Origin of the sequence: Actinoplanes sp. KI2, assembly GCF_025630775.1 — a bacterium.
Lineage (GTDB): Bacteria > Actinomycetota > Actinomycetes > Mycobacteriales > Micromonosporaceae > Actinoplanes.
In genome coordinates this window covers 1-57,671 of record NZ_JAOSZE010000034.1, presented here as the reverse complement: position 1 = coordinate 57,671, position 57,671 = coordinate 1, and the positions used below count along the sequence as shown (strand labels likewise).

46 protein-coding genes and 3 pseudogenes are annotated in these 57,671 nt (G+C 70.8%); 19 read left to right on the top strand and 30 right to left on the bottom strand.

Annotated features, from left to right (window positions below; all coding sequences use genetic code 11):
* Positions 1-7 precede the first annotated feature (7 nt).
* The 11 genes from ODJ79_RS31970 to ODJ79_RS31920 all read right to left on the bottom strand — a co-directional run bounded on the left by ODJ79_RS31970 (position 8) and on the right by ODJ79_RS31920 (position 12,466).
* The gene (locus tag ODJ79_RS31970) at positions 8-2,257 is read right to left on the bottom strand and encodes a sensor histidine kinase (protein ID WP_263027346.1); all 2,250 of its coding nucleotides are present in this window, start codon (positions 2,255-2,257) and stop codon (positions 8-10) included.
* Positions 2,254-3,933, bottom strand: a complete 1,680-nt coding sequence (locus ODJ79_RS31965) for a S8 family serine peptidase (protein ID WP_263027345.1) — start codon at positions 3,931-3,933, stop codon at positions 2,254-2,256. Before ODJ79_RS31965 ends, ODJ79_RS31970 begins: the two co-directional genes overlap by 4 nt.
* A gap of 110 nt (positions 3,934-4,043) precedes the next feature.
* Positions 4,044-4,469, bottom strand: coding sequence for a response regulator transcription factor (locus ODJ79_RS31960; protein WP_263027344.1), 426 nt, complete (start codon positions 4,467-4,469; stop codon positions 4,044-4,046).
* Between the two features lie 42 nt (positions 4,470-4,511).
* On the bottom strand, positions 4,512-5,435 hold the full coding sequence (locus ODJ79_RS31955; RefSeq protein WP_263027410.1) for a type II secretion system F family protein: 924 nt from the start codon (positions 5,433-5,435) through the stop codon (positions 4,512-4,514).
* Between the two features lie 2 nt (positions 5,436-5,437).
* Entirely contained in the window at positions 5,438-7,363 is a 1,926-nt protein-coding gene (locus ODJ79_RS31950; protein ID WP_263027343.1) for a VWA domain-containing protein, read from the bottom strand.
* The gene (locus tag ODJ79_RS31945; protein ID WP_263027342.1) at positions 7,360-8,748 is read right to left on the bottom strand and encodes a CpaF family protein; all 1,389 of its coding nucleotides are present in this window, start codon (positions 8,746-8,748) and stop codon (positions 7,360-7,362) included. The genes ODJ79_RS31950 and ODJ79_RS31945 overlap by 4 nt, the downstream gene beginning before the upstream one ends.
* Complete coding sequence (locus ODJ79_RS31940) at positions 8,748-9,914, bottom strand: CpaE family protein (protein WP_263027341.1); 1,167 nt, start codon at positions 9,912-9,914, stop codon at positions 8,748-8,750. The genes ODJ79_RS31945 and ODJ79_RS31940 overlap by 1 nt, the downstream gene beginning before the upstream one ends.
* Positions 9,911-10,720, bottom strand: a complete 810-nt coding sequence (locus tag ODJ79_RS31935; RefSeq protein WP_263027340.1) for a Flp pilus assembly protein CpaB — start codon at positions 10,718-10,720, stop codon at positions 9,911-9,913. The genes ODJ79_RS31940 and ODJ79_RS31935 overlap by 4 nt, the downstream gene beginning before the upstream one ends.
* 17 nt (positions 10,721-10,737) lie before the next feature.
* On the bottom strand, positions 10,738-11,838 hold the full coding sequence (locus ODJ79_RS31930; protein WP_263027339.1) for a pilus assembly protein TadG-related protein: 1,101 nt from the start codon (positions 11,836-11,838) through the stop codon (positions 10,738-10,740).
* Entirely contained in the window at positions 11,826-12,179 is a 354-nt protein-coding gene (locus ODJ79_RS31925) for a TadE family protein (protein ID WP_263027338.1), read from the bottom strand. Before ODJ79_RS31925 ends, ODJ79_RS31930 begins: the two co-directional genes overlap by 13 nt.
* 89 nt (positions 12,180-12,268) lie before the next feature.
* Positions 12,269-12,466, bottom strand: a complete 198-nt coding sequence (locus tag ODJ79_RS31920; RefSeq protein WP_263027337.1) for a Flp family type IVb pilin — start codon at positions 12,464-12,466, stop codon at positions 12,269-12,271.
* A gap of 317 nt (positions 12,467-12,783) precedes the next feature.
* Between ODJ79_RS31920 and ODJ79_RS31915 the strand changes: the two genes are divergently transcribed.
* A complete protein-coding gene (locus tag ODJ79_RS31915) occupies positions 12,784-13,695 on the top strand; it encodes an NADP-dependent oxidoreductase (RefSeq protein ID WP_263027336.1) in 912 nt (303 codons plus the stop codon).
* On the opposite strand, the gene ODJ79_RS31910 is transcribed toward ODJ79_RS31915, so the two are convergent.
* The 3 genes from ODJ79_RS31910 to ODJ79_RS31900 form a co-directional block, all read right to left on the bottom strand.
* Positions 13,696-14,142 (bottom strand): MarR family winged helix-turn-helix transcriptional regulator, encoded by a 447-nt coding sequence (locus tag ODJ79_RS31910; protein ID WP_263027335.1) that lies wholly within the window; start codon positions 14,140-14,142, stop codon positions 13,696-13,698. It abuts the gene before it with no gap.
* Positions 14,143-14,457: 315 nt separating this feature from the next.
* Positions 14,458-15,324, bottom strand: a complete 867-nt coding sequence (locus tag ODJ79_RS31905) for an SAM-dependent methyltransferase (RefSeq protein WP_263027334.1) — start codon at positions 15,322-15,324, stop codon at positions 14,458-14,460.
* Positions 15,325-15,337: 13 nt separating this feature from the next.
* Positions 15,338-16,285 carry a terpene synthase family protein gene (locus ODJ79_RS31900; RefSeq protein WP_263027333.1) on the bottom strand — a complete coding sequence of 316 codons (948 nt, stop codon included), beginning with the start codon at positions 16,283-16,285 and terminating at the stop codon, positions 15,338-15,340.
* Between the two features lie 397 nt (positions 16,286-16,682).
* Between ODJ79_RS31900 and ODJ79_RS31895 the strand changes: the two genes are divergently transcribed.
* Genes ODJ79_RS31895 through ODJ79_RS31885 form a run of 3 tightly spaced genes read left to right on the top strand, consistent with a single transcriptional unit; the run spans position 16,683 to position 21,576 of the window.
* Complete coding sequence (locus ODJ79_RS31895; protein ID WP_263027332.1) at positions 16,683-17,255, top strand: OsmC family protein; 573 nt, start codon at positions 16,683-16,685, stop codon at positions 17,253-17,255.
* Positions 17,256-17,285: 30 nt separating this feature from the next.
* Positions 17,286-18,461, top strand: a complete 1,176-nt coding sequence (locus tag ODJ79_RS31890; RefSeq protein WP_263027331.1) for an FAD-dependent oxidoreductase — start codon at positions 17,286-17,288, stop codon at positions 18,459-18,461.
* Positions 18,462-18,471: 10 nt separating this feature from the next.
* Positions 18,472-21,576, top strand: a complete 3,105-nt coding sequence (locus ODJ79_RS31885) for an ATP-binding protein (protein ID WP_263027330.1) — start codon at positions 18,472-18,474, stop codon at positions 21,574-21,576.
* 218 nt (positions 21,577-21,794) lie between these two features.
* Here ODJ79_RS31885 and ODJ79_RS31880 read toward each other — a convergent pair whose 3' ends face one another.
* The 6 genes from ODJ79_RS31880 to ODJ79_RS31855 all read right to left on the bottom strand — a co-directional run bounded on the left by ODJ79_RS31880 (position 21,795) and on the right by ODJ79_RS31855 (position 28,647).
* Complete coding sequence (locus tag ODJ79_RS31880; protein ID WP_263027329.1) at positions 21,795-22,325, bottom strand: type 1 glutamine amidotransferase domain-containing protein; 531 nt, start codon at positions 22,323-22,325, stop codon at positions 21,795-21,797.
* 148 nt (positions 22,326-22,473) lie between these two features.
* The gene (locus tag ODJ79_RS31875; RefSeq protein ID WP_263027328.1) at positions 22,474-23,490 is read right to left on the bottom strand and encodes an SAM-dependent methyltransferase; all 1,017 of its coding nucleotides are present in this window, start codon (positions 23,488-23,490) and stop codon (positions 22,474-22,476) included.
* Complete coding sequence (locus ODJ79_RS31870; protein WP_263027327.1) at positions 23,487-24,206, bottom strand: PIG-L deacetylase family protein; 720 nt, start codon at positions 24,204-24,206, stop codon at positions 23,487-23,489. Before ODJ79_RS31870 ends, ODJ79_RS31875 begins: the two co-directional genes overlap by 4 nt.
* Positions 24,200-25,108 (bottom strand): acyl-CoA dehydrogenase, encoded by a 909-nt coding sequence (locus tag ODJ79_RS31865; protein ID WP_263027326.1) that lies wholly within the window; start codon positions 25,106-25,108, stop codon positions 24,200-24,202. The genes ODJ79_RS31870 and ODJ79_RS31865 overlap by 7 nt, the downstream gene beginning before the upstream one ends.
* 130 nt (positions 25,109-25,238) lie before the next feature.
* On the bottom strand, positions 25,239-26,645 hold the full coding sequence (locus ODJ79_RS31860) for an amino acid permease (RefSeq protein WP_263027325.1): 1,407 nt from the start codon (positions 26,643-26,645) through the stop codon (positions 25,239-25,241).
* Between the two features lie 112 nt (positions 26,646-26,757).
* Entirely contained in the window at positions 26,758-28,647 is a 1,890-nt protein-coding gene (locus ODJ79_RS31855) for an MFS transporter (RefSeq protein WP_263027324.1), read from the bottom strand.
* A 266-nt stretch (positions 28,648-28,913) separates the two neighbouring features.
* On the opposite strand from ODJ79_RS31855, the gene ODJ79_RS31850 reads away from it, so the two are divergent.
* Positions 28,914-29,285 (top strand): hypothetical protein, encoded by a 372-nt coding sequence (locus ODJ79_RS31850; RefSeq protein WP_263027323.1) that lies wholly within the window; start codon positions 28,914-28,916, stop codon positions 29,283-29,285.
* Between the two features lie 211 nt (positions 29,286-29,496).
* Positions 29,497-30,186 (top strand): hypothetical protein, encoded by a 690-nt coding sequence (locus ODJ79_RS31845; RefSeq protein WP_263027322.1) that lies wholly within the window; start codon positions 29,497-29,499, stop codon positions 30,184-30,186.
* A 304-nt stretch (positions 30,187-30,490) separates the two neighbouring features.
* On the opposite strand, the pseudogene ODJ79_RS31840 reads toward ODJ79_RS31845, so the two are convergent.
* Positions 30,491-30,892: pseudogene (locus ODJ79_RS31840) on the bottom strand (response regulator transcription factor); the annotation flags it as partial.
* A gap of 258 nt (positions 30,893-31,150) precedes the next feature.
* Here ODJ79_RS31840 and ODJ79_RS31835 point away from each other — a divergent pair.
* Together ODJ79_RS31835 and ODJ79_RS31830 are read left to right on the top strand one after the other, a co-directional pair.
* A pseudogene (locus tag ODJ79_RS31835) lies at positions 31,151-31,468 on the top strand (ABC transporter permease); the annotation flags it as partial.
* A 459-nt stretch (positions 31,469-31,927) separates the two neighbouring features.
* Positions 31,928-33,685, top strand: coding sequence for a DUF1996 domain-containing protein (locus ODJ79_RS31830; RefSeq protein ID WP_263027321.1), 1,758 nt, complete (start codon positions 31,928-31,930; stop codon positions 33,683-33,685).
* 215 nt (positions 33,686-33,900) lie between these two features.
* Here the strand turns inward: ODJ79_RS31830 and ODJ79_RS31825 are convergent, their stop codons facing one another.
* From ODJ79_RS31825 to ODJ79_RS31815, 3 genes are all read right to left on the bottom strand, one after another.
* On the bottom strand, positions 33,901-34,317 hold the full coding sequence (locus ODJ79_RS31825; RefSeq protein WP_263027320.1) for a hypothetical protein: 417 nt from the start codon (positions 34,315-34,317) through the stop codon (positions 33,901-33,903).
* Complete coding sequence (locus tag ODJ79_RS31820; RefSeq protein WP_263027319.1) at positions 34,301-34,453, bottom strand: hypothetical protein; 153 nt, start codon at positions 34,451-34,453, stop codon at positions 34,301-34,303. Before ODJ79_RS31820 ends, ODJ79_RS31825 begins: the two co-directional genes overlap by 17 nt.
* Before the next feature lie 154 nt (positions 34,454-34,607).
* Positions 34,608-35,372 (bottom strand): class I SAM-dependent methyltransferase, encoded by a 765-nt coding sequence (locus ODJ79_RS31815; protein ID WP_263027318.1) that lies wholly within the window; start codon positions 35,370-35,372, stop codon positions 34,608-34,610.
* 243 nt (positions 35,373-35,615) lie between these two features.
* Between ODJ79_RS31815 and ODJ79_RS31810 the strand changes: the two genes are divergently transcribed.
* Both ODJ79_RS31810 and ODJ79_RS31805 read left to right on the top strand, forming a co-directional pair.
* Positions 35,616-37,097 (top strand): hypothetical protein, encoded by a 1,482-nt coding sequence (locus ODJ79_RS31810; RefSeq protein ID WP_263027317.1) that lies wholly within the window; start codon positions 35,616-35,618, stop codon positions 37,095-37,097.
* Positions 37,098-37,339: 242 nt separating this feature from the next.
* On the top strand, positions 37,340-38,041 hold the full coding sequence (locus ODJ79_RS31805) for a DUF2238 domain-containing protein (protein ID WP_263027316.1): 702 nt from the start codon (positions 37,340-37,342) through the stop codon (positions 38,039-38,041).
* A 790-nt stretch (positions 38,042-38,831) separates the two neighbouring features.
* Here ODJ79_RS31805 and ODJ79_RS31800 read toward each other — a convergent pair.
* From ODJ79_RS31800 to ODJ79_RS31790, 3 genes and pseudogenes are all read right to left on the bottom strand, one after another.
* Positions 38,832-39,395, bottom strand: a complete 564-nt coding sequence (locus ODJ79_RS31800) for a hypothetical protein (protein WP_263027315.1) — start codon at positions 39,393-39,395, stop codon at positions 38,832-38,834.
* A gap of 49 nt (positions 39,396-39,444) precedes the next feature.
* Complete coding sequence (locus ODJ79_RS31795) at positions 39,445-41,109, bottom strand: serine/threonine protein kinase (protein ID WP_263027314.1); 1,665 nt, start codon at positions 41,107-41,109, stop codon at positions 39,445-39,447.
* A gap of 46 nt (positions 41,110-41,155) precedes the next feature.
* Positions 41,156-41,277, bottom strand: a pseudogene (locus ODJ79_RS31790) (IS6 family transposase); the annotation flags it as partial.
* 119 nt (positions 41,278-41,396) lie between these two features.
* On the opposite strand from ODJ79_RS31790, the gene ODJ79_RS31785 reads away from it, so the two are divergent.
* From ODJ79_RS31785 to ODJ79_RS31770, 4 genes are all read left to right on the top strand, one after another.
* A complete protein-coding gene (locus tag ODJ79_RS31785) occupies positions 41,397-42,185 on the top strand; it encodes an SAM-dependent methyltransferase (RefSeq protein ID WP_263027313.1) in 789 nt (262 codons plus the stop codon).
* Positions 42,186-42,653: 468 nt separating this feature from the next.
* Positions 42,654-44,210, top strand: a complete 1,557-nt coding sequence (locus ODJ79_RS31780) for a M4 family metallopeptidase (RefSeq protein ID WP_263027409.1) — start codon at positions 42,654-42,656, stop codon at positions 44,208-44,210.
* 330 nt (positions 44,211-44,540) lie between these two features.
* A complete protein-coding gene (locus ODJ79_RS31775; RefSeq protein WP_263027312.1) occupies positions 44,541-44,732 on the top strand; it encodes a hypothetical protein in 192 nt (63 codons plus the stop codon).
* Between the two features lie 35 nt (positions 44,733-44,767).
* Positions 44,768-45,862: a LacI family DNA-binding transcriptional regulator gene (locus ODJ79_RS31770; RefSeq protein ID WP_263027311.1), complete on the top strand. Its 1,095-nt coding sequence runs from the start codon at positions 44,768-44,770 to the stop codon at positions 45,860-45,862.
* Positions 45,863-46,695: 833 nt separating this feature from the next.
* On the opposite strand, the gene ODJ79_RS31765 is transcribed toward ODJ79_RS31770, so the two are convergent.
* Both ODJ79_RS31765 and ODJ79_RS31760 read right to left on the bottom strand, forming a co-directional pair.
* A complete protein-coding gene (locus ODJ79_RS31765; protein ID WP_263027310.1) occupies positions 46,696-47,784 on the bottom strand; it encodes an AbfB domain-containing protein in 1,089 nt (362 codons plus the stop codon).
* Entirely contained in the window at positions 47,711-49,051 is a 1,341-nt protein-coding gene (locus tag ODJ79_RS31760) for a glycoside hydrolase family 32 protein (protein ID WP_263027309.1), read from the bottom strand. Before ODJ79_RS31760 ends, ODJ79_RS31765 begins: the two co-directional genes overlap by 74 nt.
* A 254-nt stretch (positions 49,052-49,305) precedes the next feature.
* On the opposite strand from ODJ79_RS31760, the gene codA reads away from it, so the two are divergent.
* Positions 49,306-50,544 carry a cytosine deaminase gene (gene codA, locus ODJ79_RS31755; protein WP_263027308.1) on the top strand — a complete coding sequence of 413 codons (1,239 nt, stop codon included), beginning with the start codon at positions 49,306-49,308 and terminating at the stop codon, positions 50,542-50,544.
* Here the strand turns inward: codA and ODJ79_RS31750 are convergent.
* Positions 50,534-51,955 (bottom strand): purine-cytosine permease family protein, encoded by a 1,422-nt coding sequence (locus tag ODJ79_RS31750; protein ID WP_263027307.1) that lies wholly within the window; start codon positions 51,953-51,955, stop codon positions 50,534-50,536. The genes codA and ODJ79_RS31750 overlap by 11 nt on opposite strands.
* A gap of 170 nt (positions 51,956-52,125) precedes the next feature.
* On the opposite strand from ODJ79_RS31750, the gene ODJ79_RS31745 reads away from it, so the two are divergent.
* The 4 genes from ODJ79_RS31745 to ODJ79_RS31730 form a co-directional block, all read left to right on the top strand.
* Positions 52,126-53,088: an isopenicillin N synthase family dioxygenase gene (locus ODJ79_RS31745; protein ID WP_263027306.1), complete on the top strand. Its 963-nt coding sequence runs from the start codon at positions 52,126-52,128 to the stop codon at positions 53,086-53,088.
* Between the two features lie 120 nt (positions 53,089-53,208).
* The gene (locus tag ODJ79_RS31740) at positions 53,209-55,992 is read left to right on the top strand and encodes a glycosyl hydrolase 2 galactose-binding domain-containing protein (RefSeq protein ID WP_263027305.1); all 2,784 of its coding nucleotides are present in this window, start codon (positions 53,209-53,211) and stop codon (positions 55,990-55,992) included.
* A 294-nt stretch (positions 55,993-56,286) separates the two neighbouring features.
* Positions 56,287-56,763 carry a SigE family RNA polymerase sigma factor gene (locus ODJ79_RS31735; protein WP_263027304.1) on the top strand — a complete coding sequence of 159 codons (477 nt, stop codon included), beginning with the start codon at positions 56,287-56,289 and terminating at the stop codon, positions 56,761-56,763.
* 19 nt (positions 56,764-56,782) lie between these two features.
* Positions 56,783-57,671: hypothetical protein (locus tag ODJ79_RS31730; protein WP_411267389.1), on the top strand; the 889-nt coding region annotated here is incomplete at its 3' end.

The window sequence follows — 57,671 nt, the reverse complement described above, 5'->3', positions numbered from 1 at the left end:
TCCGCGTTCACGCTCCGACCGGTACGGGCGGCGCCAGCGACAGCGTGAAGACGGAGCCGACGTCCAGCGTCGACGCGACGGTGACGTCACCGCCCATCGCCTGGGCCAGGCGCCGGGCCAGGAACAGTCCGATGCCGGTGCCGCTCGTACTCATGGTCATCGGGTCCTCGACCCGGTAGAACTTCTCGAACACCCGCTCCAGCGAGTCGGCGGGGATACCCCGGCCGTGGTCGCGCACGTCGACGTGCACGGCCTCGGCGGTGGCGCGCACGGTGACCTCGACCGTGGCGTCCTCGGCGGAGTACTTGAGCCCGTTGCCGATCAGGTTCGCCAGCACCTGCAGCGTCCGGCCGCCGTCGCAGTATGCCGCCACGGGCTCCTCCGGCGCGGTCACCACGACCCGCGGCGAGCCGAGGTCCTGCGCGACCTGGGCGGCGAGTGCCCGCAGATCGTGGCTGGCGCCGGAGACGTCGAGCGCGATCTCCTCCCCGTCACCGAAGCGCGACGCCAGCAGCAGGTCCTCCACCAGCCGGGACAGGTGCGCCGCGCGGTCCCCGATGAGTTCCAGCGCGTCCGAGCGCTTCTCCGGGGTCATCCGGTCGCCACGTTTGCGCAGCAGGTCGACGTAGCCCACGATCGGCGTCAACGGGGTCCGCAGCTCGTGCGACACCATGGCGATGAAGTCGGACTTCAGCCGCTCGGTGCGGTACTGGAGGGTGAGGTCGCTGATGACGATCACGTCGCGGGTGAGCCGGCCGGCCGCGAAGGTGGCCGAGTGGGCCATCCGGATCCGGCGCTGCTCGCCGTCCGGATGCTGGATGGTCAGCTCCGACGCCGCCCGGGGCGCGTCCGGCGACACGGGCATCAGCGATCCGGTCTCGTGCTGTGCGGGCGCGTCGAACAGCTGCGCCATCGGCCGGCCGAGCGCCTCGGCCGCCGGCACCCGAGTGAGGGCCTCCAGAGCGGGATTCCACATCTGTACGAGCGAGTCGGCGTCGACCACCATGATGCCCTCCGCGGACTGCTCCACCACCGCCTGCAGTTTGCTGGTCTCCTCCACCAGGCGGTCGAGGTGCTGCGCACCGCGCAGCGACACCGCCAGCGCGTTGGCCAGCGAAGCCAGCAGCGTGACGTCCCCGGTGGACATCCGGCGGCGCGTGCGGGAGACGAACGCCGCGGTGCCGAACCGGCGACCGCCGGCCGCCACCGGCACCACGACCACGTGCCGCAGGCCCGACGCGACGTGCTCACTCGACTGCACCGGGCCGTCGGCGTCGCGGGCCGCTCCCAGCCAGGACGGCACGGCGCCGCGGTGCACCACGGCGGGTTCCGCGGCCGCGACCGACAGCGCCTGCTCCTGGCCGGCCGGCAGAATGAGCGCCAGTTCGGCGTCGAACGCCTCCCGCACGAGCAGCAGGAACCGGCGTTCCACGTCCTCGCGTTCGGCCAGCGCGTGCGACAGCCGCAGCAGGCAGGCCGAGCGGGCCCGTTCGTCGGCCTCGCGGGCCGCGGCCCGGTACGCGTACGTCACCGCGAGGGCCGGCATCGCCATGAACGGCAGCAGCAGCGGGGCGTGCAGCGCGATCACGGTCGTGGTGAGCCCGGTGGCGACGGTGCCCAACGCCATGTAGGCCGACAACCGGGCCTCGGCCCGCACCACCGCCCACGGGGACAGGCCGTTGATCAGCCCGAGCACCTGCGCCAGGCAGCACAGGTTCACCGCGGTGAAGGCGAACGTGCCGGCCACCACGGCGGCCAGGACGCGGGGTGTCACCGTGCCGGGCGAGCCACCGGCCAGGTGCACGGTGAGGACGAGCACGGACACCGCCGCCGTGTACGTGCCGAGGTTGAAGGCTGCCTTGACCGGCGGGCGCCGCTGCACCACGCTGGCCGCGACGAGACCGGCCGCCGCTGCCAGCAGCGCCTGGCGCGGCGGCAGCAGCAGGACGTCGATGACGAGCGCGGCCTCGTAGAGGCTCAGCTCCTCCACGGCCTCGCCGTGGCGCAGCCGCACGACCGTGACCTCGGCCAGGCAGGTGAGCAGCGCCAGCCCGGGCAGCAGCAGCGCGGTGGGCACGGTGATGCCGTGCAGCACCTCGCGGTTTCCGGCCAGCGCGACGACGAGGGCCGCCAGGATCGCGCCGAGCAGCCCCACGGCGGCGACCCGGCGGAGGATCGGGTCGCGGACCTGCGCGTGCAGCGCGGCGGCCGCCCGGGTGAGCCGGGGAAGGCCGGCACGCTGTGCCGAGGCGCTCACGACGGGGGCAGCCAGGCCCAGGACCGTGCGGCCCAGTCGTCGCCCGCCCACGCCCTGGCCGCCCACTCGTCGCCTGCCCAGGCCCGCGCCCGGGCAGCCCAGTCGTCGTCCGTCCAGGTCCGGGTCGCCCAGGCCCGTGCGGCCCAGGCGCGCGCCACCCAGTCGTCGCCGGCACCGGACCAGCCGTTGGCGGCCCACGCCCGGGCGGCCCAGGCACGGGCCGCGGGGTCGAGTGTCGCCCAGGCACGGGCGGCCCAGTCCCGCGAGGGCGGGGTCAGCGCATTCCACTCCCGGGTGGCCGCGGCCCGGTCACCGGCCGCGATGGCCGCGGCGAGCGCGGACCACCGCTTCGCGTCGCGGCGCAGCGTGTCGGTGTCGTCGTCGTAGCCCTTCTGCGCCTTTCCGGTCGGCCAGCCGGGGGCCGCGGCCAGCACCCGTCCGGCGTCGAGGCCGCCCGCCCCCGCACCCGCCGCCGCGGTCAGCGCGTGATTGACGTACGTGTTGCTGACCAGCAGGTTCTTCACCGCGTCGGGGTTCAGCCGGGGCTGCACGGCCAGGGTCGCCGCGATCAGCCCGGAGGTTACCGCGGTGGCCATCGAGGTGCCCGAGCCCCGGAAGTAGCCGTCGCCGATCCGCGCCTGCGGATTGCCCGTGTCGATCACGCTGCCCGGCGAGCGCAGGCTCACGATCCGGCTGCCCGGGGCGACCAGCTCCGGCTTGGCGTCGCCCTGCCACGTCGGGCCCCGGCCGGACCAGGCCGCTACCACGTCGTCGGCGCGACCGGTCGTGCCCGAGGTGTCCAGGCCGCCGGTGGTGAGCAGCAGCGGGTCGTTGCCCGGCGAGGTCACCGTACCGATGTCCGGGCCGTCGTTGCCCGCGGGCACGACCACCGTGACGCCGTGGCGCCACAACGATTCCAGCGCCTGGTTCAGCGGGTCGAGCTGGTACGGCAACGGGCTGCGCGACGACAACGACAGGTTGAGGACCTGCACGTCCTTGCAGTGGTCGCTGACCCACTGCAGCCCCCGCAGCACGGTGACCAGGTCGGTACGCCCCTGCGCGTCGGCGACCTTGACGTCGGCGAGTTCGGCGCCGGGCGCCACCCCCCGGTAGGCGCCGTCCGACGCGGCGCCGGACGCGGCGATCAGGCCCGCCATGAACGTGCCGTGTCCGTAGCCGTCCCCGCCGCCGGTGCCGGTGAGGTCGACCCGGTGGGTCACGCGGCCCGCGAGGTCGCCGACGTTCGCGATGCCGGTGTCGACGACCGCGACGGTCACCCCGCGCCCTTCGGTGCCGGACGCGGGCAGGCCGAGCATCTGCCGCACCGTGGTGGCGGTGCCGGCGTCGTCGGACGTCGCGGCGGCGATGGTGAGGGCGCGTTGCGGCGCAACGCTCCACTCCGGATCGAGCGAGCTGCCGATCGGCAGCCGGGCCGCGACACCGCGGATGATCGGCAGGGAACTGAGCACCCGCCCGCCGACCGCCTCGACCGCGCGGGCCGCCTGCTCGGCGCCCAGCCCGGTCACCACAACCTCGCGCCAGGACTCACCGGCCGGCTGCACGGAGGCGGCGGCCGGCACACCGGCCAACGCCAGGGCGGCCGCCGCGACGGCGGCGAGCCCCCGCCGGGAGGCGGCGGTGTATGCGGCGGGACCCACCGGGTTGATCGGTCTCATGGGATCGCACCTCACTTGTCAGCGGTTCCCGTACACATCGGCTCGTGTGCAGACTCCGATGCGTCGAAGACCATCGGCGTGACCGGGGGGTACCTGAGCAGAACTTGATCTCACGCTTGGCCGGAGTAGCCCTGGCCGCGCGCGTAGTCGACGGCCGCCTGGACCTCCGCGATCGGGGTGTTGTGCCCGAGCACCCCGTCGATGAGGTACAGCACCTCGTCCGCGGTGAACGGCTTGGCCAGGAAGTAGTCCGCCCCACTGGCCCGGCCGCGCGACGAGCAGTCCGGCAGCGCGGTGAGCAGCAGCACCGGCACCCGCGCCGTCTCCATCGCCCGGATCTCGCGCAGGACCCCGTATCCGTCGAGGCGCGGCATCATGACGTCCAGCACCACGAAGTCCGGGCGCAGCGCCATGTACGCCTGGACGCCGTGTGCGCCGTCGATGGCGACGTGCACCTCGTGGCCGTCCAGCTCCAGAACGTCCATGAGCAGCCGGCAGATCGCCGGATCGTCGTCGACCACCAGAACCTTCGCCATGTCCTTCTCCTGATCTGCCGGGGTTGTCGATGTCGGGGGGCCTCAGCGGGCGAACGCGTGGATGATCTGCAGTACGCCGGGCCCGAGGATCACCACGAACAGGGCCGGGAAGAGGCAGAACAGCACCGGGAACAAGATCTTGATGGGTACCTTCTGGGCCAGTTCCTCGGCCCGCTGGCGGCGCTTGACCCGCATCTCGCGGGCATGCTCGCGCAGCACCCCGGCGATGGGGATGCCCAGCTCACCGGCCTGCACCACCGCGGTGACGAAGGTACGCAGCTCCGGCACCGTGGTCCGCTCGGCCAGCGCCCGCAACGCCGCGGCCCGGCTCACGCCGAGCTGCATCTCCTGCAGCACGCGCAGCAGCTCCCGCGCCAGCGGCGTACGGACGTTCTGGGCGACCTGCGCCATCGCCGCGTCGAACGCCAGGCCCGCCTCCACGCTGATGACCAGCGTGTCCAGCACGTCCGGCATGGACAGCAGCAGTTCCTTCTGCCGCTTCAGCGCCAGGTTGTAGACCATCAGGTCGGGCGCGAAGAAGCCGCCGGCCGCGCCGAGCGCCCCGCCGAGCAGCGCACCGCCGCCCGCGCCGAGCAGGCCGCCGAAACCCGCCCCGACCAGCCCGCCGACCGCGAGGGTGACCCCCTTGAGCGGCACGAGCCGGGCCAGCGACATCGACGGCGGATTGCCCGCGTAGTCGAGGTGGCGTTGCAGGCGGGCGATGGCGCCGCTCGGCGTCAGCAGCGTGCCGAGCCGGCCCAGCCGGCGGGTCAGCGGCGCGCCGATCCGTTCGGCGAGCGGCCGGTCCCGGGGGGCGACGAACGTCGCGGCGGCGGGCCGGGGCAGCGAGTCCAGCAGCCGGGCGACCCCGGCGCCCTCGCGGGCTTCGGTGAACGCCAGCGCCAGTACGACGGCCGCGCCGATCAGCGCGACCAGCCCGAGCCCGAGCACCATCGACGGTGGCATGCTCACACCTCCACCTTGACGAGCTTGCGCAGCCAGAGGGCGCCGATGACGACGCCGACGACGGAGCCGGTGAGCATCAGCAACCCGAGCGGCTCGGTGTAGAGCGGACGCAGGTAGTCACGCCGGAACACGAACATCCAGCCGCCCAGGACGATCGGCATGCCGAGCAGGATCATCGCGGACAGGCGGCCCTCGGCGGACAGCGCGCGGACGTGGCGGTGCAGCCGGGCCCGCTCCCGCATCGTGCCCACCGCGGTCTCCAGCGTCTCGGAGAGGTTGCCGCCCACCTCGCGCTGGATGCGGATCGCCATGACCAGCCAGGCCATGTCCTGGCTGCCGTTGCGTTCGCCGACCCGCTCGAGCGAGTCCTCCAGGTCGCCGCCGAGCCGGGTTTCGGCCAGCGCGCGGCCCAACTCCCCCGCGATCGGCTCACCGCCGTCGCGGACCAGCGCGTCCAGGCCCTGTGGCAGCGAGAACCCGGACCGCAACGACCCGACCAGCAACTGCAACGCCTCCGGCAGTTGGTTGCCGAACGAACGGGCCCGGCGGGACGCGCGCAGGCGCAGGTACATCGCGGCGCCCTGCCAGCCGATCAGCGCACCCGCCGGGATGGCGCACCACCAGGGCAGCAGCACCAGCATGCCCAGCACTCCCCCGACCGCGCAGCCGAGTCGGATCAGCTGCCACTCGGCGGCCCGCAGCGGGCTGCCCGCGCGGTCCAGTGCCAGCTCCAGCCGTTGCCGCCGGTCCGGGCGGCGCACGGCGCGCTCGGACACGGCCAGCGCGGCTCGGACGAGGCCGTTGCCGTCCGCGCCGGAGGTTCCCGCGTCGCCGCGCCGGTTCGGGGCGAACCGTTCCAGGTCGCGGATCCGCCGCTTGATCGGGCCACCGGCCAGCAACGGGCCGAGACCCAGCAGCGCCGCCCCGAAGATGGCGACGGCCACCACCACGATGGTCACCGCCGGTCCGCGACCCGGTGCGCCGCTGAACCGGAACGTCTGCGGTGCGGCGGCCGCCGCCGGGTCGGCGCGAAACGCCACGGGCACGTCGGCGGCGACGATCTGCCCGCCGATGCGCGCCTGTACCCGCAGCACCGTGGTGCGGCCGGACAGCGCGGGCGGGACGGTGGCGCGCACCAGCACCGGCGCCGGCAGGCTCTCGGCCATGCCCCGGAACGCCGCGCGCAGCGCCGGGGCGTCGGCGGCGCTGAGCACCCGCCCGCTGCCGGCCGCCGCGACGTCGCCGAGGCGTTTCGGGTCCGCGCCGTCGCCGAAGGCCACCGCGTCCACCGTCGCCTCGGCCCGGGACACCGTGGCCAGCAGCCGGTCCGCGGTGAGCCGTGAGGAGGTGTCCGCGCCGTCGGACAGCACCACGATGCGCCGCTCGGTGAACGTGGCGGCCGAGGCGTGGCGCCGCTCGTCGAGCAGGTCCTCGGCGGCGGCGATGCCGTCGTACAGGGCGGTGCGCCCGGCGGCTTCCAGCCGGGAGACCGCCGCGCTGAACGCGGCCCGGTCGGCGGTCGGCGCGAGCGCGACGGTGGCCTTCTCCGCGACGGCCACCAGCCCCAGTTGGACCTCCGGCGGCGCGGCGATGGCGTAGTCGAGGGCGGCGGCGCGGGCGGCGCTCAGGCGGGCGCCCTTCATGGATCCGCTCGTGTCGAGGACCAGCACGACCCCTCGAGGCGGGGCGCCGGCCGACGTCGACGCGACCTGGCGGATCCGGGTGGGCAGTACGACGCCGTCGGCGGTGACGCTCACCGTGGCGTCGGCCAGCGAGGTCAGGTGGCTTCCGGTCACGAAGAACTCGACGGCGCCGGGCGAGGGCTGCACGCCGGTGACCACGAGGCCCGCCGAGGCTGCGGCGGCCGGTCGCGTGGGCAGCACGCTCAGGGCCACCAGGAACGCCGCGACGACGAGGCGACGGGTCATCGCCCACCGGCCTGAAAGACGTCGACGCCGACGGTGACGCCGTGCGCGGCCAGGTGCTCCAGGAACCGGGGCCGCAGGCCGGTGGGCTGCAGCGTGCCCTGGAAACGCCCGGCGGCGTCCGTGCCGGCCCGGAAGTCGAACAGGAACAGGTCCTGCAGGGTGACCACGTCGGACTCCATGCCGACGACCTCGGTGACGTGGGTGATCCGGCGGCTGCCGTCCTTCAGGCGGCTGACCTGGATGATCAGGTGCACGGCCGAGGCGACCTGCTCCCGGATAGCCCGTACCGGCAGGTCCATGCCGGCCATGAGCACCATGGTCTCCAGGCGGGCGAGGGCGTCGCGGGGGGTGTTGGCGTGCAGGGTGGTCAGCGACCCGTCGTGGCCGGTGTTCATCGCCTGCAACATGTCCAGGGCGGCGCCGTCGCGGACCTCGCCGACGACGATCCGGTCGGGGCGCATCCGCAGCGCGTTGCGGACCAGGTCACGGGTGGTCACGGCGCCGCGGCCCTCCACGTTCGCCGGTCGCGACTCCAGGCGCACCACGTGCTCCTGGTGCAGTTGCAGCTCGGCGGCGTCCTCGACGGTGACGATGCGTTCCTCGGTGGGCACGAAGCCGGACAGCACGTTGAGGGTGGTGGTCTTGCCCGAGCCGGTGCCACCGCTGACGACGACGTTCAGGTGCCCGCGGACGCAGGCGCGCAGCAGGTCGGCGGTCTGCCGGGTGAGCGTGCCGAAGGTGATCAGGTCGTCGACGGTGAACGGGTCCCGGGAGAACTTGCGGATGGTCAGCGACGAGCCGTCCAGCGCGATGGGCGGCACGATGGCGTTGACGCGGCTGCCGTCGGGCAGGCGGGCGTCGACCATCGGGCTGGCCTCGTCGACGCGGCGCCCCACCCGGGACACGATGCGGTCGATGACCCGGCGCAGGTGGCCCTCGTCGGCGAACTCGGCGGCCACGGCTTCCAGGCGGCCGCTGCGTTCGACGTAGACGCGGTGCGGGCCGTTGACCATCACCTCGCTGACCGACGGGTCGCGCAGCAGCGGCTCGAGAGGGCCGTGCCCGAGGATCTCGTCGGTGACTTCCTGGGTGATGCGAGCGCGGTCGGCGCTGGTCAGTGGGGTTTCCTCGACGGCCAGCAGCTCGGCGACCGTCCGGCGCACCTGCAGTTCCAGCTCCTCGGCGGCGCCCATCTCGTCGTACAGCTTCGGGCCGAGCAGTTCGGCCAGGCGGCGCTGGATGCGCAGCCGTACCTCGGTGATCGGGTCCGGGCCGGGCCGGGCCGCGACCCGCAGCCGGTCGCCGCCCTGGTCGGCGGGCCGCGCCTCGGCGCGGACCGGTTCGGCCGCGCGGGTCCGCTGGGAAAGGTGTTCGGCGAGACCCATCAGTGCCTCCGGCCGAACAGTAGGGACCGGTGGCGGCGGCCGCGGCCCGAGTCCGGGGCGCCGCACTTCGCGGCCAGCTCCCGCATCGCCTTCGCGACCGGGTGGCCGGGGCGCTCGATCGCCAGGGGGACGCCGCGGTTCACCGACAGGGGGACGTCGCGCGAGGACGGCATCAGCACCGACGTCGGCTGCCCGATCGCCTTCTCGACGTCCGCGACGGTCAGGCCCACCTCGGAGTCGGCGCGGTTGAGCAGGACGAGGCGGCGCTCGGCCGGGTACTGCAGCATCTCGAACGTGGTGAGGGTGAGCCGGACGCTCTTGAGCGCGGGCAGGTCCGGCGTGACCACCAGCACGAACCAGTCGGTCCGGTCGAGGGCCGCGAGGACCTGGTCGCTGACGTACGGCGGGGTGTCCACGACGACGTAGTCGTACATCGGCGCCAGCACGCCGAGCAGTTCGGCGACCAGTTCCCGGCCGACCTGGTCGCCCTCGGCCGGTCCCGACGGCGCCAGCAGCACGTCGATGCCGTCGCGGTACGGGGTGATCAGCGAGCGCACACCGTCCTCGTCGAGCCGCCCGGCCATGCCGACGGCGTCGGCGAGGGTGCGCTCCGGTGGCAGCTGGAGCATGATGCCGACGTCGCCGAACTGCAGGTCGAGGTCGACCAGGCAGACCCGGCGGCGGCCGTTGTCGGCGAGGGTGACCGCCAGGTTCGCCGCGACGGTGCTCTTGCCGACCCCGCCCTTGCCCGCGAACACGGTCAGCACCTGGGTCGTGTGCTCCCCCGCGGCCGCCGGTACGGCGGTGAGCTGCCGCGACAACGCGACGGACCGGGCACAGGCGGCGTCGACCGCGGCAGGGTCGCCGGCGGGCACCACCTCACGGATCCCGGCGCGCATCGCCTCGGCGAGCACGTCCACCTCGACGGACTCGCGCAGCAGCAGGACGCCGAGCGCGGGCCGTTCGACGCGCTGCCGGGCGGCGAACCTGACGGCCTCATCGAGCGGCACCCCGGCGCCGAGGACGACAAGCTGGGCATCCGGCGACGCGGCGACGGCGGCGGGAAGCTGCGCCGGGTCCGGAACCGCGCAGGCGGGCTGCGCCGAGCCGGGAAAGGCGGCGGAGGGGTCACAGTAGATGGTCATCGTCATCACCAGCGCCGTCACGGGAAGAGGGTGTTGTTGTCGACGCCGGCGTCGGGTTCGACGGTGGCGGTGTCGTCCAGCAGCGCCAGCGACAGCGTTCCGGTCAGCGAGACGTGCACCAGCTTCTCGGCCTCCTGCTGACTCACCGCGACCGTGACCAGCATGGTGACGCCCGCCTTGGCGGCGGCGGACGAGCCGTCGCCGCCCGAGGCGGCGGCGGTGGAGTCGCCCGCGGTGGCCGCACCGGACACGCCGCGCTCGCCCACGCCGATCACCTCGACCCGGGGCAGCAGCACCCGGGTGGCCTGGTTGTAGTCGTGGCCGCTGCTCAGGCCGTCACCCGCCGGCACCCGGCCGCGCCCCTCGCGCATGGTGAACGTGCTGAACACGGCGACCCGGGAGCCGGGCCGTACGTAGCCCGCGACGCGGCCCGCGGCAGTGACCTGCACGCTCACGGCCAGCTTGCCGTCGGGTACGGGCAGGCCGCCGGTGACCTCGCTGGGCTCGGCGAACATGCCGCGCAGCAGCAGCTGGCTGGGCGGCAAGTCGGCGCTGAGCACGAGCGTGTCGAGCTGCGTGTCCAACTTGCCGAGCGCGGTCGCGGGCACCGTCTCGGCGGGCATCGCGACGCGTTCGGTGTATCCGCCGCCGCGGATGGTGGCCGCGCTGGTGCCGGCCGGGATGCGCTGGGTGCTGATGAGCACCCAGACGGCCTGCCGGCCGGCGAGGGCACGCTGGTCGGCGCCGCGTACGTACCCGACGACCGCGATGCAGCCGATGCCCGCCAGCACGGCCGCGACGAGGACCGCGAGAAGCCGCCGTCTCATGGTTTCTCCTGCCCGGCTCAGCCGACGAGGTTGACGACGGCGGCGCCGAGGTCCGGGCCGCCGATCTGCGAGCCGGTCGCGTGGACCAGACCGCGCACGAAGTAGCCGTACAGGCAGCGCTCCTGGCCGCTGCAGTGGTGCATGTTGGTCAGCCAGGACGGCTCCGAGAATCCGGAGAGCAGGTACCCGGTCAGCACGAAGGGGGCGAAGCCCACGAGGTGGTACTCGGTGTTCGCGCCCTGCCCGCGGACGTTGTCGTAGACCGGGATCAGCACCATGCTGCGTGCCTGCCGGGCCGCCTCCAGGGCGTCCTTGCACGGGTGTGACGCCGAGTTGCCGGTGTCGCCGTCGAACGTGCCGTCCGCCTGCACGATCGCCGTGCAGGCGGCGGTCGGGTCGTCGAGCCACCCGAATCCGCCGGGCTGGTCCCATCCGGCCGGACCGGCCGGGCAGACGGGGTTGCCCTGGCTGTCGTGGAGCTTGACGACGCGTTCGGCGCTCGCGGGCGGGACGCCCGTCGCCGGCCAGAGCGTGGCGCCGCTGTCGGTGAGGTTGTCCCACTCGCAGAGGGAGAAGGTGACGGCGAATCCCTGGGCCACCCGGGGCGGGCCCCACGCGACCCGCGCGCAGCCGCCGACGGTGGTGCCGGGGTCGCCGCCCGCCAGCGCGCGGGCGAACACCGACGGCAGCACGGTGGAGCCGTTCGGCAGCCGGGTCTCGACCCGCACCTCGGCGTACCGGACGCCCTGCGGTGCGGTGCCGAGGCAGGCCGAACGGTTGGTGGCCGGTGCCGGGCAGGCTGCCAGGCCGGTGCCGGTGCCGCAGATCGCGGTCACCTTCGTGGCACCGTCGGCGGCGTTGGTGTTCGCGTACCGGCCCGCCGTGCCGGTCTGGCCGGCGCACTGCGCCGGCGTGATCGCGCAGACCTCGGCGACGGCCCAGGCGGCGGCGTCGGCGCCGCTCTGCAGCTGCTCGCGTTCGGCGTAGAGGCGGCCGACGTCGACCACCACGGCGGCCACGCCGAGCAGCACGCCGACACCGAGCACCACCGCAACGGTCGCGGCGATCGCCCCGCTGTCGTCGCGGCGGGGCCGGTGAAAGAGCGTCAGCCGACGCATGGCATGACTCCTCGTGCGGTGATGGTGAAGGATCCGTCCGATTTCCCGCCGAACATCGCCATCAGCGACCCGACGGGGGTCACCGGGCGGAAGGCGGAGGACACCTGGACGACGGCGTCCCGGGTCAGGTCGGTGCCGCAGGCGGTGACCTGCACCGAGCTCACCTTGGTCGGGCCCGCCGCGGACGTGACCCGCGCGCGGCCGTCGAGCCCCATGGCGGTGGCCCGAGCACCCTCGCGGGCCGCCTCGGTGAGCGTGATCTGTGCGTTGAGGGCCCGTCCGAAGTCGATGATCCCGAACAGGAGGAGCAGCAGCAGCGGTAGCACGATGGCCATCTCCACCGCTGCCGCCCCCCGGTCGGATGCCGGTCTCCCCACGAGCCGGCCCGCGGGCGCGGCCGACCGCGTGGGCCGGCCACGCCCGCCGCGACTCACGGTCCGGCCGGGGCCTTAACGGAGTTGGCGACCCCGCCGAACATGTTGCTGAGGTTGTCGCCGAGCAGGACCACGGCGCCGATGATGACGACCGCAATGAGCGCGACCATGAGGCCGTACTCGACGGCGGTGGCGCCTTCGTCGTCGTGAGGGCGCACGGACGCCAGCAGTGCCTGGATGTACTGAACGAGCATGTGAACTCCTTGGAGACTCCGCAACCCCACCCTTGCAACCGGGTGACTGCGCTTAGTCATCGTCTGGCGACGGAACGTCATGAGTCTTTTCCCGAGGAATTCGATCAAGGTGCGAGACCGCGGGCGATCTGTGCAGTACCGGGCCGTGGTCATCGCCCACCCCGGTGGCGCCTTACGAACAGGCATTCGCCGCCGCGGAGGACGTTTCAGTGCGTAGGAGATCCTCCGTCGTCCGCTCGTTCATCGGCATGGCAATTACGTGATGTGTCACGTAATCTCGACGGCGTGCCGGACGTGCCGTGACCGAGGAGGCCGGCATGGCGAGAGCAGTGGTAGCTACCGGATACGGGCCGCCCACGGTCCTGCAGTCCGGCGAGGTCGAGGTCCGCGATCCGGGGCCGGCGCAGATCCGGGTGGCCGTCCGGTTCGCGGGCGTGGGCCCGACCGACCTGGCGATCCGAGCCGGCCATCTGCGCGAGGTCTATCCGTTGCCGCCGGGCGGCGTGCTCGGCTTCGAGGCGGCCGGCACGGTCGAGGCGGTTGGCGCCGACGTCGCCGACGTTTCCCCCGGCGACGAGGTAGCCGTGTTCCTGAATCCCACCCTCGGCGGCTACGCCGAGCTGGTGCTGGCCGACTTCTGGGTTCGCAAGCCCGCCTCGGTGGGCTGGGCGGCCGCGGCCGCGTTGCCGGCCTCGGCGGAGGCCGCGATCCGGGTGCTGAACCAGCTCGGCATCGGCAGCGGCGAGACGCTGCTTCTGCTGGGAGGCGCCGGTTCGGTCGGCACGATCGCCACGCAGATCGCCGTCGCGCGGGGCGTCAAGGTGATCAGCGCCGTCCGCCCGGTGGACTTCGCGGCGGCGGAGGCAGCGGGCGCGACACCGGTCGACTTCCACCGGCCCCTCGCCGAAGCCGTGCCGGCCGTCGCCGGGCGGATCGACGCCGTCATGGACGCCTCCGGCCGCAGCGATCTCGAGGCGGCGATCGAGCTGGCCGGCGGGGCGAAACGCGTGATCACGCTGTCCGACCCCCGCGGCCCCTCGCTGGGCGTCGCGCTCTCCGGACCGGTTCCGGAGTACGTGCGGGACCTGCTGGCCGAGGCGATGGGCCTGCTGGCCACGGGCCGGCTCCGACTGCGCGAGCGGACGGTGCTGCCACTGGCGCAGGCAGCCGATGCGCACGCCCGCCTGGAGAGCGGCGAGTTGCGCGGCAAAATCCTGCTCCGCATCTGATCAGCGGTCCGGCACCGACCACAGTTCCGCGCCCGGCAGAGATCCACGCTCGACTATGTTGTCGTAGACGGTCTCCATCGCGACCGTCAGCTGTTGCACGATCTCCGGCCGCAGACCGCCGAGGAACAGCCGGCGCACCAGCTCGACGTGCCCCGGCGCGGCCGCCTCGATGGCGTGTCTGCCCGCAGTCGTCACCGACACCTCCGTCACCCGGCGATCCGACGCCGCCGACCCGGTACGGACCAACCCGCGGCCCGCCATCCGTTTCGTGTGGTGCGAGAGGCGGCTGCGCTCCCAGCCGATACGCGCTGCCAACACGGTCATCGACAAGGCGCCACCGGGCGTGTCAGTGAGCGCATGAAGCACGTCGTAGTCGGCCAGCGACAAGCCGCTGTCCGCCTGAAGCTGACGGTTCATCTCGAAGTTCATCCGCAGCTGCACCCGCATGAACGCCTGCCAGGCGCGTTGCTCCTCGGCAGTCAGCCAGCCACCCGCCGGAACGGCAGCACTCCTGCGGGCTCTCGGCACAACATCCCCTTCCGGTCTCCACCGCGAGCCATGTCGTATCACAGACCACGGCGCCTCCGGCATCAACCCGACCGTACGCGAGATGGGCCTGTCCGCCGTCGAGCCGGCCGGCCGACTTTGCCCGTGGGCGGGCCTTTGGTCCCACGAGAAGGGGTTGTGTCATCGGCTCGGTGTGCCGTAGCACCATCGGAGCAGTGTCAGCTCAGTTTCTGGCTGGACGTCGCCGACGCCGGGTCATCGCGCCAGGTGGTCGGTCCCCACCAGAAGGAAGTTCGCGGCGCGTGACCGATATGCGTTGAGGAAGGCGTCCTCGACACCCGTGTGGTGGCGTGATCGGGACCGCAGCTCCCAGTACGGGATGGCGTCGGCGGTCAGATCGACCACGCGGTAAGGTACGAACCCGCACTGCGCCAGTGTGGCGAAGTACTGGCTGCGGTGGTGCATCCGGCAGCCGTAGTGCTCGTCGATCCAGGCCACCTCCGGGGATTCACCGACGATGTCGTTGACACACCAGGTGATGACGACGTAGCGCCCACCGGGCCGGACGATCCTTGCGAACTCCCCGAACAGCTCGAACAGGTCGACGTACATGGTCGTCTCGTTGGTAACGACTGCGTCGTAGCGTCCCGCCGGGAAGCCGGTGCGCAGCATGTTGCGGAAGTGGAACGCGACGTGGTCGGCGCAGCCGCGTTCGCCTGCCAGCCGGGTGGCGAAGTCGACCTGGTACCTCGAGATCGTCACGCCGTCGACAAAGCAGCCGAAGCGCTCGTGCAGCATGAACGCCGTTCCCCCACGCCCGGATCCGGCATCGAGCACCCGGCTGGCGGGCCCGACGTCGCCCAGGGTGTCCAGGATCAGCTCCGTCTGCCGGTTCTCCAGCCGGTGCAACTCCCTCAGGATCGCCGTCTCCCGCGCCTCGGGCGGCAGTTGCAGGATCGACCGGTCATAGTCGCCGACGCCGTAGTGGTGATGGATCAACCCGTCTTCGGCGCCGAGGAGAAGGTTGATCGGATCGTTCCGCTTCTGATCCCAGTATCTGGCCACGGAGGCCTCGTAGGCGTTGCCGATGACCGCGGACCGGTCGGTGAGTTCGCCGTGCATGGCTGCCTCCTCGTTACGTGATCGCGCTCTCGCGGAGGAGTGTCGACATCGTGTCGTAGTCGTAGAACTGGTACATGTCCCACACGAACGCCGTGTGGGCCCACAGGAACCTGGCCAGCGTCCCGATCTCGTGCGGAGCGCTGCGGTGAGCCTGGTCCAGGTAGGCCAGGTCGGCGGCGCACGTCTCGCGCAGTCGCGTACGCGCGACGTCCAGTGCCTGATCCTCGGCGATCCCGTCCGCCGCGTAGATCCGCTGCAGCAGCGACACCGCGTTGAGCTTGCCTTCGTTGCGTTCCCTTGCCTCCGATCGCAGATCGTTGGCGAGCCGGAAACAGCGGGCGGCCGCGAGGATCATCGGGGCGACCATGTCGAACGCCCGCGCGGCGGCCGGCTCTCCACCCACCACGCATGCGGTGACCGTGTACGGCCGCATCGCGATGGTGGTCATGCCGTTGTCGAGGTACGCCTCGTAGCTGGGGAGGTCGTCGGTGGCGAGGGCCTGGTGCCACCGGCGTTCGACCAGCATGCCGCGCACGACCTCGGCCATTCCGTCGTCCCAGGCCCCGTCGAGGCTGTCGAACAGCGGGTAGCGGGCGAGGTCGCGGCGGTTGGCGTCGAAGGCGGCCAGCAGCAGGTCGGGTGCACGCCGCCCGGGCTGGAGGAATCGGGCGCCCCACGCCTCGACCACCTCGTCGGGAACGGCGGGGTCGTCGAACACGTCGTCCACACCGAAGATCCACAGCCACCACCGGGTGAGAAGGCTGAGCTCCGGCACCGCCAGCAGGGGCATGCCTACGGCGGCGATCAGCCCGCACGCGGCGGTTACAGAGCTCCGGCGCACCACCGGGTAATCGCGCAGCCAACGCTCGCTCGCGTCGGTGACCTCACGGGCACGAGCGAGTAACCGCGTACGGTCGGCCGTGGGCAGACTCGCCAGAAAACCCACGGTGATGTTGCCCACCGCCGCTCCCGGGACGTTCAGAACATGCGGACAAGCGACAGTAACCCCACCCGGTCGGCCAGGGGAACTGGCACGGTGGCTCGCTGCCGGATCGGGTCGACTTGGCTGCCGGTCCGGCCAAGTCCCGTGCCCAATCCGCATGGACAGTCAGAGAGTCATAAGTCCGGGTATAGCACTTAGGAGCTTGTAAATACTTTCGAGGCTTATCGCCTGCTTCATCATCGCTCGATGTCGCGATGTCTCGGCTGCGCTGATCCGATGGCCTCGGCGTCCAGGCTGTACAGGATCACGTGCGCACCGTTGATCACTGCCGGATCGTAGACCGCGGAAGGTTCGGGGAAGGTCGGCTGCCTAGCGTCCTTCGCATCGTGCACCACCGATGCGGAGGAGAGAGCCAATGTCCGAGACCGCCACCCGCCCTGCGCTCAACGGCGTGGACGTTCCGGCCCTGTTCACGACCCTGAACGCGGTGAAGGCCAGCCCGCAGATCGCCGGCTTCCAGTTCCGGGCCCGTAACACCTGGATCAGCGGCACCCACAACCGTTCGACCATCCAGGGGTTCTACGGCGCGGGCCAGGAGGACACCAGCCGTACCGAGCCGTTCGTGTACGACGCGGACCATCCGGCCGTGCTCGTCGGCAACAACCACGGGCCGACTCCCGTGGAGTTCCTGCTGCACGCGATCGCGGCCTGCCTCACCGCCGGGCTCGCGAACATCGCCGCCGCCCGCGGCGTCGTCCTGCGGCGGGTCGAGTCGACCGTCGAAGGTGACATCGACCTGCTCGGCATCCTGGGCCTGGCGCCCGAGGTCCGCAACGGATACCGGCAGATCCGGGTGAATTTCCTGATCGAGGCGGACGCGCCCGCCGAGCAGCTTGCCGCGCTGATCGAGCAGTCGAAGCGCCGGTCGGCTGTGTACGACGTGCTCGTCAACGGCACCGACGTGGTCATCGACGTCGAGACGTCCTGAACCGTCCGCGATGACCGACCGGGAGGCGGAATGGACAACCGATGGGACGCGGTGGTGGTCGGCGCCCGGGTGGCCGGCGCGACGACCGCACTGCTGCTGGCCCGCGCCGGCTTGCGGGTGCTCTGCATCGACCGGGCCCGCCACGGCAGCGACACGCTGTCCACGCATGCGCTGATGCGGGCCGGCACGCTGCAACTGCAGCGCTGGGGGCTGCTCGACGCCGTCCTGGCGGCCGGCACCCCGGCCGTACGCCACACGATCTTCCACTACGGCCGGGACGACGTACCCGTCTCGATCCGCCCCGCGGCCGGCGTGGACGCCCTCTACGCCCCGCGCCGGACCATCCTCGACGCGGCGATCGCGAACGCCGCCGTCGAGGCCGGGGCAACGGTACGCTTCGGCACCACGGTCACCGGCCTTCTTCGCGACCCGGACGGGCGGGTGGCCGGGGTGGCCACGCGTACCCGCAACGGCGCCGCCCGGGCGGAACGCGCGGCGCTGGTGATCGGCGCCGATGGTCGCGGGTCGCTGGTCGCCCAGGCGATCGGCGCGCCGATCGAGATGTCCGGCCAGGCCTCGTCGGCCTTCCTCTACGGATACTGGACAGGCCTGGACGTGACCGGGTACGAGTGGTTCTACCAGCCCGGGATCAGCGCCGGCGCTATCCCGACCAACGACGGCCTGACCTGTGTCTTCGTCGGAACCACCGAGGCGCGCGCGGCCGTCCTCGTCAGCGGCGGCGGCACCGGCGGCGCGTTCCGGCAGCTGGCCGGCCGTACGCCGATCGCGGCGCGCGTGGCCGGGGCCGGGCGAGTCGGCGGCCTGCGGTACGCCCGCGGCCGACCCGGCTATCTTCGCCGTTCCTGGGGGCCGGGCTGGGCGCTGGTGGGCGACGCCGGGTACTGGAAGGATCCGCTGAGCACCCACGGCATCACCGATGCGCTGTGTGACGCCGAACTGCTGGCCCGTGCGGTGCTGTCCGCCCCGGAGCCCGGCCCGGATCAGCTCGACGCCCTCGCCGGATACCAGTCGATCCGCGACGAACTGGGCCGGCCGATGCTTCGCGTGACCGATCGCATCGCGTCGCACGACTGGGATCTGATCGAGGTACGGCGGCTGCTCATGGAGCTCGCGTCCGCGATGACCGAGAAGCTGGAGCGGATCGGCACGGTCCCAGCGGCGGACGAAGTGGTTAACATCCGGTGAGAGGTCGGTGATGGACGTCCGGATTACCCTGTTGGGCGGCTTCGAGGTGGTCATCGACGGTCGCCAGGTGCCGCCGGCCGAGTGGCGGCGGCGGCAGGCGGCCGCGCTCGTCAAGATCCTGGCGCTGCTGCCCACCCGATCCCTGCACCGCGAACGGGTGATCGATGCGCTCTGGCCCGGCATCGACGTGGCCGACGCCGCGCCGCGGCTGCACAAGGCCGCGCACTACGCCCGGCGTTCGCTGGGCGGTGCCGGGTCGGTCGTGCTTCGCGGCGAGGCCGTCGCGCTCTTTCCGGACGCCGAGGTCGACGTTGACGCCCAGCGGTTCCAGCGGCTGGCCGAGTCGGCCATGGCTGCGGGCGACGCACGGGCGGCCGGGTCCGCGGCCGATCTGTACACCGGGGAGCTGCTGCCTCAGGACCTCTACGAATCGTGGGCCGAAGCGGCCCGGGAACGGCTGAGATTACTGTATTTGCGGGTTCTGCGGGCGGCCGAGCGCTGGGAGGCCCTCGCCGCCGCCGACCCCGGCGATGAGCAGGCGCATGTCGCTCTCATGCGGCGCCTGGCGGAGGCCGGCGACCGGCACGCCGCGGTGCGCCAGTTCGAGCGGCTCGAGCGTGGCCTGCGACGCGAGCTGGGCGTCCGGCCGAGTGCCGCCGCGGTACGCCTCCGCGACGAGTTGCTCGCCGCGGATGGCGCCGCGGCAGACGGCCTGGTCCGGGCGCCGCTCGTCGGCAGGGCGGCGGAGCAGGCGCGCCTCGCCGCGGTACTCGACGCCGCGCACCAGGGCCGAGGACGTGTCCTGTTCGTCGGCGGCACCGCAGGGATCGGCAAGACCGCACTGCTCGCCGGCCTCGCAGCCGCCGCGTCGGCCCGGCGCATGCGGATCGGCGCCGGCGTGTCGGCCCGGATCGAGGGCGACTGGCCCTACGCCCCCATCCTGGAGGCGCTGGCCGATCTGTGCCGGCACCACCCGACTCTGCTCGACGGGCTCGACGACGCGTTCCGGGACGAGATCGAGCGCGCCCTCGCCGGGCGGCATTCCCCCTGGGACGGTCAGGGCGCTCACCAACGGCTGTTCGTCGCCACCGCCGAACTGCTCCGGCTGGCTGCCGCGGGCTCGGGTGCGGTGCTGATCGTCGACGATGCCCACGACGCCGATCACGCCAGCCTTCGCCTGCTGCACTACCTGGCGAGGAGCACCGTCACCGAGCGCCTCGTGATCGCGGTCGGGCACCGGCCGGTCGCCGCCGGAGCGCTGGCCGACGTGCGGCGCAGCCTGCTCGGACGGTACGGCGCGGACGAGCTCGAACCGGCGCCGCTGGACGGTGCGGCTGCGGCGGCGCTGACCCGGCGGCACCACCCCGGCGCCGATCCGGCGGTCATCGACGCGGTCTACCACGCGTCCGGTGGTCTGCCGTTCGCGGTCATCGAGATCGCCCGGGCCGCGGCGGCCGACCGCTCGGACTGGACCAGAGCGCTGCTGCCCGCGAGCCTGACGGCACCGGCGTTGCGGGCGCTGTCGTCGGCCGCGGTGCTCGGCGCGACCCTCGACACCGACGAGTTCACCGGCCTCACCGGGCTGTCCGACGAGGACGCCTACGCCGTTCTCGACGAGTCGCTCGATCAGCGGATCCTGCATCGGACGAGCGCCGGCTACGCCTTCCGGCACGCGCTGCTCCGCGAATGCCTGCTCGACACGATGGGGCCGGACGAACTGCGGACTGCCCATCTGGACGCGGCACGCACCCTGGAACGGCTCGGCCGCTCGCCGGCCCGGATCGGGCACCATCTGGTTCAGGCCGGGCACGAGTCCGCCGCGGTGCCCTGGATCCTGAACGCCGCCGAGACGCAAGCGGCGCTCGGCGCGTACCGCGACGCTCTCGCCACGCTGGACACCGTGCGCGACGCCGCCTCCGGCGCGGACCTCGCGCGCCTGCTCGCTCTGCGTGCCGACCTGCTCAGCGCCTGCGCGGACCTCGGCGCGCTGACCGCGTACGGCGACGCGTTGAAGATCGAGTCGGAGCCGGCGGCGCGGGCCCGGCTGCGCACGCGGCTGGCCCGGGCGGCGACCATCGCCGGCGATCTGGACACCGCCCAGCTCGCCCTGGCCGGCCTGGACATCGACGGGAGCGACAACGATGCCGCGCTGTTGCTCGCCCGTGGCCACCTGGCGTTCTACCGCAACGACTTCGTCGCCGCCGAAGCCGCCGCCGAGGAGGCGCGCCGCCGCATCGCGCTCGGCGCCAAGAGCTGGCGCCTGTTCGACCTGATCACTCTCCAGGGCCTGCTGGCGCACTATCGGGGCGAGTGGTTCCAACGGCTGCGTACCGAACTGCGCACCGGACTGACCCGGCCGGAGCTGGCCGTCGGGCTCTTCGACTCGCACCTCTGCGTCGCCGAATACCTGCTGTACGGCCCGACCCCGTACGACGAGGTTCTCGCCCTGGCCGGTGGCCTGCGGGACACCGCGGAGCGGGCGGGTGTGTTGCGGGCGGTCGCGTTCGCCGTGGCCCTTCGCGGGGAGGCAGCCCTGCTGAAGGGTGACCTGGAGCTGGCGGACACCGAACTGCGGGCCGCCGCCGACCTGCACCACGGTCTGGAGTCCCCGGCCGGCGAGGCACACTCCCTGCAGCGCCTGGCCGAGGTGCACCTGGCGCGCGGCGACCGGGCCACAGCCGACCGGCTGCTCCAGCGCTCGCTGCACCTGGCCCGCTGGTCCAGCATGGGACAGCACCTGCTGCATCGCATCTACGGCTGCATGATCGCGGCGGCACCGGACCTCGAGACCGCCCGAGCTGTCATCGACCGCGCCGAGGCGACCCTCGGAGGGCAGGACCACTGCACCTTCTGCGAGATCATGCTCGCCGCGCCGGCCGCCCAGGTGTGCGCCGACGCCGGCGACATCGCCGAGGCTCGCCGGCACCTGCGCGCGGCCGAGCGGTCGCTGACTTTGTGGGAGGGTACGGCCTGGGAGGCGTCCCTGATCGAGACGCGCGCTCACATCGCCCGCGCCGAGCACCAGAACGCCGAGGCGCAACGCCTCTTCCGGGATGCGGCGGCGCGGTTCGAGGCGGCCGGCCAGCCGCTCGACGCCCAGCGCTGCCGACATTAGCGGACGGAGCTTGCGGATCGCAGCGGGCGAGCACCTGGACACCGGCAACGGCCTCGTCTTGCTCCGCGCGAAAGGCCCGGACCGGCGGCATGCTCGGTCCATTCGACGGCCGGCTCAATCCGCCGTGCCTGAACTCCGGGCGATACGCGCCGGCGGCAGACGCATCGGGAGGAGCATCGTCTTGTGCCACCGCCGGGCGATATGTCGCCGCGGCCGGTTCACGTGAGGTGCTGGACCAGCTCCTTGCAGAAGGCGGGCAAATCGTCGGGCTTCCGGCTGCTGATCAGCGCACCCTTCCCCGCGCTGTCAACGACGACCTCCTCGTCCACCCAGTCCGCGCCGGCGTTTCGGAAGTCGGTCGCCAGCGACGGCCACGAGGTGATCCGCCGGCCACGAGGCACCCCCGCCTCGATCAGTACCCACCCACCATGACAGATCACCGCGATCGTCTTGCCCGCCTCGGCGAAACCCTTGACGAATCCCACCGCGTCCTTCGACATGCGCAACTGATCCCCGTTCGCCACCCCGCCCGGCAACACCAGCGCCGCGTAATCGTCGGCCGACGCCTCCGCCGCGGTCGTGTCGACGTCGAACTCGTCAGCCTTGTCCAAGTGGTGAAAGCCGCGTACCCGCCCTCTCTCCGGCGAGACCAGCACGGGCCGGTGCCCGGCCTGCTCGACCGCCTTCCACGGCTCGGTCAGCTCCACCTGCTCGATGCCTTCTTTGGCGACCAGAAACGCCACGTTCATCGCTACCGTCCTCCTCACCTCACGCGTTCCCTCGTCTCCTACCCTCCGCCCGGCCCAGCATGCGTCTTCGCCGGAAGTTCGACTCGGGATAGCGGCCCGGAATCGCGTACGCCGAGGTCTCGCCTCACCACCCGGGCCGGCGCCGCAATCAGCATTCGGTGGCCAGCGCTCGCAGATGGGCGGCAAACCCGCGTGGCGCGCGGCCGTCGGGGCGGGCGCTCGTGCGCACCGGGCAGCTGTCGTCGAGGACCACCCGCCGGCCCGCTGCGATCGCCCGGGCGACGAGCGTCTGGTCCTCGTCGCAGACCAGACCAGGGAAGCCGCCGGTCGCGAGGTACGCCGCAGCGCTGACGCCGAGGTTCGCGCCGTGGATGTGACCGGGTCGCCGGCGGTAGCGAGACTCGTAACGGCCGGGCAGTGCGGGCGGCCAGCCGGACCAGTCGTCGACCTCGACGGTTCCGGCCAGCAGGTCGGTGCCGGCGTTCGCGTGCCGTAGCTGCCAGCGCAGCCATTCCGCTGGCACCTCGCTGTCGGCGTCGGTGGTGGCCAACCACATCCACTGCGGACCCCGATTCAGGGCATGCGCCATTCCGGCCCGGCGGGCGCGGCCGACGTTGCGCTCGTTCACCCTGACCACCTCCGCGCCGCCGGCGTCAGCGAGCAGCGCGGTGTCGTCGGTGCAGGCGTCCGCGACGACGATCAGCCGCACCGGTACGGGGGTGACCAGCGTCGCGGCGATCCGCAGCGCGGCCAGGCTCCGCGGTAGCGAGCCGGCCACCCGGTCCAGCAGCAGTGCCAGATCGGTGTCGTCGAAGTAGTAGCCAAGCTCGGACAGGACGATCAGGTCGAAGTTCTCGTCCGGCCAGTCCTGCGGCATGCGCCCGGCCCGGACGCTGACCTGCGGCCGATCGGCGACCCGTCGAGCCGCGGTGCGTGCGGCGGCCTCGACCGCGTCCACCGCCAGCAGGCGGTCGCAGCGGGCGGCCAGCCGGGTGGTGAGCATGCCGGTGGAACAGCCCGGCTCGAAGCCCGAGCGGTAGTGGCGAGCCGGCAGGGCCTCCAGCGTGAGCGCGTGTTTGCGCGCTTCGTACCAGCGAGTCTCGAAGCTCCACGGGTCGCGGCTGCCGGCGTAGAGCCGCTCGAAGTAGCTCAACGGCGTGGTCACTCGAAGATCACCTCGAACGGGCGAGCGAAGCGGGCGAGCACGTGCGGCGGCAGGATCGCGGCGTCGGCCTCGGCCGGCCCGAGCGGCGCGGTCTGGCTCGGGAAAGCGCCTATCGCCGCCGCCTTGGCCGCTTGCGCGCGCGGCGTCAGGTCTACCCGACGGGCCTGCCGCCACGGCACGTCCGGATCATCGGGACGGGCCCAGTGCCACGCCCAGATCGGATACTCGAACAGCCGCGCTCCTGTCTCGGCGCAGGCCGCCGCCGCGGCCCGCCCGACTGCCTCGTGGTCGGGATGGCCGTCGCCCCGCCAGGTGGCCAGGCACCAGCGGCCGGGCGCGAGCAATCCGGCCAGTTGACCGGCGAGGGTGTCCTCGTCGATGCCGCCGTCGGGGTGGCCGAGCCGATAGATGGTCGTGTCGAGCCCGAGCCGGCGCATGGCCTCGCCGGTCTCGGCGCGCCGGATCGCGGCCAGTTCGTCCGGGGTATGGATGATCGAGCCCGGATGAGAGGCCTCCCCGTCGGTCACGGCGACCAGGTCGACCTCGCCCAGCATCGCCATCAGCCCGGCGACACCGAGGATCTCATCGTCCGGATGCGGCGCCACCACCAGCGGCGGGCTCGGCGGGTCGAGCGGGAGCGACGGCCACTGCGCCATCGCCCGCCACGCCTGCCAGTCCCGTTCGCGGGTCCCGTCGCCGACGATCGGCCTCACCATGGCAGATCCTCCTGCACGACCAGCCGGCCGAGCTGCTCGAGGTCACCCTCGGCGTGGCTCTGCCGCAAGTAGACGGTCAAATCGCTGACTCGCCGAGCATGCTCGGGGTTCCGGCACAGCGGACCGGCGCCCAGCGCCCGGCCGACCCGGTCGATGACCTCCGTCGCCGCCTGCTCGACGGTGGCCCGTACCCGCAGGGCAAGGCGGTCCGCGTCGGCTTTCGGATCGGCGTCGATGCGTGCCGCCGCCTCCGCCAGCACCGCCCGCGCCGCGCCCAGGGCCACCTCGACCGCACCGAGATGGGCGAGGGCGTGCGCGCCGAGATCTTTGCGGCGAGCCGCGGTGAACAGCGTGTCGGCGACGCCCAGCGCGCCGCCGAACCAGCATGCGGCGACGCCGACGCCGCCGTGCCAGAATCCGGGCCGATCCACGTACGCGCCAGGACCGCCGACCGGCCGGGCGGGCGCGTCGGTGAAGCGGACCGTGCGGCTGTCGCTGCCGGCCATGCCGATCGCCGGCCAGGTGCCCTCGATCGGCCGCGCGGACGGCGGCGCGTTGCGTACGGCGAACAATCGGATCCCGTCCTCGGCGGATGCGGTGACCAGGGCGTGGGTGCACCACTCCGCGCCGGAGCACCAGGGCCGGTCGCCGGTAAGCTGCCAGCCGGCCCCGGCGCGCTCGGCAGTGACGGACGATGGGGCCGCCGCCCAGACTCCCCAGCGCTCGGCAGCTGCGTCATTCCGGCCGAGATCGCCGAGCTCGGCGCGGATCGCGACCGCGTCCGCATGTCCCTCCGCGAGGCGGCACGCGACAAGGTCGGCACGACCCAGCGCCGCGAGCCCGCGCAGCCGTTCGGCGGTGGCGCCGTTTCCAGGCAGCGGCAGGTCGGGAAGGTCGATCACCAGCACAGCTGCCCAATACCCGGCGAGCCGCCGATCAACCGTGGCCCACCAGCGCCTACGACCGGCCACACGGCCGAACGGACGACTTGGGGGCACGCTGAAGCCAGCGGTCCAGCGGGGTCGCGCCGGGTCAGCGACCTGGGGATCCGCGCTCTCCGGCCAGGGCCGAGTGGCGGCGGCCGTAGAACCCGTACACGAAAATGCCGATCACGAACCAGACGGCAAAGCGAAGCCAGGTAATCGGGGAGAGAAACGTGATCAGCCAGAGCGAGAAGATCACGCCGATCGCCGGGACCACCGGCATGGCCGGCAGCCGGAACGCGCGAGGCAGGTCGGGGCGGCGGTAGCGGAGCACGATGACGGCGATGCAGACAACGACGAAGGCGAGCAGGATGCCGATGTTGGTAAGCTCGGCGGCCTCCTCGATCGGCAGGAAGCCGGCGATGATCGCGGAGGCCACGCCGGCGATCCAGGTCACCCGGGACGGCACCTGCCGGGTCGGGTGCAGCCGGGAGAACCAGGATGGCAGCAGGCCGTCGCGGCTCATCGAGTACCAGACCCGGGTCACGCCGAGCATGAACGTGAACATCACGGTGAGGATGCCGATGATCGCGCCGACCGCGATGACGTCGGCAAGGCCGGACAACCCGACGGCGGCGAACGCGGACGAGAAGCCGCTCTCCGGATCGATCTCGGTGTAGTTCTGCATGCCGGTGAGCACCAGGCAGGCCAGCACGTACAGAATCATCGAGATGACCAGCGAGTAGATGATCGCCTTGGGCATGTGCCGCCGGGCGTCGCGCGACTCCTCGGCAGCGGTGCTCATCGCGTCGTAGCCGAAGACGGCGAAGAACACCGTGGCCGCGCCGGTGATCGCGCCACCGACGCCGAACGGGAAGAACGGCGTGTAGTTGGCGGTGTCGATGTAGAACGCGCCCACCACGATCACCACCAGCACGACCACCACCTTGATGGCGACCACCACCGTCTCGGTCCGGGCCGCGGTGCGAATGCCTCGATTCAACAGGTACGCGATGAGCAGGCACAACGCGACCGCGAACAGGTCGACCACGTGCCCCTCGCCGGTGCCGGGGGCGCCCAGCATCCAGCTCGGCAGGTGCGCGCCGAGGTCGTCGAGCAGGAACGAGAAGTAACCGGAGATGCCGATGGCCACCACCGAAACGATTGCGGTGTACTCGAGGAGCAGATCCCACCCGATGAACCAGCCGACGACCTCGCCGAGCACCGCGTAGCCGTACGTATAGGCCGAGCCGGCCCGGGGGATCAGGCCGGCGAACTCGGCGTACGACAGGGCCGCGCAAGCGGAGGCCACCCCCGCTATCAGGAACGAGATGACGACGGCGGGACCGGCCGTCTTGTTGGCGACCGCCCCGGCGAGCGCGAAGATGCCGGCGCCGATGATGCCGCCGACGCCGATCGCGGTCAGCTGGAACAGACCCAGCGACCGCTGGAGGCCCGAGCCGCCCTCGTCCGTGATGTCCTCGACCGGCTTACGCCGGAAAAGCTCCGACCGCATGTTCATGACTATCGATCTACTCCACCGCGAACCACGGCGCCAATCGATCAATCATCGGTAGAACCGGTGCGCGTCAGCATGCCCGACATCACCTTGGCGGCCCGCGGGCAACCTAGGTCGTCTCGGCGGGTGGGCTCTCCGCCGTTTCGGCCGCCGCGAACAGGCGCTCCTCGTCCAAAGCGGACGTCTGCACCACCAGAACATCACAAACCGCATTGCGTACGACGCCGGCCGGCACCGAGCCCAGCATCTGTCCCTCGCTGGCACCCAGTCCGCGGTTACCCACGACGATGAGGTTGGCCGGGTTGGCGCCGACGGTGTCCAGCAGTGCCTGCGCCGGGTCGCCGGCCACCAGGCGCTGCTCGATGTACCGGGCCCGCTCCCGGGTCAGCCCGGTGACCGACTTTTCGAGGGCGTGGCGGGCGGCCGGCGCGCCGAAGATCTCCCGGTGGGCGCCGGAGACGGGCTCGGCCGGAACGTCGCCGGCGTCCCGGTAGGCGGTGACCACGACCAGCTTGGCCTGGGCGGCCTGCGCTACCTCGGCGGCGCGGTCCACGGCGTACAGGCTGGTGGGGGTGCCGTCGGAACCGACCACGACCCGGTCGTACACGCTGATGCTGCGCTTCGCGCCGAGCGGCACGATCGGCGACTCGTCGGCCTCGTCGGGCGGGTTGACCCAAAGCATCGCGACGGCGCCGATCGCCATCAGCGCGCCGGCCACCAGGATGGCGTTCGAGCCCTTGCCGCTGAGGAAGTGCTTGAAGATCCAGCCGAACGTGACCGTCTCGATCAGCATCGGCACGACGATCATCATGTTCAGGATGCCCATGTAGACACCGGTCCGCTTGGCCGGGACCATGCTGGCCACCATCAGGTACGGGATGCCGACCGCGCTCGCCCAGAAGATGCCCAGCCCGATCATCGAAACCAGCGCTACGTACTGGTTGCTGATGTGGGCCAGCCAGATCAGCGCCACGGCGGCCAGGCCGAGCGCGATGGCGTGCACCCGTTTGGCCCCGATCCGGCGGGCGAAGCCGACCAGGAACAGCGCCGAGATCATCGTGACGAAGTTGTAGGTGCCGTTCATCAGGCCACTCCACGCGATCGCCTGGTCCCAGGCCGGGCCGCCCTGCTCCGGGTTCGCGTGGAAGACGGTCTCGCCGAGGCTGACCGCCAGGAACTGCCAGTAGATGAACATCGCGTACCACTGGAAGAGGAAGACCACACCGATCTTGTGCATGGCCACCGGCATGGTCCGGACCGCGTCGGCGATGTCGCGGACGAAGTTGCCGACGGTCTTCGGCTGCGCCCGCATCTCGGCGAGTTCCTCGTCGGACGGCGTGCGCTCCTTGGTGCGCGCCATCGCGGTGAGCACCGTCAGCAGGATGCAGACCGTGCCGATCATGAAGCAGACATACCTCCAGTACGGGACGCCGTTGCCCGCCGTCTTCTCCAGCGCCGAGACCTTCTGCAGCAGGAAGAGCGAGATGTTGGCCAGCACCGCGCCCGCCCCGGTGAACATGCTCTGGGTCAGGAAGCCGCGGGCGAGCTGTGACTTGGGCAGCCGGTCGGAGATGAACGCCCGGTACGGCTCCATCGAGGTGTTGTTGCCGGCGTCGAGCAGCCAGAAGCAGATCACGCCGAGCCAGAGGACGCCGACGAATGGGAACGCGAACAGGATGATCGCGCAGAGGATCGCGCCCGCGGTCACGAACGGCCGCCGGCGGCCCCAGCGCGGACTCCAGGTGCGGTCGCTGATCGCGCCGATCAGCGGCTGGATGATCAGGCCGGTGACCGGGCCGGCCAGATTGAGGATCGGGAGCTGGTCGGGGGTGGCCCCGATCAGCAGGAACAGCGGGTTCACGGCCGACTGGGTGAGGCCGAAGCTGAACTGCACCCCGAAGAACCCGAGGTTCATCATCAGGATCGCGCCGCCGGACATCAGCGGCTTGCGTTCCACCTGGCCGGGGTCAGCGGCGAGCGGGGATGTCGTGGTGGTCATGGCGACCCCTTCGCCGCGTACGCGAAGTGCGCCGTGACCGTCGTCCGCTGAGCGCGGGTCAGGCGCGTTCCAGCACGGACGAGATTGTCCGTCGCCCCTCGGCGGGTACGACCGCGCCCCGGGCAAGGGCGGCGGGCACGTGTTCCTGATCGACAGATACGGACAACTGATCAAGGACATCGTGCTCGGCGATTGCCGGAACCGACATATCGAAAAACCGGTTCAGTGACGGTGTAGGTGACGGCCGGACCGGGCAACATGGCGGCATGTCGATAGATTCCGGGGAACTGCTGACCTGTCCGGCCCGTATCACGCTCGATGCCGCCCAACTGGCCTTTTTCGACAGGCTCCCCGCGGCGGCGCCGAGCGTCCAGTCAGAGCTCAGCTGCGAGCTCGAACGGGGTCATGAGGGTTCACACGCCGCGCTCGGCCAGCAAGTGGAGGCGACGACTTGGTGGGTCCAATGGACGCTCAGCGCTTCCGAGATCAACCCGTACACCTGGTGCCCGGTGCATCGGTCGCTGGACACCACCAGCCGGGACGACAAGGATTGCACGCTATTTGACGGACATCCCGGCCGGCATTCGTCCGCCCAGTGCTACTGGCACAGCAAGGAGGAGACTGAATCGGTTCAGTGATCAGGCCCGGCCCGGCCATCAAGGGGCCGTAGCGGCATCGGCGCACACCCCTAATACTTAAATCAAGCTATACGCAGGGTGCCTCCGATAAGGGCGGCCTGACCGGCGTGTTGCGTTCGGCGAAGCCGGGCACTGGCGGCTGCCCGGGACGTGCGGGCGTGTCGAGGGCTGCCGAGTTGATCACCTCAGCGACCGGCGGCATGCTGTCGCGGTGACATCGGCAAGCAAAGCACGGCGCGGCGAGGCACGACTGCCCTCCGCTTTGGTGGTCGTCGCGGCGATCGCGCTGTACGCGCTCCTGCCCGAGCAGCTGATCCTCGGGCCGCGCCTGGCCATCCCGGCGCTGGAGGCGGTGCTGCTGGGCGCTCTGATCGCGGTGAACCCACGCCGGATGACCCGTGACAACCGGTGGGAACGGGTGGCCGCCCTCAGCCTGGCCGGGCTGATCGCCGTGACCAACGCGGCCGCGCTTGTCCTGCTGCTGCGCCAACTGGTCTCGACCGGCAACGACCGTGCCGTCGAACTGCTCATCGCCGCCGGCCAGGTCTGGTTGACCAACGTGATCGTCTACGGGCTGGCGTTCTGGGAACTCGACCGCGGCGGACCGGTCGTTCGTACCCACCTGCCCCGCCATCAACTCCCTCGCGCGGACTTCCGGTTCCCGCAGGACGAGGACCACGACACCATCGACGAGGTGCAGGCCGGCTCCAGCAAGATCAGCGACTGGGTGCCGGCCATCGTCGACTATCTGTACGTGTCGTTGAGCAACTCCTCGGCGTTCAGCCCCACCGACACCATGCCCCTGTCGACCCGCGCGAAGATCCTGATGGGTATCGAGTCCACCTCCGCACTCGTGATCTCGGTGGTCGTGATCGCGAAAGGCGTCGGCAGCCTCAGCTGACCAGCCCCCGTCGTGTCATCCCGGCCGTGGCAGGTCTGGCCGTGTCCTCGCAAGCCGTTCGCGGAACGATTGCCTTTGGCCGGAACCCTCCGATTCGGCCGGCGGCCGCCGCTCTCGTAGCCCGGAGACTGGTCCGGATGTCCGCCCCGCTGCCCCTGCATCCTGCGTCAGGTCGGCGCCGGCAGCGTCACGGTTACGGTCAGGCTACCGTCGTCGTTCGGGGCGGCGGCGACCGTCCCGGCGTGGGCGCGCACGATCGACCGGACGATTGCCAGGCCCAGTCCGGTCGAACGGGCTCCGGCCGGTCGAAGCTCAGCCCGGCGCGCCGCAGCAACCGGGGCGCATTGTGTGCCCGCCGGGCCAGGGCGCGGACCCGCAGCACCAGCTCGTCGAAGACGAACGGTTTGGGCAGGTAGTCGTCGGCGCCGAGGGTCAGCCCGGCCACTCGGTCGGCGGCCTCCCCGGCTGCGGTGAGCATCAGGATCCGCGCGTCGTTGTCCCCCGTGGCGAGCGCCGTGCACACCTGGTCGCCGTGCACGAGCGGCAGGTGCCGATCGAGGATGACCACGTCGTACCGGTTGGCGCCGGCCTTGTGCAGCCCGTCGACGCCGTCGGCCGCCAGGTCGACCGCCATGCCCTGGTCCCGCAGGCCGTCCGCGATCTGCTCGGCCAGCACCGTCTCGTCCTCGATCAGCAACACCCGCACCTGGCACCTCCCGCCCCCGCAGTCTTGCGACCCGCGCACTACACCGCCGTTACAGCCACGGTGACAGCACCGTTGCCTCTCCCCTGCTGCACTGGCCCGACTGCGACCCAGGGGAGACAACGATGACGAAGACGGTAAGGCTCGGTTTGGCGGTCGCCATGCTGCCGCTCGCGCTGGTGGTGGTCGCGTGCGGCAAGCCGGCCGAGCACAAGGGGGTGGCATCGGCCGGCGGCAGCCCGGCCCCCCACCCGGCGGCCAGTGATCTCCGTGCTCGAACGCAAGGCCGAGATCGGACTGCGACGCTCGCTCGGCGCCACCCGCGGCCAGATCCGCCTGCAGTTCCTGGTCGAGTCGCTCCCGCTCGCCACGCTCGGCGGGATCGGTGGGGTGCTGCTCGGCATCGCGGTGACGGCCGGATACTCCGCCTACCAGGAATGGCCCGCCGTCGTGCCCGTCTGGGCCAGCGGCGGCGCGGTCGGCGCCACCCTGCTGATCGGCGGGATGGCCGGCCTGTACCCGGCGATCCGGGCGGCCCGCCTCACACCTACTGAAGCGCTGGCGTTGAGCTCCGGCTGATCCAGCTCCACGGCGTTCGCGAGCGGTTCAACGACGCCTTCCGGTTCACCGGCGGACGGTTCCAGGGCGAAGGGGCCAGGCCGCAGACCACGATCAGGCCGGTCGCCGTCAGGTATGCGGCGAGCTCATCGGCGTCGCCCTCACCCGGATCGAACGCCGGACGGCGTGACCGAGCCGAGCGGTGGACCCACCACCGTCAAATCGACTGTCTGCCTCCGCAGGAAGCGCCTTGTGCTACCGCGACTTCGGCCCCGCCCGAGCCCTTGATGACTGAATGTCACCCGGCAGGCCGCTCCTCCGTCGATCGGCTCCACGTCGATGGCGGCCGCCGGGCGCAGTTCTTACCGACCGATGACGTACCCGTCGCCGGTTGACCGTCCCGCACTCGGCCGCCCGTATCCGGTGGCGTCGGCACATCACCGGAGCCGGCCTCTGATCGGGAACTGAGGAGATCACCGCATGAGAAGCAGAAAGAACCGTCTCGCGCCGGCCGGGTCCCGGCCGGTCCGGCTCGCGATGGCGGCGGCGGTGCTCGTGGCCACCGGCGGCCTCGTCGTTGTGTTCGTGTCCAGCGGCGGCAAGGGCGCGGCGGACGCCGCCACCAGCCTCGACCAATTCGTCTCGATCCAGAACGTTCGATCGAACGTGCGCAACCCGAAGCCGGTCGCCGGCGCGTCGACCGGACGGTTCACCGTCGACTGCGGCACCAACGGCAACGGCAAGTTCAGCCCGGACAACCCGGTAGCGCAGCCGGGCATCAAGAACGGCGCCGAACACGTTCACGACTTCGTCGGCAACCTGGCGATCACCGCCAACTCATCCGACGCCGACCTCGTCGCGTCCGGCACCACCTGCCGCAACGGCGACAAATCCTCGTACTTCTGGCCCGTCGTGCGCATCGACAAGAGCGTCCGCAGCGACAACCGGATCCAGCAGGCCCTCGCCCAGACCCAGCCCACCATCGCCTGCCCCGCGGTACGCGACCGGCTGCCCGCCATCCCCGCCGCGGTGAAGAGCACCGTCGACCGTCGCCTGGCCGACCTCGACCGTCTCGAGGCCACCGCCAACCAGCGGATAACCGCCGGCATCGACCCGGCGCGCAACAATCAGATCCTCGACTGGCTCCGCGAACGCCGCGCCGCCCTGATCAAGACCATCAGCACAGCGACCGACGGCCGGGCCGCCGGCATGGTATCCCTGGTCGACTGCGACCTCAGCTACGACGGCCTGCACGCCGCCATGCACGGCGCCGACCACGCGAACAGCATCGCGGCCGCCGAGGCCGCCACCCCGCAGATCCAATGCCCCACCGTCCGTGACAAGCTGCCCGGCGTACCCACCCAGGCCGTCGCCGAGGTGAACCGCAACCTCGACGAACTCGACCGGCAGATCTCCGAGGCCGACGAACGGCTCGTCACCACCCGTGGCCAGGGCGGCCCCGACTTCATCGACAACGCCATACTCGGGCCGCTACGCGCCAAGCGCATCGCCGTGCTGGACCGCATCGCCACCTCCATCGGCCGGCAAGGCACCCGCCCGCAAGGCCTCGACGCCCTCGCCGAGTGCTCGCTGACCCAACCACCCACCGGCCAGACCGGCAGCACACCCGCCTCACCCAGTAACGCACCCACCAGCGCCGCCGCGCTGCCCGACCCACAAGGCCCCAATCTGGAGCTGCCCAACAACACCGGGGGCATCGTCCGCCCGGCCGCGGTCCTCATCGAGTACCGCGGAAACCCGACCAGCAAGGTCACGCCCATGCCCAAGTTCCTGCGCGAGCTCACCGGCGACGCCAAACCCACCAGCCGCGGGCCGGCCAACGCCCGCGCCACCTGGACCTGCTCCGGCTTCGCCGACCGGCTGTCCGACAAATACCCGATCTGCCCGCCCGGCAGCCTGGTCCAACGGATTCAGGACTTCCCCGGGTGCTGGGACGGCACCAACCTCGACAGTGCCAACCACCGCAGCCACGTCGCGTTCGCCGACAAGACCACCGGCGCCTGCCCCGCCGGCTTCGTCGCCATCCCCCAGCTACGCATCACCATCTCCTACCGCATCCCCCACGACGTGCAGACCAAGGGCCAGTACGCCCTCGACTCGTTCCCCGAGGAAAACCACAACCCGTTCTCCGACCACAACGACTTCATCAACGTCAACTCGGAACGGACCATGCAGCACATCGCCGCCTGCCTCAACAACGGAAAAGCCTGCCGCTGAGAGCGGGCGCCGCCGTAGCCTCCTTCCGCCCGCCGGTGGGAGGCGACGGCAGGGGCGCCAATCGCCGACGAAAGCGGATTCGTGAAGGGCGCGGGTCATGCGGTCTACGACTGTGTCCCCGGTCGCAACCCGTGCCCGGTTCCCGCACGCACACCACGACGGCGCGTGATACGCCACATCACCTGGCCCCGGCCCGCTGCCGCCGTAGCCGGCGCTCACCGTGCCTGCTCCGCGTCGGTGACCAACTGACGAGCCAGCCTCAAACCGGCCGCCGCCAGGCCGTCCGGGCCGAGGTGGGCCGCGTTCGTGTAGGCGGCGTCGATCAGCACGGTGAGCCGTTGCCCGGGAACCGGGCCGGCGGCCGCACCGGCCAGGGCGGTGCTTAACGCGACCAGGCGGCCCGCCAACCCTTCCCGGTATCGGCGTGCCTCCGCCCGGGCCGGCGCTGCACCAGAAGCAGCACGGCTGCGGCGATGATGCGCCGGGTCTTCGAACTCGATGCCGGCGCCAAGCGCCGTCGCGGTGGTCTCCGCTCCAGCGGTTCCGGTCCGCATGATGTCATTCACCGGCGACATCGACTGCACCGGGAAGTCCGGGACGCCCAACGTGACGCAGTCACCGGCCGCGGTCATCGTTCCGGTGACTGTGGAAGTTGACCGCCGCCCCCCATCCCGACCAGGGCGACAGGCCGATCTGGTGCGCCCAGTTCGGCAGGTCCACCGCGGCGAAGGTGTAGTCGTAGACGTCCATGTCCAAGTTTCCGCTCAAGCAGTGCGAGCCGGCGCACCGCGCTCACCGACCAGCAGGTCGCCGAGGTCTTCCGCGTGGTCCGCGAGGAGGCGACCGGACTGCTCAGATTCCTGCTCGAGACCGCATGCCGACGAGAGGGCCTGCTCGCCCTCGACCGGCGATCTGCGAGAGCCTACGGCGTACGGCCGATCGTTGCCCACGCCGATGCGGTGACGTCTACTGGCCCCTGCTGGGGAAGCAGCGACGCACATCGGTCGCGTAACTCAAGGCGTCGCTCCGTGTCGAGCCCTCGGACGTAGTCACCGGCCGGGCCGACTCCGAGGGTGAACGGCTCCCACCATTCCTCGAAGGTCCGGAAGCGGGTCTGGACCGTCAGCATGGTTGACTCGATGTCTCGCAGCCCGGCCGCGACGAACAACTCGGTGAGGTGGCCTTCCCGGGCGCCGGCCAGCTGCGACTCGTCGTGTGCGTGCGGATCGAGATCTAGGACGGCATGCCAGAACACAGTCAGTGGACCACGGCCGCCGGCGTGGTCCCACACACATGCCGCGACCACACCGCCGGGACGGGTGACCCGTGCCATGTCGTGTAGACCCGCCACGGGGTCCTGCATGAAGTGCACGACCAGCTGAGCCAGGGTGAAGTCGAAAACCTCTTCGGAGAAGGGCAGCCGCTCCGCCGAGGCACGCCGAACATCAACCCCGGGAAAACGGATGCGGGTCGCTGCGACAAAGGCGTCCGACGGATCGATCGCCGACACCGCTTCAGCCCCCATCCGTTCGACCAGCTCGGAGGTCAACGCACCGGTCCCGCAACCGACGTCCAGCGCCCGCCGACCCGGTACGACACCGGCGAAGGTTGCGAACCGTCCCGCCAACGGCTCGGAGTACCGACCCATGAACCGCCCGTACGCCTCTGCGCGAACCTCGAAGCTCACGTCCACAGGTTAGCCATGACCGGTCGATGACGACCTGGAACGCAGGGCTCGTGCCGGGCGGCTCCTCAGCGCGGGCCGTGCTGCGGCTGGGCACCGACGCTGAACCAACAGACATCGACATGTCAGCACATCGAAAAACAGGGATCTCGACGGTTTGCGTTCGTCTCAGCGTAAAGTGTCGCTCATCGACAGCCATCGACGTCTTTTGATCATCGTCGCAACGTTGCATCGGAGAACTCCCTCATGATCCGATCAGCTCGCGCCACCGTCCTGCTCCTGGCCGCATCCGTCGCGGTCGTTCCCTTCGCACCGGCCGCGCACGCCACCGCGCCGCCCCGCTACACCGTCACCGAGCTGAGCACGCCCGCCGGCAGCACCAGCGGGGCCAACGCGATCAGCAACTCCGGCATCGTCGCCGGCAACGTGACGGGCGCCGACTCCGTGCCGCACGCGGCCAGGTGGAGCGCCGCCGGCGCCCGCACCGACCTCGGCGGCCTGCCCGGCGGTTCGACAAGCATCGCCAACGGCGTCAACGACTCCGGCCAGGTCGCCGGCTCCGCCGACCGCACCGGCGGCGGCTACGCCTACCCGGTGCGATGGAGCGCCGCCGGCGCCATCCAGGACCTCGGCGGCACGCAGACCAACCGCCTCGGCCAGGGCCTGGCCATCGACGCGTCGGGCCGGGTCGCAGGCGGCCAGCGCCCGGCGAACTCGGAGGGCGACCCGTACGGCATCCTCTACGGCGTCGATGGCACCCCGACCGCGCTCGGCGACGTCGGCCTCGCCCGCGGGATCAACGGCCGCGGCCAGGTCGTCGGCGGCCCCGGCCCGTACGTCTGGCAGTCCGGCACCCTGACCACGCTGCCCGGCCTGCCCGGCGGCGGGGGCGGCAGCGCCTACGGCATCAACAACGCCGGCCTCATCGTCGGTATCGCGGGCACGGCCTCCGGCTCGCACGCCGCGACCTGGCGCAACGGCGCCATCACCGACATCGGGACCGTGGACGGCATCCAGTTCAGCACCGCCCGCGCGGTCAACGCCGCCGGCCAGGTCGTCGGCACGTCCGACCCGCTGTGCTCGCCGTGCGTGGCCCCGCGCGCCTGGATCTGGCAGTCGGGCACCACGATCACGGCGCTCGACACGCTGGTCCCGGCCGGCTCGGGCTGGACGCTGCGCGAGGCCAACGGCATCAACGACCGCGGCGAGATCGTCGGCGTCGGCCTGCACAACGGCGTCCTGCGCGGCTACCGCCTCACGCCGACCCGGTCCGCCAACGTCAACTTCGCGCCATCGGGCGCCGCGCTCCCGGCCGGCTACGTCGCCGACACCGGCGCGGCCTACGGCACCCGCGGCGGCGGCCTGTCCTACGGCTGGAACATCGACAACACCGCCAACGCCCGCGACCGCAACGCGGCCGGCTCGCCCGACCAGCGCTACGACACGCTCACCCACATGCAGAAGGCGGGCGGCGCCACGACGTGGGAGCTGGCGGTGCCCAACGGGACGTACACGGTGCACGTCGTGGCCGGCGACCCGATCAACACCGACAGCACGTACCGCATCGCGGTCGAGGGCACGGTGACGGCCGCCGGCACCCCGACGACCACCAACCACTGGGTCGAGGGCACGTCCCGAGTCACGGTCGCCGACGGCCGCCTGACAATCACCAACGCCAGCGGCGCGGCAAACAACAAGATCGACTACGTGGACGTGATCGCCGGCTGACTGCGGCGGCGTTTCGCTACCGGATCACGAGTGAACGACCGGTTCGTCGGCCGGCTTTTCATGATCCCCTCTCGGCGATGAAGTCCTCACTCACGACGACGTCGCACGAGCGGCTCCGCGGGCGACATCCGCCCGGCTTCTCCGCGCCGCCTGGAAGACCCGGCTCCGTGGCACGGCGGTTGACCGGAGGTTGCCGCCGACCCGTGACTGCTTCGAGATCAGCGCCCCGTTGACTGATCGTCGTGGATGAGCACGGGGGTCGGGTCGCGCTGCTCGAGCCGGCGAGCCGGGCGGCGCCGTCGTCGTCGAAGGCACACCGGTGGACGCTGGCCGCGTTCCTGATGGTGCTCGTGGCCACCTGGTGGCGCCCCATCTACCCGGCCGAGCAGGCCCTGCACCACTCGCTGACCGCGCTCGGCCTGCTGGCGCTGCTGCTGGTGCACCGGCGCCGCCCGCTGCCGTACGCGTCGTTCCTGCTGATCCTGATCTTCCTGACCCTGCACACGATCGCGGCGCGGTGGATCTACTCGTTCGTGCCCTACGACGACTGGACCGAGCACCTATTCGGCTTCCGAACCGCCGACGTGTTCGGCTGGCACCGCAACCACTTCGACCGCCTGGTGCATGCCAGCTACGGCCTGTGTTTCGGCCCGGTCGTCTTCTGGGCCCTGCGGGAGTGGCGCGGCCTACGGACGCGCTGGGCCGCGCTGCTCGCGGTCGACGTGGTCCTCTCCACCAGCGCGCTGTACGAGCTGTTCGAGTGGGCCATCGCGATGACGCTCGCACCCGGCGCGGCCGAGGCGTACAACGGCCAGCAGGGCGACATGTGGGACGCGCACAAGGACATGACGTTCGCCACGCTCGGCGCCATTGTCGGGGTCGCCGTCGCCGTCGCCCGCCGGCGGCGGCCAGCTCACGCTGGGCGAGCCGGTGAGCGCCCGTGACTTTGTCGACCCGGCCCTCCAGATCTCTGTTGTAGATGCTCACTGCTCGGAAGTAGCCGGGCAGACGCCCAACGCCTTCCAACCGGCAACTGGGACGCTTTTTCGTCTACACGTGCGGATGCCGGAAATCTCATCCGCGCAGGTCAGGCAGCATGAGCGTATTCGTGGAGGAGTCCGCCGAGGCGACGGTGTCGACCGCTGCTCGAGACGGATTCGAGTACTTCCGAGCTGATTGCCACTCAGGACCGCGCGGCGTTCGAGTCACTTGAACGATCCCGTGTACTGGCCGACGTGCACCAACGCGTCCGCCGCGTTCGCCCTCCACAGTGTCCCGCAGGTTGTCGCTCGTGGTCCGCTTCCACCGAAGCTGCGTTATCGATCAGATCCTGCCGTACTCGCAAGCCGATTACGTGCTCAGCAAGCGGCGTCGCAGCTCCCGTGCGGTGTGCAGCGCCGCGTCGAAGTCGTAGCGGGCGGGCGACGTCTTCCCTGGGTGGGCGAGGCTGTTGCGAACGCGCCGCAAACGGGCGACGTCGCCGCGCGGCAGACTACCCCGCTCAGAGAGGTAGCTGTCGCACTGATTGGCTGCCGGCGCCAAGGCGCTGAGCCGCCCCCATTGTGCCGGCGTCAAATGAAGGATGGACGACCAACGCGGTGCGGCCGCGTTCCTGAGGGTCAGGTCGATCGCATGACCACGGCGGCACCGATCTCCTCGTTGTCCCACACCGCTGCGGCCAGCGCAGCGCCGCAACGCTGATCTCCGGGCGCCTGGCCTGGATGGCGTCCGACGTCAGGGTGTGTACATCTGGGCGATCTTGGTGACCGTTCCGTCGGCCGTGGTGATCACCGCGAAGCCCGCGGGGTTGGCTTTGAGCCACGTGGCGAACTCGGACTCCGTCGCCGGGCAGATCGCCCCGGAGGTGATTGTGCCGGTGCAGTCGCCGTTCCTGTGGTTGTCCCACTGGGTCAGCTTCGGCTTGTCGCGGACCGGCAGGGTGACCTTGGTGTGGCTCTCCGCGTCCTGCCAGTCGCGGCCGCACTGCGGGTCGCTCGCCTTGATCTTGAAGGCTTTGCAGAAGGTCGGCCCGTCCAGGAAGATGATCGGCTCCACCACGGCTGAGTGCGCCTTGGCGTCGTACGAGTAGAGCTTGACCACCGAGGTCTTGCTGCCCGTGGTGAGGTCGGCGAAGGTCGGGCCCGGTGCCGGCGCCTTGCTGCTCGGCGTGCCGGTGCCGGCGGCCCGGCTGGGCGTGCCGGCCGGTTTGTTCCGTCCGGTGGCGGCGCAGCCGGCGGTGGCCGGCAAGACCGGGGCGAGCAGGGCGGCAAGGACGACTGTGGGGATCTTCGATGTCATGGGCGCCATATTGTCGAGGCTTACGTGTGACGGGGATAAAGCGTGGCGGTCACAGTGATCGGATCTCGACGTGGGCGAAGGCGGCCTGCGAATCGCCGTCGTTCGCGTCGTTGACGGCACCGAGAACGACCTGGCCGGCCGCCAGGGACGGGTCGGTGAGCGCCAAGGTGACAAGTTTCTGGCCGTCCACCGCGACCGTCGCGGCGTCGTTGTGGACGTCGACGGCGACCCGGTGCGCGCCGCCGTCGGCGAAGGCGCCGGTCCGCGTCTTCGACTCGCCGGTGACGTCGCCGTTGTTGTCCAAGCCGATCCGGACCTCGTCGTGGCACAGGGACACCTGATATCCGCTGTCGGCGACGAAGCGGATCCAGATCACCGCGCACGCTCCTGAGCTGACCAGGGTGGCGTCGACCGCGACGGACTGGTTGCCGGAGAAGATGTCTTTCGGCCCCGTGCACTGATAGACGCTGGACAGCGTCGTGGTCACGAGGAGACGGCCGCGGAAGACGCAGTTGCCGCTCTGGTCCCGCGTGGCGGTCCATTGGCCGGGCCGGTCCAGGCGGTCGATCACGGAGGGCCCTTGCACGACGCGGACGGCCGACGCCGACGGTGCCGGCGACGTGCTCGGGCCAGCGCTCTGGGTGCCGGAGTAGTCCACCTCGGCGTTGCCGAACGCGGCCACGGCGCCGCCGACGGCGCCCAGGACCTGGCGGCCGGGCGGCGTCGCGATCAGCCCGGCCCCGGCTGTCACCATCAGGACGAACGCCGCGGCAATAACGCGCACGACGCGGACGACCCGGCGGCGTCTGAGCTGCGCGGCGCGGAACCGGCCGGTCTGCTGGGCCGCCTCGGCGGCCCGGCGCAGCTCCGGGCGGGCCAGCGCTCCGTCGCCCCGGGGGTCCGTGGCCAGCAGCAGGTCGAGCAGCTCGTGCGCGGTAGGGCGGTCCAGCGGATCCTTCGCCAGCGAGCGCGCCACCAGGTCACGCAGGGCGCCGTTGAGGCCGGACAGTTCCGGCGGCTGAGTCAGGATGCGGGCGGCGGTGGCCGCGGCCGAGTCGGCGCGGAAGGGGGTGCGGCCCGTTCCCGCATAGGCCACCACCGCACCCCAGGCAAACACGTCGGCGGCCGGACTCACGGTGTGGCCGGAGTCGGCATCGAACCGCTCGGGGGCCATATAGGCGACCGTGCCGACCATCTGATCGGTGCGGGTGTGTTGGCTGGTCACCTCGAGCGCGCGGGCGATGCCGAAATCGATCACCTTCGGCGTGCCGAGCGAAAAGAGCACGTTCTGCGGTTTCAGATCGCGGTGGATCACGCCGGCGCCGTGGATCGCGGCGAGCGCGGTCGCCACGCCGACCGCCACGCTGTGCAGGTTGCCGGCCGTGAGCGGACCCTGCTCCTTGATCACCTCGGCGAGGCTGGGCCCATCCACGTACTCCACGACCAGATACGGCGTGGGATGGTCCGGGTCGGCGTCGAGCACCTCGGCCGTGCAGAACGGCGGCACCTGCCGGGCGCGATTGACCTCGCTGCGGAAACGAGCACGGAACTCCGCCTCGACCGAGTACTCCGGACGGATGACCTTCACCGCGACCAGCCGGTCATCCGACCCGCGGCCGAGGAAAACCGTGCCCATCCCGCCCTCACCGAGCCGGCCCAGCAGCTGATAGTCGCCCAGCCTGCGCGGATCCCCGGGCCGCAGCGGATGACTCACGCGTAGGACCATACCCCTGGCATGCGTCGATACGTCGCTCAGGCCGGGCGAGGTCAGTGAACGCCATGGCGATCCGCGTCGCGGACGGACGTCAACGGCGAGTTCGTAGTGTCCGCGGCGAAAGTACTGGACGAAGGCATGTCCGGCGATCACCACCTGGGCGGTCCGGTCAGTCAAAAGCCGCGCGTCACTCGGTGTAGCAGGGGTGGAGCAACGAGCCTGCGTTCCTCACTTGAGTGACTACCTGAGGCCATCGGAAATCGATGGTGGTGCGGTAAGTTGCGACGATGCCCCATGCCGAGCTCAACACAGCCGTGCCGCACTCCGCTCGTATCTACGACTACCTGCTCGGCGGCAAGGACAACTTCGAGGCTGACCGGGCCGCGGCGGCCGAGATCGTGAAGTCGTCTCCCAGCCTGCCGATCTCGATGCGTGCCAACCGGCGCTACATGACCCGGGTGGCCGGTCATCTCGCGGCCGAACTCGGCATCCGACAATTCCTCGACATCGGCACGGGCCTGCCTACCTCGCCCAACCTGCACGAAGTCGTGCAGGGCGTCGACCCCACGGCACGCGTCGTCTACGTCGACAACGATCCGATCGTGCTGACCCACGCTCGTGCGCTGCTCACCTCGGACCCGGCAGGCTCGACCGCCTACCTCGACGCCGATCTGCGCGACGTGGCGGGCATCCTGGGCTCGCCCGAGCTGGCCACGCTGGACCCTGCCCGGCCAGTGTCGATCAGCCTCATCGCGGTGCTGCAGTTCATCATCGACGAGGACGAGGCCCACAAGATCATCGACGGCCTGCTGGCGCCGTTCCCGGCCGGCAGCACGCTTGCGATCTCCACGGTCACCGCGCACAACGAACAGGCGGTCGCCGGCGCCAAGACGTACACGGCGCGCGGCATCCCTGCGAAGGCGCGCACCGACGGCGAGGTGACCGCGCTGTTCCGCGGCCTGCAGCTGCTCGACCCCGGCGTCGTGCTGGTCAACCGATGGCGACCGGCCGTCGAGGACGCCGAGGTCGAGGACTACCACGTGCAGATGTCCGGCGGGGTAGGCGTCAAGCGCTGACCGCACGGTTGCTCGGAACAAGCTCACCGCGCTGAGGATCACCAGCGCCAGCACGATCGCGCTGACGGTGACCGCCATCGGCGGCGATCTGCGGCACTGCCCGGCCTTCCCACGACAACGCGACGGTCTGCGCGCGCAGCATCCGGTCCTTGGGCGCATGCCGCGCCCCGTTCGTCATCATCCACGGCGGCACAGGCGGCGAACAGACCGGACACAACGGTCGCCGCCTCCACGCCACCAAGGCGAGATTTCGATCGATGCCCGTGGGCGATTAACCGGTTAACTCGTGCGAAACATGGGCAGGCCAGGCGCAAGGGATTTCCCTGATTTGGTGACGGAGGTCGATGCCTAGCATCTGTGCTCAAGTCCAGGTGGGCCTATCCTCCACCCGGACACCGAGCCTGCCCGCGGCCCCCGTGGGCGGGAAGGAGTGCCCGAGTGAAACCCCGTACCCCGGTAGTCGTCGCGATGGCAACCATCACCGCGGCCTCGGCCGTGATGGTTCCTGGCAGCGCGTCGGCCCAGCCGACCGTTCCCATCGGCTCGGCCGACGCCGTGGCCGCCGCGGCGACGGCGTCGGCCCTCGTCGCCAGCCGTCCCGCCTACCTGTACGCGGGCGACCACGAGGCCTTCGTGGCGCACCCGGTCATCTCGGCCGGCAACCTGCAGTACGTGCCGTACGACCGTACGTACAAGGGTCTGCCCATGGTCGGTGGCGACTTTGTCGTCCTGACCGACGCCGCCGGTAACGCCAAATACACGTCGGTGTCGCGGACTCAGGCGGTCGGCGAAGTGTCGACGACGCCGACGATCACCGCCGAGGGTGCCGAGGCGGTCGCTCGTAAGCAGCTGCGGAGTGTCATCCGGGTCACGGGTACGCGGCTGGTCGTTTACGCGCTCGACGATGCGGCCGCACTGGCCTACGAGACCACCGTCGCGGGCACCGGTTCAGATGGTCCGAGTCTGCTCACTGTCGACGTCGACGCGCGTAGCGGCAGCGTGCTGCAGACCCGTGAAGGAGTGGTGCACGGCACCGGGAACGGCGCCATCGACGGCTCGGTGACGATCAACACCACGCAGTCCGGCGGCACGTACCGGATGCTCGACCCGAGCGTCACCAGGCTCTCGTGCGACGACTTCGCCACCAACACGACGTTCAGCGGCCCGGATGACTCGTGGGGCAACGGGGTGGGCACGGACAAGGAGACCGGCTGCGTCGATGCGCTGTACGCGGCGGAGAAGGAAGCGCAGATGCTGTCGTCCTGGCTGGGCCGCAGCGGGTTCGACGGCTCAGGTGGCGGCTGGCCGATCCGGGTGGGCTGGAATCAAGTGAACGCGCAATACTGCACCCCGAACAGTCCGTTCTGCAGTTCCAGCGACGAACACGTCGAGATCGGCCACAACCAGGCCGGCGAGTGGATCGGCTCGGCCGATGTGCTCGGTCACGAGATGGGCCACGGCATCGACGAGCACACCCCGGGCGGCATCTCCCGCGGCAACACCCAGGAGTTCGTGGCCGACACCTACGGCGCGGCCACCGAGTGGTACGCCAACAACCCGAACGACCCGCCGGACTATCTCGTCGGCGAAGAGGTCAACCTGGTCGGCACCGGCCCCATCCGCAACATGTACGACCCGTCAGCACTGGGCAACGACAACTGCTATTCGCGAAGGACCCGGCGCGAAGAGGTTCACGACGCCGCCGGCCCCGGCAATCACTGGTTCTACCTGCTCGCCCAGGGTTCCGCGGGCAACGGCCAGCCGGCCAGCCCGACCTGCAACGGCTCGACCGTCGGCAACCCGCTGGGCATCCAGAACGCCATCAAGGTCATGTACAACGCGATGCTGATGAAGACATCGACGTCGTCTTACCTGAAGTACCGCACCTGGACGCTTATCGCGGCGAAAAATCTCTTCCCCGGCAGCTGCACCGAGTTCAACACGGTCAAGGCCGCGTGGGACGCGGTCTCCGTGCCGGCACAGGCGGCCGACCCTACCTGCACCGGTGGCAGGGCCACGCCCTGACGATCCGGACCGGATCCGGTGACAGATGAAGGCCTCCAACGGTTCAGCGGGGTTGTCGAGACACCACTGACCTGGGTTGGAGGCCTTCCTGTCCTACGCTGACCGTTCGGGCGCGATGGTGGCCGGCGCGCCGCCGCGAAATGGCAACCGCCTGCTGCCGGTCCGGTCCGTCAACGGCGCGGTCCCCGGTGCTCCAACCACACGCCATGCTGCCCGAGTGGGCAAGGCGGGCCGCGTCGGGTGGCGCACAGCGGGAAGGTCTACGGCAAACAATCCTCTTGACCGGTACAGAAGGGTCGGCGTACTGTACCGGTACAGAAGGAGGTCGTCATGGAACTTCCGATTGCCATGATCATTGGTGTTGCCGAGGTCCGTCGCCAGTTCGCCGAATGCGCGCCGGACGCGCCGGCCATTCCTGTGGTCGAACGCCCGCCCCGAGCCCATCGGGTGCGAGCCGCCTCGGCCCGCGTTCTGATCCGGCTGGCGCACACCATCACTCCGCCCGAACCGGTCTGCCGCTGACCGCCACCTCGCCCGGGCGGAGCTATGGTGACGCGATGGCGGCACGGGTGACACTGCAAACGATCGCCGACCGGGTGGGCGTGAGCCGGATGACCGTGTCCAACGCGTTCTCCAAACCTGACCAGCTTTCCGCCGCGCTGCGTGAACGCATCCTCGCCGCCGCCCAGGAACTGGGCTACGTCGGGCCGGACCCGGCGGCCCGCGCCCTGGCGAAGGGCACCAGCGGAGCGGTCGGGGTGGTGTTCACCCACTCGCTGCGCTTCGCCTTCACCGACCTGGTGGCCACCGGCTTCCTCGGCGCGATCGCCGAGGAACTCGCCCCCACCGGACTGTCGCTCACCCTGCTGACCTCGGCCGACGAGGGCGACATCGTTCCCGCCCGCGACGTCGCTATGGACGGCGCGCTGCTCTACTCGTGCGACTGGACGTCGCGGGCGGTCGACTTTCTGCATCGGCGCCGGCTGCCGCTGGTCTACGTAGACCAGAACCCGGTCGACGACATCCCCAGCGTCAACATCGACGACCGAGGCGGCGCCCGCGCGGCCGCCCGGCACCTGCTCGAACTGGGCCACCGGCGCATCGGCCTGCTGATGTCCGGCACGCACGGCCCGTACGGGCTGCTCGACGCCCCGGAGACCAGCGACGGCCACGCGTCCCGTCAGCGGTTGCTCGGCTGGCTGGACGAGCTCGGGCCGGCCGGCGCCGAGCCGATCTCGGCCCGGCAGGACGGCACCGGACTGGAGCAGGCCCGCTGGGGCGCCCGGCTGCTGCTCGACCGTCCCGACCGGCCGACCGCCCTGCTGTGCTTCTCCGACGCCGTCGCCTACGGGGCGCTACAGGTCGCCGCCGACCTGGGCATCGACGTCCCCGGCGAGCTGTCGGTCGTCGGCTTCGACGACAACCCGCTGGCCGCGCAGGTGCGCCCCGCGCTGACCACGGTCCGGCAGGACATCGTCGCCAAGGGCCGGGCCGCGGCCGCCGCGCTGACCGCCGCCATCGAGCGGGCCCGGACCGGCGCCACCGCACCGGCCGAGCACGTCCTGCTTCCCACCGAGTTGGTGATCCGGGACAGCAGCGGCCCGGTCGGCCGGGGGCCAGTCATTTCAGCCCGCCACAGCGATGAAGATTAGCCGCTGTCCGCGTGCAGCGACCATCCGCGACCTCAAGAGAAAGCCGGGCAGACCGGCGCACACGCCCTGCCCAGCGCCCGAACACATCGGCAGAATTCAATACGACCTGTCGAGACACGGCCGAACCAACCACCGGTGGATTCGGGCTGAGACCGGCCGACCGCGCGAGGAGATCGACTTTTCTTGAGGCGCCGGCGTGTCGATCCACGGCGTGGGCGGCGGCGCCCGGATACTGGACCATAGAAGAGGCCCCCTTCCATGTATGAGATGGAAGGGGGCCTCAGCTCCGGCGGCGTCAGCGGTCCGATCGCTCGGCCCGCCGAAATCGCGGAGCACGCCACCATCACCCGGCAGAGCCGTGGCGAACCCCGGTCGACTCGGTGCTCGCCTCCCGGAACGGCGCCATTCCAGGATGGCTCGCCAGTTCGTCGGCCCCTGTCGCGAGCTCTGGCCTCCGGAGGCTCGCTCTCGCGAACAACCGGTCCTGGTGCCTGCTGACTGGCTCTTAGGTTTCCCTCCGAGCCGGGCCTCCGTCTCTGACGGCGTGCAAGATTTGTAGCCCCATCGGACCGCCTGCGCAAGAGCTGGACCAGGACATTCTTCAAGATTTTCGGGATGGCCCAGATCATCCACAGGACCGGGTACGTTACCCCCAGATCGCGACCTGTTATCCACCGGTTCATCCACAGGCCGACCGCGAAGCGCCCGGCCGTCCGGGGCTCAGCAGGGGTCCGGGGCAGGGCTGCTCTGTTGCCGTCCGGCAGGTGCCCGCGGGCGGTTGCGGTTGAGCGAATCCCGGCGCACCCAGCAACCACGACATTGCGCGGAATGGCTCAGTGAATGCGGAACTCCTGATCCGCGGCGACGGCAACGGTCGGGTCGCGATAGAGCAGCGAGCCGTTGTGGGCCATGAACTCGCCGGGGTAATTACAGGACTCGAAGGACATCAGGTTGACGTCGCCGAGTCCGGGTCGGCGATACCAGGTTGCGTCCGCGCGGAACAGTGCCGTCCCGTCGTTCGGATCCTTCCAGATCTCGCCGTTGCGGTGTCGCAGATATTCGCCGGGAAAGTTCACCGAGGCGAACGAGACGCCGGCCGGATCGGCGAGTCCGGGGACCAGCAGCCATTGGCTGTCGGCGTACGGGACCACGTCCGGGTCGATCCGGCCACGGCCGTTCGCGTGCCGGACGAAGGAATTGGCCACGTTGCCGGCCTCGTACCGGGTGATCGGGGTGCCGTTGACGAAGACGTTCTGTACGGCGGCCGTGCCGTTGAAGACGTTCAGGCCGAAGTGGCCGTCGAGGCGCGACGCATCCTGCAGGTCGTGGATCAGGGTGTCGCCGAGATAGACCCTGATGCTCGACCTGGCCGTGACGACTTTGAGGTGATAGGTGGTGTGATAGCTCAGCGCCATGGGATGCCAGCCGAGATCGGTGATCGTGCCGTTCACGCTGCGGAAAAGTTTGATTCCCTGGTTGCCCACGTCGACGTTGGCCACGTAAAAGGTCGAGGCTGCGGCGTCCGAGCGGAACACCAGTGCGCCGGCATATCCGCCGAGCACCCGAATGTCGCCCTCATAGGTGAAGTCGGCGCCGGTGGTCGCGGCGAGGCTGAAGCCGTCCGCCGCCCCGATCCGGCCCTCGCGGCCATAGGCCGTGTCGGCCCAGGCGCCGCTTACGTCGCTCCACTGGGTCAGGGTCGTGGCCAGCGGGCTCGCGCCCCAGGTGCGGCGCATCCGGGCGAAGCGCGCCGCGGTCACGGTGACCGCGCCGCCGACGGTGTAAAGCTCCAGCCCTTTGCTGGCCGGGTCGGGGTAGCTGAGCTCGGTGAACGACACCACGTCGTCGTTACCGAATACCTCGATGCTGGAGCGGTCGACGAAAACGTGCAGCCGGACCCGTCCGGCGCTGTCGGGTGCCATCGTCGCGACGTGCCGGCCGACGTAGCCGCCGCCACCCCTGGTCCTTGTCGACGAAGATCTCCTGCCGCGCCGGGGCGTACCCGATGGTGGTGTATTGCGAACCGCCCAGCCCGGTCCGCACCCGCAGCCCGAACTCGGTCGCCGCAGAGCCGGTGGCCTGGAATTCCGCCTGGATCTCGTAGCAGTCGCCGGTGACGTCCGCGAGCAGATTGGTCCCGGGCGTGACGGTGGTGGCGGCCCAGGTGCGGATGCCGGTGCGGTTGGCGGCGAGCTCAGCGATCGGCTTCTGGACCAGGCGTACGCCGCTCGGGAAGGTCCGTAGCCCCAACTCCCGAGGGATGGTCATCCGGCCCATGAAGGTGGTCTGCGGTGAGTTCACGTCGCCGCGCATCCAGGCCAGCCAGACGCGCCGGCCATCGGGCATTTCGTTGACGGACTGCGCGGCGTAGAAGTCGGGGCCCGAGTCCACCGGGAAGGGTCCGGCCTCGCTGGTGAAGGTGCGCCCGTCGAACGATCCGATGTGGTACTGGGCGCCGCCCATGCTGAGCACCCATTTTGTGGTGGTGCCGCCGTCCACTGCCAACGCGAACAGGTCCGGGCATTCGGTGTAGATGTTCGCGCTGCTCTGCAGCGTCCAGTTGATCAGATTCGCCGACGAGTAGATGCGGACCTGGCCACCTGCGACGATCATGACCCAGCGGCGGGTGGGCGCGTGCCAGAAGACCTTGGGGTCACGGAAGTCGGCGACGCCGGGGTTCGCGATGACCGGGTTGTCGGGGTACTTGGTCCAGGTGCGGCCACGGTCGCTGCTGTAGGCGATGCTCTGCTGTTGCGGGTGGCTCGCGTGGGTGAAGATCGCGACGAGGCCGCGGCCGCCGCTGTCGGTGAAGAAGCCGCTGGTGTTGTTCCAATCCACCACCGCGCTGCCCGACCAGATGTCACCCAGTGAATCGGGATACAGCGCGAGGGGCAGGTGGGTCCAGCGCACCAGGTCCCGGCTGACGGCGTGTCCCCAGTGCATCGCGCCGCCGGTGATACCGACCGGGTTGTGCTGGTAGAACAGGTGATATTCGCCCTCGTAGAAGATCAGGCCGTTGGGATCGTTGAGCCAGTTCGCCTCGGCCGAGAAGTGGAACTGCGGCCGGTACGGCTCGTCGTAGTAGCCCGGGGCCGGGGCGGCCGCCCAGGCGGGGCGCGCCACCGCGCCGGTTGTGATCAGGGCGCCGACCAGGGCGGCGCCACCACTGAGGACTGTCCGACGCTGCATGCTGTCAGCTCCTTGCGGTCACGCAACGATGACGAGGCGATGCGGGGGCCATCTTTTGATCCATCGTCATCAATGACTTCGCCATCGTATTCGGGACTGTCTGCCGCTGCGGGCAGATCTTCATGCCCGGCACGGATGGCGTGGCGTTCCGGTTGTGGGCGTACGGCAAGTGGGTTTCCCCGGCCGTAGTGCATGCGATTCACCGGACTCGGCGGCGGCTTCCGCGCGTAATGTGCGTCGGCCAGACTCAAGGCATGATCGATCTGCTGCTCACCAACACGTCCCGCGGCGACATCGGCATCGACGGCGGGCGGATCGTGCCGGCCGGCCCGGCGAAGGAGACGCGCGAGCTGGGCGGCCGGCTGGTCACTCCTCCGCTGGTCGAGCCGCACATCCACCTCGACGCGGTGCTCACCGTCGGGCAGCCGCGGGCGAACGTGTCCGGGTCGCTGTTCGAGGGGATCGCGATCTGGGCCGAGCGGGTGCGCGACCTGACCGTCGAGGACGTCAAGGACCGCGTGCGGCGGGTGTTGCGCTGGCAGCTGGCCTGCGGGGTGCAGCACGTACGCAGTCACGTCGATGTCTGCGACCCGCAGTTGCGGGCGCTGCGGGCGCTGGTCGAGCTGCGCGACGAGGTGCGCGAGATGGTGGATCTGCAGCTGGTGGCGTTCCCGCAACAGGGGATCCGGTCGTTCGACGGCGGCGAGGACCTGATGCGCCGGGCGGTCGAGCTGGGCGCGGACGTGGTCGGCGCGATTCCGCACTACGAGCTGACCCGGGAGGACGGCGTCGAGTCGGTGCGGTTCGCGATGACGCTGGCCCAGGAGCACGGGCTGCGGGTCGACATCCACTGCGACGAGACCGACGACGAGCACTCCCGGTTCCTGGAGACCATGGTGGCCGAGACCATCCGGCGCGGGCTGGGCGGTCGGGTGACGGCCAGTCACACCACGGCCATGCATTCCTACAACGCCGCGTACGCCTCGCGACTGATCGCCAACATCGCCCGGTCCGGGCTGCACATGGTGACGAACCCGCTGGACAACGCGGTCCTCCAGGGGCGTTTCGACGCGGGACCGATCCGGCGCGGGCACACCCGGGTCAAGGAACTGCTCGCGGCGGGGGTGAACGTGGCGATCGGGCACGACTCGGTGATGGACCCGTGGTACCCGCTGGGGTTCGGCGACCCGCTGCAGGCCGCGTTCATGCTGGCCCACCTCGGGCACATGAGCGGCGACGACGAGCTGCGCACGCTGCTCGACATGATCACCAGCGGGCCGGCCGCGGCGCTCGGGGTCGAGGACTACGGCATCCGGGAGGGCGGCCCGGCCGATCTGGTGGTGTTCGACGCGACGAGCGAGGCGGAGGCGCTGCGGTTGCAGCGTCCGCGGCTACTCGTGCTGCGGGCGGGCCGGATCGTCGCCGAAACCGAGCCCGCCCGTAGCACCGTGGTCTGGAACGGCGTACCGGAGGACGTCGATTTCACTCGATGACGGCGGTCTCCTCGGCGTCGCGGTCGCGCTGGAACTGGAACAGGATGACGAAGAGCACCGCGGCCAGGACGAAACCGACCTCGAAGGTGATGTCGCCGAACGCGGGCATGTGCCTGGGGACCGGCCCGACGTACTTGGTCTGGTTGGAGAACAGCCAGATGGACACCACCATGCCGACGCCCATGGCCACCACACCCGCCCATGGATTGTGCTTGGAGTCGTAGAGGAAGCCGTCGACCCGCTTGCCGCGCCGCAGGTACCAGTCGGCGAAGTAGACGGCCAGCCACGGGCCGATCCAGTACGAGATGATCAACAGGAAGCTCTCGTACTTCTCGCCGGCGTCGCTGAGCCCGGACCAGGCCAGCAGGAAGCCGAGCACGCCGAACACCCCGGAGACGATGGCCCGGCGCAGGCCGATCGGCACGTTGATGCCGAGCGCCAGGAACGACATCGAGCCGGAGTAGACGTTGATGGCGTTGGCACTGATCGCACCGAGCGCGATGGCCAGCAGGGTCAGGTTGCCGACGAACGAGGGCAGGTGACTGGTGAACGCCTCGGTCGGGTTCTCGATGCCGGGGGCGGCGATGGTGGCCGAGGCGGCGCCGACGATCTCCAGGAACGCGCAGGAGACGAAGACGCCGAGGCCGGCCCAGACGCCGGTCGCCACCCTGCTGGTCGCCGGCGGCAGGTAGCGGGTGTAGTCGGTGGCGTACGGGTTCCAGCCGGCCGCGTACCCGAACGACGCCCCGACGGTCAGCAGGAACCCGCCGACGCCGCCGGTGCCGCCGGCCACCGCCGACGGGCTCGCCTTGCTCAGCGTGATGATCGAGGTGATCAAGAAGATCACCGCGAGAATCGGGAACGCGTATCGCTCGAACGCCTGCACCAGGTTGTGCCCGAAGAACGCGATCGCCACCTGGGCGACCACCACGATCACCAGGCAGAGCAGATTGGACAGCCCGGTCAGGGTGGCCAGGGCGAGCGCGCCGCTGACGCTGTTGACCGCGAACCAGCCGATGCCGGCCACGATGGCGTTGAGGCCGGCCGGCAGGATGTTGCCGCGGTAGCCGAAGCCGATGCGGGAGAGCACCATCTGCGGCACGCCCATCGACGGCCCGCGCGCCGAGAGGATGCCGTGAGTCGCCGACCCGAGCGTCGTGCCCAGCACGATCGCGGCCACCGCCTGGCCGAACGTCTGCTGGAAGTACAGCACCGAGATGACCCCGACGAAGACGGTCGCGAACTCCAGGTTCGGCGACGTCCACGTCCAGAACAGGTTCAGCGGCCGGCCGTGCCGCTCGCTCAACGGAATGAAGCCGGCGCCACCCGGCTCCACAGCGGTCAGCCGGGCGCCGTAAGTGCCCTCCCGGACCTCGGCCGATACCTCGGCCGGTGTTCCCAGCGCAGTCATATGTGTCCCGCCTCCGATCCTGACGGACCTCGATCGTTGGAGTACACAGCCGATCTGCGCCGGTCGTATTCCGGGCGGGTTTCGGGCCGGTTGCGCGCCGCCCGGCAGCCGTCTGTAACAGACGGCACGTACGGTCGAGGTGGTTTTCCTCCTCAACAGGGGTGTGACTCATGAGGACACCGCACATTCCGCTGTTCGACATCGGCGCGTGGCGGGCCGCCGGCGGCAAGGAGCGCGCCGCGCTGGCTGCCCGGCTCGACCGGGCCATGCAGGACTCCGGGTTCTTCCTGGTCAGCGGGCACGGTATCGACGATTCGGTCAAGGAGCGTATCCGTGAGTCGTCCCGCGCCTTCTTCGCGCTGCCCGACACCGTCAAGCAGGCGTACGCGACGGGCGTCGGTGGGCGGGGGTGGATAGCTTTCGGCCGGGAGGCGAACGCGTTCTACGGGGAGGTCGCCGACGCGGAGAAGGCCGACCTGAAGGAGACCTTCACCCTCGGGCGCGCGGACCCGGCCGGTGACCCCGCCTGGTTCATGGCGAATGTCTGGCCGGCCGAGGTGCCCGGCCTGCGCGAGCCGGTGACCGCGTACGCCGCCCAGGTCCAGGACCTCTATCGGGAGTTGCTGGAGGTGCTGGCCACCGCGCTCGGGCTGGAACCCGGCTACTTCGTCGAGCGGACCCGGAACGCGCCACACACATTCAACATCAACCGCTATCCGGCGCTGGCGGTCACCGGTGCGCCGCTCGAGGGGCAATTCCGGGTCGCACCGCACACCGACTGGGGGATGCTGACCATCCTCGACCGGCAGCCGGGCTACGGCGGGCTCCAGGTGCAGACCCTCGACGGCCAGTGGGCGGACGCGCCGTACGTGCCGGGCACCTTCACGGTCAACATCGCCGACCTGCTCGCCCGGTGGACCGGCGACCGGTGGCGTTCCACCCGGCACCGAGTGCTGCCGCCGTCGGACGCCGATCCGAACGAGGAACTGATCAGCCTCATCGTCTTCTGCGAAACGGACATGGACCGGGTCGTCACGCCGCTCGCGCCGCCGGTCGGCGGCGGCACGGAATATCCGCCAGTGGTGGCCGGCGACTACTACCGGGAGCGGGAGGCCGCGGCCTCGTTCGGCTGATGCCGACCATTCGGTCGTGCTTGGATTTCCCACCGAGGCGCATCGAAGATAGTGAGTCTCTGCTAGCATCCGGCGGATAGGAAGGCTGTTTAACAGTCGGTCCGGGCTCGGGAGGGGCACATGATCGTCCGGAAATGGCGCGCCTCGGTTCTCCTACTGGTCATGGCCACCGCCGCGTGCGCCGTGGCGCCGGCCGGCCGGACGACGCCGGCGGCCCCCGCGCAGCGGTCCGCCGTGTCGGCCGTCGGCGCCGCCGGATGGAAGGTGCTCAGCAGCGCCACGGCTACCCAGACCGGCCAGGCCATCTCGACACCCGGGTTCGACACCCGCGGCTGGCTGTCGGTGACTCCCGACGACGCCGGCGCGCCGGGCACCGAGATCACCGCGTTGTTGCAGAACGGCGAATGCCCGGGCGTCTTCTACGCCGACACCATGCGGACCTGCCTGGGATTCCAGAAGAAGAACGGCCCGGTCACCACGGCCCGGTTCGCCGTACCGTGGTGGTTCCGCGCCGACTTCACGCCGGGACTGACCGCCGGGCAGAGCGCGAGCCTGATCGTCAACGGTGTGGTGGGCGCCGCGGACGTCTGGGTCAACGGCCGGGAGCTGGCCACCCGCGCGACCGTGACCGGCGCGTACACCCGCTTCACGTTCGGCCTCGCGGGCGTGCTGCGGTCCGGGACCAACACGCTGGCACTGAAGGTGTACCCGAACGATCCGACCACGATGTTCACACTGGACGACGTCGACTGGAGCCAGCTGCCGCCGGACAACAACACCGGCATCCAGTTCCCGGTCCAGCTGCACGTGTCCGGCCCGCTGGCGGAGAGCAACGCGCACGTCGTGCCGGACACCGCCGCCGATCTGAGCCGCACGGACCTGACCGTGAAGACCGACGTCACCAACACCACCGCGGCGGCGGCGACCGGCACGGTGACCGCGACCGTGGCCGGCCCGGGCGGCGCCGACCCGGTCACCGTCTCGCAGGCCGTGACCGTGCCGGCGAACGCCACCCGGACGGTCGCCTTCGCCCCGATCCGGTACGCGAATCCGCGGATCTGGTGGCCGTACCAGCTGGGCGACCAGCCGCTCTACACGCTCAGCACGTCGGTCACGGTGGGCGGCACGGCGTCCGACTCGACGGTCGGCACGTTCGGCATCCGTACGGTCAGCTCGTCCTTGATCGGAAAAGGCGGGCCGGCACCGGACGGTTCGCGGGTCTTCCGCGTCAACGGCAAGCAGATCGTGGTGCGAGGCGGCGGCTTCACCGGCGACCTGTTCCTGCGGTACTCGTCGGCCGACGCCGCCCGGCAGATCGCCATCCTCAAGAACCTGGGCGTCAACACCATCCGGCTCGAGGGTCACTTCATGCCGGAGGACTTCTACCAGCAGATCGACCGGGCCGGCCTGCTGGTGTACGCGGGCTTCCAGTGCTGTGACGCGTGGGAGAACCCGTCCGGAGGCGACGCGGTGCTGCGGAACTCGGCGCTGACGATCGGCCAGAACGCCCGCAGCCACCCCAGCGTCTTCACGTTCGGCTGGAGCGACGAGCCGCCGACAGCCGCGCAGGAGACCGCCACGCTCGACGGGTTCGCGCAGGCCGACTTCACCGTGCCGGTGATGGCCTCGGCCGAGTACAAGAGCACCGCGAAGCTCGGCCCGTCGGGCATGAAGGAGGGACCGTACGACTACGTGCCGCCGATCTATTGGTACGACACGAGCCACGCGGGCGGCGACGACCAGACCAACGCCGGCGGCTCGTGGGCGCTGGACACCGAGCAGAGCGCCGGCGACACCGTACCCACGCTGGACTCGATCAACCGCTTCCTGTCCCCGGCCGACCAGGCCGCGCTGTGGCAGTCGCCCGCCGTCAACCAGTACCACGCGAACTACGAGTCGGGTCACGGCGGCTACCGGTTCGGCACGCTGTTCCTCTTCGACCAGGCGCTGACCAACCGGTACGGCGCGTGGACGAGCCTCGAGGACTACGTCCAGGAAGCGCAGATCCAGAACTACGAGAACACCCGCGCGCAGTTCGAGGCCTTCCTGGCGCACTCCACCAACGCCACCGCGCCGGCCACCGGCACCGTCTACTGGCAGGCGAACAAGGGCTGGCCGACGCTGCTGTGGAGTCTCTACAACTACGACGGCGACCAGCCCGGCAGCTTCTTCGGCGCGAGCAAGGCCAACCGGCCGGTGCACGCCCTCTTCGAACTCGACAGCAAGAAGGTGACGGTGGACAACCTGACCGGCGGTACGCGGAAAGGGCTGTCCGTCGAGGCGAAGGTGTACGACCGGACCGGCGCCGTGCTGGACGACCAGACCGCCGGCGGCATCACCCTCGCCGCCCAGCAGGTGCGCAACCGCGTCCTCACCCCGAAGCTGCCGTCGGCGAGCGGGACCACGTTCGTCGAGCTGATCATGCGGCAGGACGGCGTCGTGCTCGACCGCAACGTCTACTGGATCCCGGCCCAGCAAGACGCGGTCGACTGGGACAAGACGATCGGCCAGCCGCAGGCCACCTTCACCCGCTACGCCGACCTGCGCGACCTGCGCACGATGCCGCGCGGCACGATCGCCGCGACGGCGACCTCCCGAAGCCGGCCGGGCCCGGACGGCGCCGACACGGTCGCCACGGTCACGGTGACCAACACCGCGGCGAAGGCAGTCGCGTTCTTCCTCCGGGCAGACGTGCGCCGCGGCAGCACGGACGGCGCCGAACTGCCCGGCGACAACCAGGTCACCTCGGCGCTGTGGGACGACAACGACGGCACGCTGTTCCCCGGCGAGTCCCAGACGCTGACCGTCACCTACCGCTCCGCCGACCTACGCGGGGCCGCCCCGCTGGTCAGCCTGGCCGGCGCGAACACCCCGAAGATCGACGTGCCGGTCCGCCCGGAGTGATCACGTTGCCGGCGTGCACCTCGATCCGCTTCCACCAGGTGACGACGTGCACGAAACGGTCGTCGTGCGGCATGTACACCGGGGAACCCACCGCCGAGACACGGCGGATCGCCCCGACGTCTGCGGCCTGAAGCTGGAGCGTGAGGACGCCAGGCGCGCCGGGCAGGACGAGGTGGTGCCAGCGGTCCCGCCCGTGATCGACGAACGTGCCGCAGAAGGAAACACGCAGCAGATCCTGCGACGAATGCGTTCTTATTTGGGGGCACCGGACGGTGTCCGCCGACGGGAGGACGGATGCGCTTCGAGGAGTTCGCGGCGGCGCGGTTGCCCTCGCTGCTGCGATTTGCGGTGCTGCTCAGCGGCGACCGCGAGGGGGCTCGCGACATCGTGCAGGAGGTGCTGACCCGGGCGCTGGTGAAGTGGGACCGAATCGGCTCGGTGCAGGATCCTTACGGCTACGTGCGGCGGATGGTGACCAATGAGTTCCTGTCGCTGCGCCGGCGCCGGCGGGTGTGGACCGTGCCGCTGGGTCAGGAGGCGGTAGACGGGGTATCGGCGCCGCACGCACCGGAGCGGCCCGGACCTGACGACGACCTGTGGCACCTGCTGATGAGATTGCCGCGCCAGCAGCGGGCAGTGATCGTGCTGCGCTACTACGAGAGTCTCAGCGATCTGGAGATCGCCGAAGTGCTCGGCTGTCGGACCGGGACCGTGCGCAGCAATGCCAGCCGGGCGCTGGCCGCGCTGCGGTCGAACTCCATGACTCCATGACCAGCGAAAGGACCTTCTTGTGACGAGCCTCGACGAGCTCAGGAGCACCCTCGAACAGCACGCCGGGCTCGCTCCCGACGCTGCCGGCCTGGTGGAACAGGCACAGGCCGGCGCCGTACGCCTGCGTCGCCGCAGCCGGGTCCGCGCGGTCGCCGCGGCCGTCGTCGCCGTAGCCCTCGTGGTGGGCGCGCCGTTCGTCGTCCGATGGCCCGCCACCGAACCGCCGCCGAACCCGGCCGGCCCCATGACGTATTACCGCGAGCCGTTCGAGCTCACTTTGGAGCTGGCGCCCGGCCCGGCCTACTTCACGATGGCCCACGGCACACAGGGCAAGACGCAATTTCTCGTCGCCCGGACGATCGGCACACCCAAGGACGACTCCGGCGGCACCATCGAGGCCCACGATCCAGGCACGTTCGACCCCACCCGGTTGCGTCGTGGCGAGCAGGTCACCGTGCACGGCCACCCGGCCTTCTATGTGCAAAACCTGGACCCGCCCGCGCCGGTCGCGTCCGGCCCGGGGGCGTCGCTGTACCGGATCGGCGCGGCGGTGGGCTGGCAGGACACGTCCGGTGCCTGGGTGATCGTCTACGACGGCACGAGCCGCGCCGCGATGCTGCGGCTGGCCGAGAGTGTCCGGCTGACGCCACCGCGTACCGCACGGGCACCGGTGCGGTTCGGCTGGGTGCCCGGCGATCTGCCGGTCACCTACACCGAGAGCAGGGACATCGCCGCCTACGGAGTGTCGGCGGAGATCGGTTTCGGTACCCCCGCCGGACCGCCCGCGCAGGGGTCCGGTCTGTTCTTCATGATTCCGTTCAACACTCCGTTGAGCGTTGCCGCGCTGCCGATGGACGGCATCACGAACGCGTGGGGGGAGGGCTACGCCGATCGGCCGATGCGCACCA

Excerpts from the sequence above, each read along its gene's own strand:
- ODJ79_RS31965 (WP_263027345.1), bottom strand. The coding sequence starts at position 3,933 with ATGAGACCGATCAACCCGGTGGGTCCCGCCGCATACACCGCCGCCTCC.
- ODJ79_RS31960 (WP_263027344.1), bottom strand. The coding sequence starts at position 4,469 with ATGGCGAAGGTTCTGGTGGTCGACGACGATCCGGCGATCTGCCGGCTG.
- ODJ79_RS31955 (WP_263027410.1), bottom strand. The coding sequence starts at position 5,435 with ATGCCACCGTCGATGGTGCTCGGGCTCGGGCTGGTCGCGCTGATCGGC.
- ODJ79_RS31950 (WP_263027343.1), bottom strand. The coding sequence starts at position 7,363 with ATGACCCGTCGCCTCGTCGTCGCGGCGTTCCTGGTGGCCCTGAGCGTG.
- ODJ79_RS31945 (WP_263027342.1), bottom strand. The coding sequence starts at position 8,748 with ATGGGTCTCGCCGAACACCTTTCCCAGCGGACCCGCGCGGCCGAACCG.
- ODJ79_RS31935 (WP_263027340.1), bottom strand. The coding sequence starts at position 10,720 with ATGAGACGGCGGCTTCTCGCGGTCCTCGTCGCGGCCGTGCTGGCGGGC.
- ODJ79_RS31930 (WP_263027339.1), bottom strand. The coding sequence starts at position 11,838 with ATGCGTCGGCTGACGCTCTTTCACCGGCCCCGCCGCGACGACAGCGGG.
- ODJ79_RS31920 (WP_263027337.1), bottom strand. The coding sequence starts at position 12,466 with ATGCTCGTTCAGTACATCCAGGCACTGCTGGCGTCCGTGCGCCCTCAC.
- ODJ79_RS31915 (WP_263027336.1), top strand. The coding sequence starts at position 12,784 with ATGGCGAGAGCAGTGGTAGCTACCGGATACGGGCCGCCCACGGTCCTG.
- ODJ79_RS31910 (WP_263027335.1), bottom strand. The coding sequence starts at position 14,142 with ATGCGGGTGCAGCTGCGGATGAACTTCGAGATGAACCGTCAGCTTCAG.
- ODJ79_RS31905 (WP_263027334.1), bottom strand. The coding sequence starts at position 15,324 with ATGCACGGCGAACTCACCGACCGGTCCGCGGTCATCGGCAACGCCTAC.
- ODJ79_RS31895 (WP_263027332.1), top strand. The coding sequence starts at position 16,683 with ATGTCCGAGACCGCCACCCGCCCTGCGCTCAACGGCGTGGACGTTCCG.
- ODJ79_RS31890 (WP_263027331.1), top strand. The coding sequence starts at position 17,286 with ATGGACAACCGATGGGACGCGGTGGTGGTCGGCGCCCGGGTGGCCGGC.
- ODJ79_RS31885 (WP_263027330.1), top strand. The coding sequence starts at position 18,472 with ATGGACGTCCGGATTACCCTGTTGGGCGGCTTCGAGGTGGTCATCGAC.
- ODJ79_RS31880 (WP_263027329.1), bottom strand. The coding sequence starts at position 22,325 with ATGAACGTGGCGTTTCTGGTCGCCAAAGAAGGCATCGAGCAGGTGGAG.
- ODJ79_RS31870 (WP_263027327.1), bottom strand. The coding sequence starts at position 24,206 with ATGGTGAGGCCGATCGTCGGCGACGGGACCCGCGAACGGGACTGGCAG.
- ODJ79_RS31860 (WP_263027325.1), bottom strand. The coding sequence starts at position 26,645 with ATGCGGTCGGAGCTTTTCCGGCGTAAGCCGGTCGAGGACATCACGGAC.
- ODJ79_RS31855 (WP_263027324.1), bottom strand. The coding sequence starts at position 28,647 with ATGACCACCACGACATCCCCGCTCGCCGCTGACCCCGGCCAGGTGGAA.
- ODJ79_RS31850 (WP_263027323.1), top strand. The coding sequence starts at position 28,914 with ATGTCGATAGATTCCGGGGAACTGCTGACCTGTCCGGCCCGTATCACG.
- ODJ79_RS31830 (WP_263027321.1), top strand. The coding sequence starts at position 31,928 with ATGAGAAGCAGAAAGAACCGTCTCGCGCCGGCCGGGTCCCGGCCGGTC.
- ODJ79_RS31825 (WP_263027320.1), bottom strand. The coding sequence starts at position 34,317 with ATGACCGCGGCCGGTGACTGCGTCACGTTGGGCGTCCCGGACTTCCCG.
- ODJ79_RS31810 (WP_263027317.1), top strand. The coding sequence starts at position 35,616 with ATGATCCGATCAGCTCGCGCCACCGTCCTGCTCCTGGCCGCATCCGTC.
- ODJ79_RS31800 (WP_263027315.1), bottom strand. The coding sequence starts at position 39,395 with ATGACATCGAAGATCCCCACAGTCGTCCTTGCCGCCCTGCTCGCCCCG.
- ODJ79_RS31785 (WP_263027313.1), top strand. The coding sequence starts at position 41,397 with ATGCCCCATGCCGAGCTCAACACAGCCGTGCCGCACTCCGCTCGTATC.
- ODJ79_RS31780 (WP_263027409.1), top strand. The coding sequence starts at position 42,654 with ATGGCAACCATCACCGCGGCCTCGGCCGTGATGGTTCCTGGCAGCGCG.
- ODJ79_RS31775 (WP_263027312.1), top strand. The coding sequence starts at position 44,541 with ATGGAACTTCCGATTGCCATGATCATTGGTGTTGCCGAGGTCCGTCGC.
- ODJ79_RS31770 (WP_263027311.1), top strand. The coding sequence starts at position 44,768 with ATGGCGGCACGGGTGACACTGCAAACGATCGCCGACCGGGTGGGCGTG.
- ODJ79_RS31765 (WP_263027310.1), bottom strand. The coding sequence starts at position 47,784 with ATGGCACCCGACAGCGCCGGACGGGTCCGGCTGCACGTTTTCGTCGAC.
- ODJ79_RS31760 (WP_263027309.1), bottom strand. The coding sequence starts at position 49,051 with ATGCAGCGTCGGACAGTCCTCAGTGGTGGCGCCGCCCTGGTCGGCGCC.
- codA (WP_263027308.1), top strand. The coding sequence starts at position 49,306 with ATGATCGATCTGCTGCTCACCAACACGTCCCGCGGCGACATCGGCATC.
- ODJ79_RS31750 (WP_263027307.1), bottom strand. The coding sequence starts at position 51,955 with ATGACTGCGCTGGGAACACCGGCCGAGGTATCGGCCGAGGTCCGGGAG.
- ODJ79_RS31745 (WP_263027306.1), top strand. The coding sequence starts at position 52,126 with ATGAGGACACCGCACATTCCGCTGTTCGACATCGGCGCGTGGCGGGCC.
- ODJ79_RS31740 (WP_263027305.1), top strand. The coding sequence starts at position 53,209 with ATGATCGTCCGGAAATGGCGCGCCTCGGTTCTCCTACTGGTCATGGCC.
- ODJ79_RS31735 (WP_263027304.1), top strand. The coding sequence starts at position 56,287 with ATGCGCTTCGAGGAGTTCGCGGCGGCGCGGTTGCCCTCGCTGCTGCGA.